Source organism: Micromonospora sp. NPDC005161, assembly GCF_053599855.1.
This window is the reverse complement of sequence record NZ_JBSFYQ010000028.1, coordinates 55932-97836: the sequence shown is the minus strand read 5'-3', so window position 1 is coordinate 97836 and position 41905 is coordinate 55932. Positions and strand designations below refer to the sequence as shown.

Sequence of the window (41905 nt, the reverse complement as noted above, 5' to 3'; positions counted from 1 at the left end):
CGCGGTGACCGTGATAGACCCGAGGGTGCGGCTCAGTGGCATCGGGCGATGATGTCAGGAGACTTCTGCGCCGTGCAGCCCGGTTTCCGCCGGCCGGTCGAGGCCGGCTGGGGGCCGCCGGCCTGTTTCCAGTACGCTCGTACTGCTTGAGCACGTGTCCCCCGAGAGGAGCGCCGGCCGATGGCGAAGATCAAGGTAAACAACCCGGTCGTGGAGCTCGACGGCGACGAGATGACCCGGATCATCTGGAAGCAGATCCGGGAGCAGCTGATCCTGCCCTACCTCGACGTCGACCTGCACTACTACGACCTGTCGATCCAGCACCGTGACGAGACCGACGACCAGGTCACCATCGACGCCGCCAACGCCATCAAGGAGCACGGCGTCGGCGTCAAGTGCGCGACCATCACCCCGGACGAGGCCCGGGTGGAGGAGTTCGGCCTGAAGAAGATGTGGCGGTCGCCCAACGGCACCATCCGCAACATCCTCGGCGGCGTCGTCTTCCGTGAGCCGATCATCATGTCCAACGTGCCGCGGCTGGTCCCCGGCTGGACCAAGCCGATCATCATCGGCCGGCACGCCCACGGTGACCAGTACAAGGCCACCGACTTCGTCGTCCCCGGCCCCGGCAAGGTGACCGTCACCTACACCCCGGCCGACGGCGGCGCGCCGATGGAGATGGAGGTCGCCAACTTCTCCGGCGGCGGCATCGCCATGGGCATGTACAACTACGACGAGTCGATCCGGGACTTTGCCCGGGCCTCGTTCCGGTACGGCCTGGACCGCAACTACCCGGTCTACCTGTCCACCAAGAACACCATCCTCAAGGCGTACGACGGCCGGTTCAAGGACATCTTCGCCGAGGTGTTCGAGAACGAGTTCAAGGCCGAGTTCGCCGCCGCCGGCATCACCTACGAGCACCGGCTGATCGACGACATGGTCGCCGCCGCGCTCAAGTGGGAGGGCGGCTACGTCTGGGCCTGCAAGAACTACGACGGTGACGTGCAGTCGGACACCGTCGCGCAGGGCTTCGGCTCGCTGGGTCTGATGACCTCGGTCCTGCTCTCCCCGGACGGTCGTACCGTCGAGGCCGAGGCCGCGCACGGCACGGTCACCCGGCACTACCGGCAGTACCAGAAGGGCGAGAAGACCTCGACCAACCCGATCGCGTCGATCTACGCCTGGACCCGGGGCCTCGCCCACCGGGGCAAGCTGGACGGCACGCCGGCGGTGACCGAGTTCGCCAACACCCTGGAGCAGGTCATCGTCGACACCGTCGAGGGCGGCCAGATGACCAAGGACCTCGCGCTGCTCATCTCGCGGGACGCCCCGTGGCTGAGCACCGACGAGTTCATGAACGCGCTCGACGAGAACCTGGCGCGCAAGATCGGCGCCTGATCCACGCGTACCGCAGCAACGGAGCCCGTCGGCACCCGCCGGCGGGCTCCGGCGTGTCCGTGGTCGACACACCGCCCGCGTCACCCCGGCCGGCGCGCCTCGTTGACCAGGGTGGACGAGATGCCAGTCGCGTCCAGGAAGGTTGACCGCGGTCGACCCGCGGCATGCGTGCCGATCAGCCAGCCTTCCCGGCTGTGTCGAGCACAGCCAGCCGTCCCTTCCCTGCGGGGGGCCCTGTCCCGGGCCCCCCGCGCCCTGTCTCCCGGGTGTCAGGCGTTAGGAAGGGCCCCTTCCTATGCACCCGGCGTTAATAAGGGGCCCTTCCTTCAGGCGGCGCGCAGGAGGTCGGCGGCGCGTTCGGGGGAGATGTCGTTGATGAAGACGCCCATCCCGGACTCGGAGCCCGCCAGGTACTTCAACTTGTCCTTGGCGCGTCGGATGCTGAACAGCTGAAGGTGCAGGTGGCCCAGCTCGCGGTCGATCCGCACCGGCGCCTGGTGCCACGCGGCGATGTACGGCATCGGCATGTCGAACAGCCCGTCGAAGCGGCGCAGCAGGTCCAGGTAGAGCGGCCCGAAGGCGTCCCGCTCGCTGTCGCTGAGCGCCGGGATGTCCGGCACGACGCGGCGCGGCGCCACGTGCACCTCGAACGGCCAGCGGGCCGCCGCCGGCACGAACGCCGTCCAGTGCTCGTTCTCGACGACCACCCGGTCGCCGGCAGCGCGTTCGGCGGCCAGCACGTCCGCGTAGAGGTTGCCTCCGCCGGTCCGCTCGGCGTGCCGGCGTGCCGCGGCCATCAGCGCCCGGGTGCGCGGCGTCACGAAGGGGTACGCGTAGATCTGCCCGTGCGGGTGGTGCAGCGTGACACCGATCTCGACGCCCCGGTTCTCGAAGCAGAACACCTGCTCCACGCCGGGCAGCTCGCCGAGCACCTCGGTCCGGTCGGCGAGCGCGTCCAGAACGGTGCGGACCCGGCTCGGGGGGAGGCTCGCGAAGGAGGCGTTGTGGTCCGAGGTGAAGCAGACGACCTCGCACCGGCCGAGGCCCGGCCGGGCCGGCGTGAACGGGGTGATCTCCCCGGGCTCGTCGGTCACCCGGCCGCTCAGCGACGGGAAGCGGTTCTCGAAGACCACCACGTCGTAGTCGGGGGCCGGGATCTCGGTCAGGCGGTCGCCGACCGATGGGTCGAGCGGGCACTCGTTCGCTGGCGGGAGGAAGGTGCGGGTCTGCCGGTGCACGGCGACCGCCACCCACTCGTCGGTCAGCGGGTCGTAGCGCAGTTGGGACGCGGGGGGCGGCGGCGGAAGGTCCCGGCGGTCCGCCTGGTCGCGGACAGCGTCGTCGCGCTCGTCGAAGTAGATCAGCTCCCGGCCGTCGGCCAGGTCGATCGCGGTGCGCTTCACTGCGCCGTCCCCTCACTCGTCGGCGTGCGCGTCATGCGGCCCGCCCCCGTCGCCTTCACGATGATCAATTCGCCCACCTGTTCCTCGAGTACCTGTCGCGCGGGCGGAGGCAACCGGTCGTCGCTCACCAGGACGTGCGCCGCGGCCAGCTCGACGATCGAGGAGATGCCCACCGTGCCCCACTTGGTGTGGTCGGCGAGCACCACCAACCGGTCCGCCGCCGCGACCAGTGCCCGGTCGGTCTCCGCCTCCATCAGGTTCGGGGTGGTGAAGCCGGCCCGTTCGCTGATGCCGTGCACTCCGAGAAAGAGCAGGTCCAGGTGCAGCGTCCGGACGGCGTCGACCGCGAGCGGGCCGACCAGCGCGTCCGAGGGCGTGCGTACGCCGCCGGTGAGCACCACCGTCTGGTCCGGCCGGCCGCCGGCGTGCAGGATCTCGGCCACCGGCAGCGAGTTGGTCACGACGGTCAGGCCGGGCACGTCCACCAGCCTGCGGGCCAGCTCGGCGGTGGTGGTGCCGGCGGAGAGCGCGACCGCGGCACCCGACCGGACCAACTGGGCGGCCCGGTCCGCGATGGCGGCTTTCTCGGGCAGCTGGCGGACCGACTTGGCGTGGAAGCCCGGCTCGTCGGTCGAGCTCGGGCCGGCCGCCGTGGCGCCGCCGTGCACCTTGGCCAGCAGGCCGCGTTCGTGCAGCGCCTCCAGGTCGCGCCGGATGGTCATGTCGGAGACGCCGAACTCGGTGGCCAGCTCGGTCACCCGGACGCCGCCCGTCGACCGGACCCGCTCCAGGATGGCCGCCTGCCGCTGCTGAGCGAGCATCCGCCGTGCCTCCCGGGTCCACGTACTCTCACGCGGTCAAACGTGTTCCAACAAAGATGAACACTAGCGCGTAGCCGGTAGCGGTGGAAGGAACGGGGTACGGCCGGCTCAGGCGGACGGGGTCTTCATCTCCACCCAGCCGGTCTCGGTCAGGTGGTGCAGCACGGCCTGCACCGCCTCCGGCACGCTCAGATCGGTGGTGTCCACCACCAGGTCCGCGTCCGTCGGCTCCTCGTACGGGTCGTCGATGCCGGTCATGCCGGTGAGCAGGCCGGCCCGGGCGCGCGCGTACAGGCCCTTGCGGTCTCGCTGTTCGCACACCTCCAGCGGGGTGGCGACGTGCACCAGCACGAAACCGGCCCCCGCGGCCAGGGCCATCTCACGAGCGGTGGCGCGGGCCGCCGCGTACGGGGCGATCGGGCAGCAGATGCCCACCCCACGGTGCCGGGCCATCTCCGCGGCCACCCAGCCGATCCGTCGGACGTTGAGATCCCGGTCCGTCTTGCTGAAGCCCAGCCCGGCGGAGAGCTCCCGGCGCACCACGTCCCCGTCGAGCAGGGTCACCGTGCGGTCGCCGCTCTCGCGCAACACGTCCGCCAGGCCCCGGGCGATGGTCGACTTGCCGGAGCCGGAGAGCCCGGTCAGGAAGACCACGAGGCCCCGGTGCCGGCGCGGTGGCCGGGCCCGGGCCAGCTCCTTCGCCACCGCGGGCGGGGTGTGCCACTCCGGCAGCGGGAAGCCCCGGTCCAGCAGGTCGTCGATCTCCTCCTGCGTCAGCGCGAGACGGCGGTTGCGCGGCGGGATGTCCTCCCGCCAGCGCCACTGCCCGTCCCGGTTGTCGTACGCCAGCTCGCGCGGCACCAGCACCCGCAGCCCGGCTCCGGAGAGCATCTCCCCGGTGGAGAGCAGGTGGGTGACCCCGTACGCGGCGGAGACCCGTGCGCGCAGCAGCGCATCGGCGATCTCCTCCCGACGGTGCGACAGTGGCACCGCGACCAGGGTGGCCGGCGGCATCCGGTCCCGGGCGGCGAAGATGCTGCGCACCAGAGCCTCCGGCGGGAGCCCGGCGACGCCACCCTCACCGACCGGGATCATCACCAGCAGGTGCGCGGCCAGGGTGCGCGCGGCGTGGGCGATCTGGGCAAGCTGCGGCCGGTGCAGCGGCCGGTCGGCGATCACTCCGAGCACCCGGCCCGGCGGCAGCAGCGCGCGGACCTCCTCCGGGCTGCGGCGCAGTCGCTGGAACGGCCCGTGGCCACCGTCACCCAGCCGCCGGACTTGGCCGCCCACCCCGGCCACGCCGTCGCGTACCGGCCAGACGTCCGCCACGTCCAAGGCGGCCACCGGCGCGCCCTCGCCGTCGGTCAGCACCAGCGCCCGGCGGGCCGGATCGCGCGGATCGAAACCCTGGGCCAGCGCGGCGGGCAGTTGGAGGGCCACCGCGACCTGCCACGGCGTGCCGTCGGCCAGCCGCCCGCGTCGGCTGACCGAGACCAGATCGGCGCGGGTCATGAAGCCGGTCAGGGGGGCGTACGCGCCGGTCAGCAGCAGCTCAAGATCCGCGAGCTCGCCCGGACGCGGCGTGTACGCCGGCGCGTCCCGGAGCACCTCGTCGGGCAGCACCCAGCCGTTGCTCATCCACACCCCCCACTCGCTGACCGGCACACAGTTTCGCAGCCGACCGCCGATCGGTCGAGGCCGCCACTCCACGACCCGGCGGGCGGTCAGCGGCGGATCCGGCGACCCACCGCCGACCGCAGTCGGTTCCAGATCCACCGCTCGTCGCGGAATCGGGGCGGCGCACCCTAGGGGTCGGCCGCCGCGAGATCAGGGGAGTGCAGGGGGCGCGCCGGTGTCCGCGGGGGGCATCGACTCCCTACGCTGGGCATCGTGACACTGATCGCGACCCAGTCGCTCACCAAGACGTACGGAGGTCGGGTCACCGCGCTCGCCGACCTCACCGTCGCCGTCGAGCCGGGGATCATCGGCCTGGTGGGCGCGAACGGCGCCGGCAAATCCACCTTGATCAAGATCCTGCTCGGCCTGATCGCCCCGACCAGCGGTCAGGTCTCGGTGCTCGGTTTCGACCCGACCGCTGACCCGGCGGCGGTCCGCGCCCGGGTCGGCTACATGCCCGAGCACGACTGCCTCCCGCCGGACCTGTCCGCCGCCGAGCTGGTCACCCACCTCGGCCGGATCAGCGGCCTGCCGCGCACCGCGGCCCGCGAGCGGGCCTCCGAGGCGCTGCGGCACGTCGGGCTCTACGAGGAGCGCTACCGCCCGGTCGGCGGCTACTCCACCGGCATGAAGCAGCGGGTCAAGCTGGCGCAGGCGCTGGTGCACGACCCCGACCTGCTGCTGCTCGACGAGCCGACCAACGGCCTCGACCCGGCCGGCCGGGACGCCATGCTGGCGCTGGTGCACCGCATCGGCACCGAGTTCGGCATCTCCGTGCTGGTCTGTTCGCACCTGTTGGGCGAGGTGGAACGGATCTGCGACACGCTGATCGCCATCGACGGCGGCCAGCTGCTGCGCGCCGACCACATCTCCGCCATGACCTCGGCCACCGACGTGCTCGCCGTGGAGGTCAGCGAGGGCACCGAGGAACTCGCCGCCCGGCTCGCCGCGCTCGACCTGCCGGTGGCGCGGGACGGCCGGCTGCTGCTCGTGCCACTCGCCGACGACAGCACCTACGACCTGATCCTCGGCGCGGTCGCCGAGCTGGACCTGCCGCTGCACCGACTGGACCAGCGCCGGCACCGGGTGGCCGAACTCTTCGCCACGAGGGAGCTCTCCCATGCCTGAGCTGTCAACCGCCGCGGTGCGCTCCACGCCGACGGGCGTCATCCACGACATCGGCTACCAGCGCTACGAGGGTCCGCGGCTGGGCCGCCGGCACGTCTTCGGCGCGCTCTATCTGCACGGGCTGCGCACCGCGTTCGGGTTCGGGCGCAGCGCCAAGGCCAAGATCTTCCCCTGGCTGGTGGTCGGCATCGTCACCCTGGTCGCGGTGGCCCTGGCCGCCGTACGCAGCCAGATCGGCGAACCGGTCGCCACGTACGCCCAGTTCGCCGACTCGATGAGCTGGCTGGTCCTCTTCTTCGTCGCGGTGGCCGCGCCGGAGCTGGTCTCGCGGGACCTGCGCAGCGGGGTGCTGCCGCTGTACTTCTCCCGACCGCTGCCGCGCGGTGACTACGCGGTGGCCAAGCTGCTGGCGCTGGTCACCGCACTCTGGCTGCTGCTCGGCGGGCCCCAGCTGGTGATGTTCCTGGGCGCCGCGTTCACCACCAAGGACGGCATGCGCGGGGTCTGGAACGAGCTGCTCGACCTGCTGCCCGGGCTGCTCTACGCCGGGCTGTGGGCGGTGGTCTTCGCCTCGGTCGGGTTGCTGGTCGCGTCGCTGACCGGCAAGCGCGCGTTCGCCGCCGGTGGTGTGGTCGCCGTCTTCCTGATGACCACCCCGATCGTGGGCACGCTGAGCATCCTGCCGTCGCGTACGGCCAACGAGCTGGCCGGGCTGGCCTCGCCCTCCACCCTGGTGCAGGGCGTGGGCATCTGGTCGCTGGGCGATCTGCTCGTGGAGGGCGACCAGGGCGGCCCGTCGATCGGCGGCTTCGGCCCGGTCTACGCCCTGGCCGCGCTACTGCTGGTCGCCGGCGCGACCGCCCTCCTGCTGGCCCGCTACCGGAAGGTCGCCTCCTGATGAGCACGCTGAGCCTGACCGGGGTGTCCCGGTGGTACGGCAACGTGGTCGCCGTCAACGACATCAGCATGGCGCTCGGGCCGGGAGTGACCGGGCTGCTCGGCCCGAACGGCGCCGGCAAGACCACGCTCCTGCACATGATGGCCGGGTTCCTCGCCCCGTCGCGGGGCACCGTGACCCTCGACGACGAGCCGACCTGGCGCAACCCGAGCGTCTACCGCCGGCTGGGGCTGGTCAGTGAGCGCGAGGCGGTGCAGGGCTTCCTCACCGCGTACGAGTTCGTGCTGGCCAGCGCGAAGCTGCACCGGTTGGCCGATCCGGCGGCGGCGGCCCGGCGGGCCATCGACCTGGTGGAGCTGGAGTCCGCGCAGGACCGCCGGATCGGCACGTACTCCAAGGGCATGCGGCAACGGGCGCGGGTGGCCGCCGCGTTGGTGCACGACCCGCAGGTGCTGCTGCTCGACGAGCCGTTCAACGGGATGGACCCGCGCCAGCGACTGCACATGATGCAGTTGCTGCACACGCTTGGCGACGCCGGCCGGACCATCCTGTTCAGCTCGCACATCCTGGAGGAGGTCGAGCAGGTCTCCGGGACGGTGCAGGTGATGGTGGCCGGCCGACTGGCGGCCTCCGGCGACTTCCGGACCATCCGGCGGCTGATGACCAATCGCCCGCACGTCTTCGCGGTGCGCTCCACCGACGACCGGGCGCTGGCCGTCGCGCTGATCGCCGAGGATTCGGTGAGCGGCGTGGAGCTGGACCGCACCGGCCTGACCGTGCGCGCCGGCGACTACGGCGCCTTCACCCGGGCGCTGCCCCGGATCGCACTGACCCGGGGCATCCGGGTGCGCCAGCTGGTGCCGTCCGACGAGTCCCTGGAGAGCGTCTTCTCCTACCTGGTGGAGGCCTGACATGTCGACCATTACCTGGATCACCGCGCGCGGCCTGTTCGGCCGGCGGCGGTTCCTGCTGCTGCTCCCGCTGCCGCTGGTGCTGCTCGGGCTGGCCGTGCTCTGCCGGTCGCTGGGCGTCGACCCGGGCGAGTGGGGCCCGCCGGTGCTGGTCGGCCTCGGGTTGGCGGTGGTGCTGCCGGTGGTGGCGCTGATCATCGGCACCGGTGTGCTGGGCGCCGAGATCGACGACGGCACGGTGGTGCACATCCTGACCAAGCCGTTGCCGCGGTGGCAGATCGTGCTGCCCAAGCTCGCGGTGGCCGCCGGGGTCACCGCGGTCACCGTCGCGGTGCCGCTCTACGTGGCGGGCGTGCTGGCCGATTCGGTACGCCTCGGCCTGGCGCTGGCCGCCGCGGCGGCGCTCGGCGCGCTGGCGTACTCGGCGCTGTTCCTCGCGCTCAGCCTGGTCACTCGGCGGCCGGTGCTCCTCGGCCTGGTCTACGTGCTGATCTGGGAGGGGCTGCTGGGCAACTTCGTCAGCGGCACCAAGGTGCTCTCCATCCAGCAGTACGTGATCGCCCTCGCCGACCGGCTCGCCCCCACCGGGCTGCTGGAGACCACGGTGTCGGTGCCGGTGGCGGCGGTGATGACCGCGCTGGTCAGCATCGGCTTCACCGTGCTGGCCATCGACCGTCTGCGCTCGTTCAGCGTGGCCGGCGAGACGAGCTGAGGTCGGTGCGGCGCGGTCTTCCGGCCAGCCACCGTCCGGCGGTAGGGCTGGCCGGATGGACCGGGCGGGGCGTCGCGCGCCAGGCTGGTGGGCGTGAGCGTCGAAGCGGAGCGAGTGTCGTTGGCTGAGCCGTACTCCCGGAGCAGCCGGCCGTGGCTGACCAGCCTGGCGGTCGCCGGACTGGCCTGCGCCACCGTCGCGACGGCCGCCCAGGGCAGCGGACGGTTCCACTGGTGGGCCGGCTTCATCCTGATCCCGGGCGCGCTGATCGCGGCAAGCGGAGGGCCGCTGCTGGCCAGGGGTGGGGGCCGGGCCTTCGCCGGGTACGTCATCGCCTGCGTCGGCGCGCTGGTGTTCGCGGTGGGCGCGCTGTTGATGTTCAGCGTGATGGGCCGGGGTTGGCCGGTGCTGGTGACGTTGCCCTGCCTGGCGGTCGCCGGCACCTACCTGTGGCGGGCGGCCCACCCGCTGGCCCGTGGCCTGCACCGGGCGGTTGCCCTGCTCGCGCTCACCGGCGCGTTGCTCGGTCTGACCCTGCAACTGATCCGGGTGGATCTGATCCACCTGGAGACCGGCTGGTGGGGTGCGTTCCTGATGCTGGCCGGGGCGATCGTGCTGGGCAACGCCGTGGAACTGACCCGGCACCGGATGCCGTACCGGCTCCAGGCGATCACGTTGCTGGTCGGGCCGGCGGTGGTCTCGTTCCTGCTCGGCCTGCGCTTCCTGCGCGGCTGGTGAGCTGCTGGGAAGGTGCCCTCCCCGCGGAGGGCACCTTCCGCACCGGTCAGAAGGCGCAGGCGATGACGAGTTCCGGTGTGCGATCGGGGAGCAGATCGAGCTTGCCGATCCGGCCAGCCGCGCGCAGGTCGTCGGCGACCAGGGTGAGCTGGTCCAGCAGCGCCGCCGGGCCGAGCGCCTCGGCCAGCGGCACCTCCGCCTTCATCGACAGTTTCCGCTCCGACTTGGCCCGCCGCACCTGGCTCAGCGCGTCGCCGGCCAGCCGAAGCAGCGCCGGTTCGCCCGTTCCGTCGATCGTCCGGGCCACCTCGTGCGTGGTGGGCCAGGGCGCCCGGTGCACCGAGCCGTACCGCCACCAGGACCAGACCTCCTCGGTGACGTACGGCAGGACCGGGGCGAACAGCCGCAACTGCACCGACAGCGCCGAGGCCAGCGCGGCCCGGGCCGAGTCGGCCGCCGCTCCGGTGCCGTACGCGCGCTCCTTGACCAGCTCGATGTAGTCGTCGCAGAACCGCCAGAAGAACGCCTCGGTCACCTGCAACGCCGCGGTGTGGTCGTAGGAGTCGAAGGCGGCGCCCGCGGCGGTGACCACGGTGGCCAACTCGGCGAGCATGGCCCGGTCCAGTGGCGCGGTCGCCGGGGTGCGCAGCGCGTCCGCGGCCCCCAACCCGAGCGCGAACTTCGACGCGTTGAGCAGCTTGGTGGCCAGCCGCCGGCCGACCTTGATCTGCGCCCGGTCGAACGCCAGGTCCATGCCGGGCTTGCCGCTGGCCGCCCAGTAGCGCACCGCGTCCGAGCCGTGCTGCTCCAGCAGCGCCAGCGGGGTGACCACGTTCCCCTTGGACTTGGCCATCTTCTTGTGGTCCGGGTCGAGGATCCAGCCGGAGAGCACGGTGTCCCGCCAGGGCAGCACGCCGTGCTCGAAGTGCGAGCGGACCACACTGTCGAACAGCCAGGTCCGGATGATCTCCTGCCCCTGCGGGCGGAGGTCCATCGGGAAGATCTGGGCGAACAGCTCCGGGTCGGTCTCCCAACCGCCGACGATCTGCGGGGTCAGCGACGAGGTGGCCCAGGTGTCCAGCACGTCCGGGTCGCCGACGAAACCACCCGGCCGGCCGCGCTGCGACTCGTCGTAGCCGGGTGCCGGATCGGTGGATGGATCGACCGGCAGCGCGGACTCGTCCGGCGTGAGAGGCTGGGACCAGTCCGGCTCGCCAGCGTTGTCGAGCCGGTACCACACCGGCACCGGCACCCCGAAGAAGCGCTGCCGGCTGACCAGCCAGTCGCCGGTCAGGCCGCCCACCCAGTTGTCGTAGCGGTGCTTCATGTGCGTCGGCACCCAGTGCAGCTGTTCGCCCCGAGCCAGCAGCGTCGCCCGCAACTCGTCGTCCCGGCCGCCGTTGCGCAGGTACCACTGCCGGGTCGAGACGATCTCCAGTGGCCGGTCGCCACGCTCGTAGAACTTGACCGGGTGCGTGATCGGGCGTGGCTCGCCGAGCAGGTCGCCCGCGTCGGCGAGCATTCCGACGACCTCCCGGCGGGCGCCGTTGACGGTCTGCCCGGCCAGTGCCGCGTACGGCTGCGCCGGCACCCCGGCCGGCGGTTCGGGGAGCAGCCGGCCGTCCCGGCCGATCACCACCCGGGTGTCCAGCCGCAGCTCACGCCACCAGGTCACGTCGGTCAGGTCCCCGAACGTGCAGACCATCGCGACGCCGGTGCCCTTGGCCGGGTCGGCCAGCGGATGGGCGTACACCGGCACCTCGACGCCGAACAGCGGGCTGCGCGCCGTGCCGCCCACCAGGTCGGCGTACCGCTCGTCGTCGGGATGGCAGACGAGCGCCACGCAGGCCGGCAGCAGCTCGGGCCGGGTGGTGTCGATGAGCACCTCCCGCCCGCCGGGCGCGGTGAACCGCAGCCGGTGGTAGGCGCCGGGCCGCTCCCGGTCCTCCAGTTCGGCCTGGGCGACCGCGGTGGCGAAGCCGACATCCCACAGCGTCGGCGCCTCCGCCTGGTACGCCTCACCCCGGTGCAGGTTGCGCAGGAACGCCCGCTGGCTGGTCGCCCGAGCCACCCGGCCGATCGTGGTGTACGTCAGGGACCAGTCCACGGAGAGCCCGAGGCGCCGCCAGAGCGCCTCGAAGACCTGCTCGTCGGCGACGGTCAGCCGCTCGCACAGCTCGATGAAGTTGCGCCGCGAGATCGGGGTGGGGTCGCGGCGGGCGGCCTCGTCGACCGGGGTCGCGGGTGGCCGCCACACCGGGTCGTACGGCAGCGCCGGATCGCACCGGACCCCGTACACGTTCTGCACCCGACGCTCGGTGGGCAGGCCGTTGTCGTCCCAGCCCATCGGGTAGAAGACCGCCTTGCCACGCATCCGTTGGTAGCGCGCCGTCGTGTCGGTGTGGGTGTACGAGAAGACGTGTCCCATGTGCAGCTCGCCCGATACGGTCGGCGGCGGGGTGTCGATCGAGTACACGTCGACACGCCTCTTCGAGCGGTCGAACGCGTACGTGCCCTCCTCCTGCCAGCGGCGCGCCCAGCTCTCCTCGAGCCCGTCCAGGGTCGGACGCTCGGGGACGCCGGCGCGGGCCGTCCTCGCCGTTTCGGTCATCCTGCGATCGTAGGCAGGCTCCAACGGCCGGACCACGGGTTAACCCGCGTGCCACGATGGATTTCGTGCCTGCGCCTCCAATGACCGGAGGGAGGGGGTCGGCCCCGTCACCGGGCGACCGGGCCGGCGACCGGGCCGGAGGTGGCCAGTCGGATCCGCAGCCTCCCGTCGCTGCGGGCGTTCGCCCGCTCCAGGATCGTGGAGATCGGGGCGTAGGAGTTCCGCTCGTTCTCGTTGGTGCAGGCGCCCTCTCCCGGGTCGCCGTTCGAGAGGATGCCCAGCGCCTTGCCGTCGGCCTCGGTGAACAGCGGGCCGCCGCTGTCGCCCGGCCGGGCACAGATCCGGACGTCGATGCCACCGCTGCTCTTGCCGGTGATCTCGCCGCACCGGGTGCCGGGCACGTAACCGGCGCCGGCGCCGGAGTCGACGTACTGCTCACCGGACTTCGGGGTGTACGCCGAGCCGGTCGCGCAGACCACCCAACCGGTCTGGATGGCGCTCCACGGCACGTAGCCGGTGATCCGCACGTCCCGGCTGCCGCTGGTGGCGCACCGCGGGTTGTCCGCGACACACCAGTAGTTGACCAGGCTGGGCGTGCTCGTGGCGCCGCGCGGGTACGCCCACCGGGGGAGAGCCCCGGGCTGGTACGGCATGATCGCGTAGTCGTACGGGTAGGCGTTCTCGGCCAGGCTCGGGTTCGGCGCCTCCACGTTCACCGGCACCTTCGGGCCGAGGAACTGGTGCCAGGTCCGGTCCACCTGCTGGTGCCGTCCGCCGACGACGCAGTGCCCCGCCGTCAGCACGTACGCGTCGCGCACTCCGACGATGAGGTTGAAGCCGGTGGTGCAGCCGCCGACGGTGCCGTCGTCGCGCGGCACGTCCAGGCGGATGCCGCCGCGCATCGGCGCTTGCGGGCAGTAGCGCGGGTCGCACGCCTTCTGCACGTTGGTCGCGGGGGTCCGGGCCTGGGTCCGGGTCGGCACCCCGGCGGCGCGGCGCGCCTCGGCCAGCCGCGGTTCGTCCGCCGTGATCCGGTCGCCGGTGAGCACCACGACCTCGTTGGCCTGATGATCCACCACCACGTCCGAGGGGGACGCGTCGAGCGCGGCGGCGACACCGGCCGCGGCCTCGACGAGCTGATTCAGCGTGTGCCGCACGGCGACCACCCGGACGTGCGCCGGGTCCGGTACGTCGGCCACGCCCGCCTGGACCGCCGCGACGTCGGTCGCTCCGATGGTGAGCACGCCACCGGCCGCCTGGTCGAGCCACATGCCGCCGTACGAGTGCGGGACCTGCTCGGTCAGCCGCGCGTCCAGGGGCGCGGAAAGCTCCTGGAGGGCGAGCCGGCGTGCCGCCTCGGTCGCGGAGATCCGGTAGCGGTCCCGCAGGTACGCGACCGAGGCAGGCGCCGCCTCAGCCACCACCTTGGCCGGTCGGGAGCGTACCGGCCCGGAAACGGCCTTCGACTCCGTCGCGGTCTTCGTGTCCGGTGCGGGCGCGGCTGCACCGGACGCGGTCGCGCCGGGTGGCGCGGTCGGTCCGCTGGCTGTCGCGCTGCCCAGCCCCTCCTCGGCCGCGACCGCGGTCACCGCGCGGCGCTCGGCCGCGTCCCCACTGGTCACCGCGACAGTGGCCCCGACCAGGCCGGCGACAGCCAGTCCAGCCACGATCATGCGTCCCCGTGTGCGCACCCCCGTGCCCTCCCCGTGCGTTCGTCGGTGCCCGGCCGGAACAGAGCAGTCGTCGTTGCCGACCGCGCCGGGCGAAACCGAGATAGACGAGCCGTGATTGTAGCTACAGGAGCGACTCCCGCCACTGCCGGTGCAGGGCGGCGTACCGGCCACCGGCGTCGGCGAGCTGGCCGGGCGGGCCGTCCTCGACGATCCGTCCGCCGTCGAGGACGAGCACCCGGTCGGCGGTCTCCACGGTGGAGAGTCGATGCGCGATCACCAGGGCGGTCCGGTCCCGCAGGATGGTGCCGAGCGCCCGCTGCACCAGCCGCTCGGTCGGCACGTCCAGCGAGGACGTCGCCTCGTCCAGGATCAGGACGGTCGGATCGGCCAGGAACGCCCGGGCGAACGCGACCAGCTGCCGCTGCCCGGCGGAGAGCCGGCCGCCGCGCCGGTGCACCTGGGTGCCGTACCCCTCGGGCAGCGCGGCGATGAACTCGTGCGCGCCGATCGCCTGGGCGGCGGCCTGCACCGCGGCGTCGTCGGCGTCCGGTCGGCCGAACCGGATGTTCTCCGCCACGGTGCCGCTGAACAGGTGGTTCTCCTGGGTCACCAGCACCACCGCCCGCCGGAGGTCGGCGTCGCTCACCTCGCGCAGGTCGGTCCCGTCCAGCCGGACCGTGCCGGCGTCCGGGTCGTGGAACCGGGCCACCAGCTTGGCGATGGTCGACTTGCCCGCGCCGGTCGTCCCGATCAGCGCGACGGTCTGCCCGGCCGGCACGGTCAGCTCCAGCCCGGCGAGGATCGGGGTGTCCGCGCGGTAGCCGAAGGAGACCGCCCGAAAGGTCAGCTCGCCGCGGCCGGCGCCGTTCGGCAGCGGCACCGGCCGGGCCGGCTCGGCGACCGCCGGCCGCTCGTCCAGCACCCCGGCCAGCTTCTCCAGCGCGGCGGTGGCCGACTGGAGCGAGTTGTAGAACTGGCTGAGCTCCTGCATCGGCTCGAAGAAGCGACGCAGGTAGAGCAGGAACGCGGCGAGCACCCCGACCTCGGTCCGTCCGCCGAGCACCCGCCAGCCGCCGTAGCAGAGCACCACCGCCACGGCGACGTTACCGATCAGCTTGATCGCCGGGGAGTACGTGGCGATCAGCCGGAACGCGTGCAGGCTGCTCGACCGGTAGTCGTCACCGAGCGCCTCGAAGATCCGCTGGTTACGCGGCTCCCGGCGGAACGCCTGCACCGCCCGGATGCCCCGCATCGACTCGACGAAATGCACGATGACCAGCGCGACCGCCTCCCGGGTCCGCCGGTAGGCGCTGGCCGACGCCCGCGCGAACCAGCGCGAGAGCCAGAACAGGAAAGGGAAGGCGAGCAGCGTCACCGCGGCCAGCGGCAGGTCCAGCCAGAGCAGGATGGCGGCCACCGACAGGATGGACAGCCCGGCGAGCACCAGGCTGTCGATCCCGCCGTCGACCAGCTCGGCGATCGAGTCGAGGTCACTGGTGAGTCGGGAGACCATCCGGCCGGAGGTGTACCGCTCGTGGAAGCCCACCGACAGCCGCAGGAAGTGCCCGAACACCCGCTGCCGCAGGTCCAGCAGGACGGCCTGGCCGATCCGGGCGGACAGCGTGAGGAAGCCGCGCCGGGCCGCGTACTCGGTCACCGCGGCGGCGGCGAACGCCCCGGCGACGGCGGCCAGCGGGCCGGGGTCGCCGGCCCGCAGCGGTGCGATGGCCCGGTCGATGCCGATCATGACCAGGTACGGGCCGGCCATCGCGGCGGCGTTCTGGGCCAGCAGCAGGCCGACCGCGGCGGCGAGTCGCCCCCGGTGCGGGCGGAGCAGGTCGGCCAGCAGTGCCCGGCTGTGCCGGCGCAGCCGGGCCACCGCCTCGGGGGTGCTCTCCTCGGCCCGGCTGCGGTCGGCCTCCGGGTCGGTGGCCGTCCCGCGCCAGCGGGCCAACTCCGGCTTTTCCCCGGGTGGATCGGCCTGCTCCGGCACGCTCACGAACGCACCAGCCCCCGCCCGTCCGCGGTGGGCGCCGCGGGCGCGGCGGCTCCGGCTGGCGGCGGCTGCCCGGCCGGCGGCTCGGCAGCCAGCAGGGCACGGTACGCCGGTACGGTGGCCAGCAACTCGGAGTGCCGGCCGATCGCGGTGATCCGCCCGCCGTCGAGCAGGGCTACCCGGTCGGCCAGTGCGATCGTCGACGGCCGGTGCACCACCAGCAGCGCGGTGCTGTTCCGCAGCACCCGCCGCAGCGCCGCCTCGACCAGCCCCTCGGTGTGCACGTCGAGGGCGGACAGCGGGTCGTCCAGCACCAGCAGCGCCGGGCGACCGAGCACCGCCCGTGCCAGCGCCAGCCGCTGGCGCTGGCCCCCGGAGAGGGACAACCCCTGCTCACCCACCCGGGTGGCCAACCCCCACGGCAGGTCGTACGCGAAGTCGGCCTGGGCCAGCGCCAGAGCGGCCCGGACCTCGTCGTCGCCGGCGTCCGGGCGTCCCAGGGTGAGGTTCTCCCGCACCGACATGGAGAAGAGCGTCGGCTCCTCGAACGCCACGCCGACCAGTCGGCGCAGCGAGTCGAGCCGCAGCTCACGTAGGTCGTGACCGTCCAGCGTGATCCGACCGCCGGTCACCTCGTGCAGCCGGGGCACCAGGGAGAGCAGCGTGCTCTTGCCGCTGCCGGTGGCGCCGACCAGCGCCAGCGTCTCGCCCGGCTCGATGCTGAGGTCGATCTCGCGCAGCACCGGCGTGGTCGTGCCCGGGTAGCGGAACGCGACCCGTTCGAAGCGGAGTCGGCCGTGGACCGCGTCGCGGGGCAGGGCGAGCGCGCCGGGGGCGTCCATGATCTGCGGCGGGGTGTCCAGCACCTCCTGGATCCGGTCGGCGGCGGTGGCGGCCTCCTGGCCGTTGGCGATGATCCAACCCAGTGACTGCACCGGCCAGATGAGCATCAGTTGGAGGCTGACGAACGCGACCAGCTCGCCGATGGTGAGCGCGCCCCGCGCGGCGGCGGCCGCCCCGGCCACCAGCACCACGCCGAGGGTCAGGTTGGGCACCAGGTCGAGCAGCGCCGCGGTGTTGGCCAGCAACCGGCCCTTGGCCACGCCGGTGTCGTGCAGCGTCCGGGCGCCGCCGGCGAAGCGGGCGGCCAGCTCGACCCCCCGGCCGTACGCCTTCATGGTGCGCAGGCCCTGCGCGGTCTCCTCGACCAGGGTCGCCACGTCGCCCTGCTGGTCCTGCATCCGGCGGGACGCGGCGTGGTATTGCCGGCCGAACCGGCGGCTGATCAGCAGCAGTGGCACCGCGCTGGCCGCGACCAGCAGCCCGAGCGCCGGGTGCAGGTGGATCAGCAGCAGCACCACCACCAGGTAGGTGGTCAGGTTGAGCACCAGGAAGAACACGCCGAAGGAGAGGAATCGCCGGATCACCGAGAGGTCGCTGGTGATCCGGGAGAGCAACTGGCCGGACTGCCAGCGATCGTGGAAGCTGGCCGGCAACCGTTGCAGATGTGCGTAGACGTCGGCGCGCAGCGCCGCCTCCATGCCCACCGCCGAGGAGGACTGCACCCAGCGGCGGATGAAGATGAGCACCGCCTCGACGACGCCGAGCAGCAGCGCCAGGCCACCGAGCTGGAGCAGGCCGGCGGGATCGTGCCGGGCCACCGGCCCGTCCACCACCCGCTGCACCACCAGCGGTACGGCGATTCCGGCCGCGGTGCCGGCGAGCCCGGCGACCAACAGCCAGGCGAACTCGGTGGTGTACGGGCGCAGGTAGCGGCGCAGCCGCCAGAGGTTGTGCACGGGGTGGGGGCCCGCGGCGACCCGGGCGGCCGGGTCGCCGTCGCTCTCCACAGGCACTACCCGACGGTAGCGTCAATGGGTGTCGATGCTTGTGTCAGGTTGTTGTCAACCGCCGTTCATGACCGAGAAGCCACTTCTTCACGTCCAGCCCCCAGCGGTAGCCGCCGAGCGTGCCGTCGGTACGCAGCACCCGGTGGCAGGGCACGAACAGCGCCACGGCGTTACGGGCGCAGGCGGCCGCGGCGGCCCGCACCGCCGGCGGCCGGCCGGCCAGCGCGGCGTACCCGGTGTAGGTGACCGGGGTGCCCGGCGGGACCTCGCGCAGCACCTGCCAGGCGTGGGCCATGAACTCGCCACCGGTGCTCTGCCGCACCGGCACCGCGTCGATGGCGGTGAGGTCACCGTCCAGGTAGGACCGGACGGCCACGCTGACCGGGCCGAGGTCGGCCCGCGCTCGTAGTGGCGCCCGCAGGGTGGGGTGGACCAGGGGCAGCAGTGCCGCCGGATCGGGGGTGAAGCCGGCTGCCCGGACCTCACCGTCCGGACCGGCGATGATGCTCAGCGGGCCGGTCGGTGTGCTCAGTACGGTGCTGTCGATGCTCATGCCGCTCTCCAGAGTCTGATCGTGGCGTAGGACCGCCAGGGGCGCCAACGTTCGGCGTACGCGTCGAGGGTCTTCGAGGTGTCGGGCAGGCCGAGCGCGGTCGCGCCGCGCCGGACCGCCAGGTCGGTGGGGAGCAGGACGTCCGGGTCGCCGAAGGCGCGCATGGCCAGGTAGCCGGCGGTCCACGGGCCGATGCCGGGCAGCGCGAGCAGCCGCCGGGCGGTCTCCTCCCGGTCGCCGCCCGACGCGAGGTCCAGCTCCCCGTCGGTCACGGCCCGCGCCAGGGTGCGTACCGTCTCCCGCCGCCCGGCCGGCATCCCGAACCCCGCATCCGGCACCCCCAGCAGCTCCTCCGCGGTGGGAAAGCCGCGGAGACTCCCCGGAGGCTCACCGCGTTGGTCATGAGGCGGGCCGGGGGTTCGATCTCCGTCCGGCCCGCCGACCTCATGGTCGGTGCGGTCGCGGGCGGCCAGCAGGCGGGTGAGGGTGGTGCGGGCGGAGGTGACCGAGACCTGCTGGCCGATGATGGCGCGGACCGCCAGCTCGAAGCCGTCCACCGCACGGGGGACCCGGATGCCGGGTTCGGCGGCGACCGCCGGGGCCAGAGCCGGGTCGGCGGCGAGCGTGGCGTCGATGGCGACCGGGTCCGCGTCCAGGTCGAGCAGCCGGCGGCAACGGGCCACCGCCGGTGCCAGGTCGCGCAGGTCGGCCAGGCGCAGCGTCGCCGCCACGTGCCCGTCCGCCGGGGTCAGCGCCACCTGGCCGGCACCGTGCGGCAACCGCAACCCCCGGTGGTACGTCCCGTCGCGGACCTCCTCCACCCCGGGCAGCGCCCGCACCGAGAGGAAGTCCAGCAGCGCCCGGGCGTGCAGCGGCGGACGGTACGCCAGTCGGAGCGTGATCGTCCCCGCGCCGGCCGGCGCCTGGTGCCGGCCACGGGCCGCCCGCAGCTCGGACGGGGCGGTCGCGTACACCTCGCGGACCGTGTCGTTGAACTGCCGCACACTGCCGAAGCCCGCGGCGAACGCGATCTCGGCCATCCCGAGGCCGGTCGTCTCGATCAGGATCCGGGCGGTCTGCGCCCGCTGGGCCCGGGCCAGCGCGAGCGGCCCGGCGCCCATCTCGGCGCGCAGCATCCGGTGCAGGTGCCGCTCGGTGTAGCCGAGCCGGGCGGCCAGCCCGGGGACGCCATCCCGGTCGACCACCCCGTCGGCGATCAGTCGCATCGCCCGGCCGACCACGTCGGCGCGGACGTCCCACTGGGGCGAGCCGGGTGCGGCGTCCGGGCGGCAGCGGCGGCAGGCGCGCAGCCCGGCGCCCTGCGCCGCAGCCGCGGACGGGAAGAACCTGACGTTCCGCCGCTTGGGGGTGGTCGCGGGGCAGGACGGCCGGCAGTAGATCCCGGTCGACGTCACGCCGGTGTAGAACCAGCCGTCGAACCGCTGGTCACGGCTGTCCACTGCCCGGTAGCACCGCTCGAAGTCCATCTCCACGTCACCGATGATGCCCCGATCCCCGGGCGATCGGCTGGCGGGAATCGGACTTGGCCATGCGGGCCCCGAACACCGGCACCAACCGATGGTCCGCCCAGCGTTCAGCGGCGGCGCCGATGCGGCTGGCCGGACCGGCCGGACCGGCCGGACCGTCCGGCCCCTTCGGCCGGGTCGGGCCGGGCCACCCGCTCGACTGGGGCGGGCCTGGCGCTCAGCAGGGCCGGCCGGAACACGCCGTCCGGGTCGTACCGCCGCCACAGCCGGCGTACCCGGGCACCGGTCGCACCCGGGTAGATCCGGGCGAACGCCGCCGGGTCCGGCCGGCTCTCGAAGTTGAGGTAGGCGCCGTCGGCCCGGCCGGCGGCACCCCGCCAGGCGGCGTCCAACGCCGCGCCACCCTGCGGAGGGAACACCGAGGCGATTACCAGGGTGCTCTGGTGCCGATGCGGGTAGGCGGTCGCTTCCGGGGCGACGTCGTTGATCGCTCCGCCCACCGAGCGGAGCTGGATCACCGCCCGCCCGGTGACCGCCCGCATCACCGCCCGCGCACCGGCCTCGCCCAGCTCGGTGAACAGACCGTTGGTGGTCGTGCCCCGCTGTTGCCCGACGTTCGGGTGCAGGTGCGCGGTCGGCACCAGGGTCGGGTAGGGCAGCAGGTCGGTCCGGTGTTCGAGCACCTTCCCGATGGCCAGCAGCGGCTCCACCAGGGGCCGGGCCCGGCGCAGGCTCTCGGCGGCCACCACGGCGGTGACGGACATGAGGGCCGACCGCCCCTCCGCGAACAGCACGGCGGCCGCGGACAGCTCCCGGGGGGCCTGCGCCAGATAGCCCGCCCACTCCCGGACGGTGCGGCCGTCCGGGTGGGCCTCGATGACGAGCTGCGCCACCCCGACGTTGCGTTGCTCGGTGGCCTCGATCTCGAACGCCACCACGATCCCCGCCCCCGCACCGGCGCCCCGCACCAGCCAGAACAGCTCCGGCTCGTGCTCCGCGTCCGCGCGCACCAGCGTCCCGTCCGCGAGCACCACCTCCACGGCACGGACGCGGTCGATGGTGAGGCCGTAGGAGCGGACCAGCCAGCCGACGCCACCGCCGGTGGCCAGGCCGCCGACGCCGACGTTGCCGTGGTCACCCGAGCTGATCACCAGACTGTACGGGGCCAGCGCCGCCGCGACGTTCGCCCACCGGGCGCCGGCCTCGACCCGGACCAACCCGGACCGTTCGTCGAGAACCCGCACCCGGTTGAGCATGGACAGGTCGATGACCAGGCCACCGTTGTTGGAGGAGGCGCCGGAGAGGCCGTGTCCGCCGCTGCGGACGGCGATCGGCAACCGCTGCTCCCGCGCGTACCGGATCGCGGCGACCACCTGCGTGGCGTTCTTCGGCAGCAGGACGCCCGCCGGCGAAGCCGTCGTGGTGTACGTCGAGCGCAGCTGCGCGTACCTGCGGTCGCCTGGTGTGACGATCTGCCCGGTGAGCAAGTCGGGCACCCGGGCCAGGGCGCGGCGCAGACCGGAGGCGGGCCGGTGTCCTGAATCGGTCATGGCCCAAGAGTGGGCGGTCGCACCTGCCCCGACAAACTCGCGTTGGCCATTGAGCCTGTTCGCCGGGATGCGGGAGCGCGCCGGTTCGGGAAACAACCGCGCGAGGGTGACCGGGATCTCGGTCTGACCGCTCGCACGGCGGCTCACGGAGCTGGTGGGCGATGGCGGCCGGCCGGTCAGATCGGGCGGCAATGCCCGACCTGACCGGATCTGATCAGCTCGGCCGGCCCGGTACCCCGGGCGGACCGGGCGGACTCGGCTCGACGGTCGGACGCGCCGGCGTCGGCGTCGGCAACCCGGGTACCCCGGGCGGGCCGGGCGGACTCGGCTCGACGGTCGGACGCGCCGGCGTCGGCTCGCCGGGTACGCCGGGCGGGCTGGGTACGGCGTCCGGCGCGGACGGGGTGGGCGCGGGCAGGCTGGGCACGACCGAAGGGCTCGGGCTGGGCGCGGCCGGCCGGGGTTGGTCCGACCCGGTCCCGGCGAGGGCGAACGGGGCGGCGATCAGGACGGCCACGAGGGTGCCCACCGCCCCCATGGTCACGGTGGCACGGCGCCGGTTGCGCACCCGCCGTTCCGCTCGGCTCAACTGGTCATGCACGATCGGTGCCTCCTCGGCCAGGTCGGTGAGGGTGGAGCGGATGAGGCGCTCGAAGGGATCGGTCATCGCCGTACCTCCAGCATTGCGACCTCCGGCAGCAGCTCCCGCAGTCGGCTGACGGCCCGGTGGGTGCGGCTGCGCACCGTGCCCACCGAGCAGCCGAGCAGCTCGGCCACCCGCGCTTCGGGCAGGTCCTCGTAGTAGCGCAGGACCACCACCGCCCGCTGCGCCGGTGGCAGGTGGCGCAGTGCGGCACGCATCGCCAGCCGCACGTCCGACCCGCCGCTCGGGTCGGCGCCCACCGGTTCGTCCGCCGGGTTGAGCGGCGTCTCCCGCCACCGCCGCAGTCGCCGCCACCAGCTGATCTGCTCGCGGTACATCACCACGCGCAGGTACCCCTCGGGGTCGGCGTGCCGGATGGTTCCCCACTTCGGGATGGTCCGTGCCAGCGCCGACTGGAACAGATCCTCGGCGGCGTTGCGATCCCCGGTCAGCAGGTACGCGACCCGCAGCAACGCCGGTGTCCGGCTGGCGACGAACTCGGCCAACCGGGCGCGCTCGTCCTCGTCCACCCACCACCCCGTTTCGTTGTCACCCATACAGACGCCCCAGGTCATCCTCGCTATCCACGTTCGGTGCGGCTTTTCCGCCCGGAAGTGTCGGTCGTGGCGGGTAACGTCCGGCCACCAACTCAAGAAGGGGTGCGGTGATGGCGAGCGTGGCGGGTCGGGCGGCGGCATCGACACGGGACGCGTTCCCGCCGCTGCCCCGCGCGGTGGTGCAGTCCTTCTACCGCCGGATGCGGGCCGTGGCGCCGGCCGCCGTCGGCGCGATCGAGCGGGACCGGGCGGCCGACGTCGAGCGGGCCTTCGCCGACACCGCCTGCGGCAGGCTGGCCCGCTCACTCGACGACGCGGGCCTGCGTGCGCTCGGAATGTGGACGCACCACTGGTGCATGCGCTTCTACGACGACGACACCCGGGTTGGCCGGCGGCTGGTCCAGGAGATCGCGGTCCGGCCGGGGCTGGGCTGGACGGCCGACGAGGTGCGCTGGATGCTGCGCGAGTCGGTCTCGGCCGGCCCGGCCGCCGCCGAACGGTTCACCCTGCCTCGGGCCGCCGCCGCGCAACTGCCCCCGGAGGAACGGCCGTTCGGGGAGCTGCCCCCGGGTCACTGGCCGGAGAGCGAGCCGGCCGAGGGCCAGCGCACCGCCAAACCGGTTGAGGGGCATCCCGCCGGGTCGGAGCCGAACCGGCAGGCCGAGTCCGACCCGTCGGCTGAGCCCGCGCCGGGCCGTGTGGCCGGCAGCGAGCCGATCGGGAGGACCGCCGGGGCGATGGCCCTGGTGCCGCGTCAGCGACGCGCTGGCTGAGCTGGCATCGGTTCGCGCCGCCGTGGCCGGGGTGATTGGCCCGCGGTCGGCTGCGGCAGGATGAAGGCCGTCCCGCACCGACGGAAGGACCCGCATGCCCGCCAGCGAACCGACCATCCTCGCCACCAGCATGGGTTTCTTCCGGGGCGACCGGGGCCCCACCGACCTGCGCCCCGGTCCGGTGTTCGAGCTGGCGGCCGAGCTGGCCGAGGCCGGCCCGCAGCCGCGCATCTGCTACCTCGGGCAGGCCGTCGGGGACCAGCCCACCTCGCTGACGGCCATCTACGGCGCCTTCGCCGACACCCGTTTCCGGCTGTCGCACCTCGCCCTGTTCCCGATGCCGAACGTCGAGGACGTCCGCGCCCACCTGCTCGCCCAGGACGTGATCTGGGTCGGCGGCGGCAGCGTGGCCAACCTTGTCGCGCTGTGGCGCGTGCACGGGCTCGACGAGATCCTGCACGAGTGCTGGCAGGCCGGCGTGGTGCTGGGCGGCGTCTCCGCCGGCTCGATCTGCTGGAATGTGGGTGGCGCCACCGACAGCTTCGGCCCCCGGCTGCGCGGCTTCACCGACGGCCTGGGCTGGCTGCCGTACGGCAACGGGGTGCACTACGACAGCGAGGGTCAGCGGCGACCGTTGATGCACGAGCTGGTCGGCGACGAGACGTTGCCGACCAGCCACTGCACGGACGACGGGGTCGGGCTGGTCTACCGGGGCACCCGACTGGCCGAGGCGGTCGCCGACCGCGAGGGCGTTTCGGCGTACGAGGTCAGCCGCGGCGCGGACGGCAGCGTCCGGGAGGCGGTCATCGCCCCACGCCTGCTCGGCTGACGGCCGCCCTTCACCCCCGCCGGCACGGGCCGGCTGGAGTCGAAAACCGAGCCGCGTGGGCCGGCCCGTCCAGCACCGGCGTAAGCTGGCCCGTCGTGAGTCTCACCATCGGCATCGTCGGCCTGCCCAACGTCGGCAAGAGCACGCTTTTCAACGCGTTGACCAAGAACGACGTGCTGGCGGCGAACTACCCGTTCGCCACCATCGAGCCCAACGTCGGCGTGGTCGGGCTGCCCGACGAGCGGCTGGGCAAGCTGGCCGAGATCTTCTCCTCGCAGAAGGTGCTGCCGGCGCCGGTGTCGTTCGTCGACATCGCCGGCCTGGTCCGCGGCGCGTCGAAGGGGCAGGGCCGGGGCAACGCCTTCCTGGCCAACATTCGGGACGCCTCGGCGATCTGCCAGGTGGTGCGGGCCTTCTCCGACCCGAACGTGGTGCACGTCGACGGCAAGGTCTCCCCGGCCGACGACATCGAGACGATCAACACCGAGCTGATCCTCGCCGACCTGCAGACCCTCGACAAGGCGCTGCCCCGGTTGGAGAAGGAGGCCAAGCTCCGCAAGGACCGCCTGACAGCGGTCGCCGCCGCGAAGGCGGCCATCGAGGTGCTCGACGGCGGCACCACCCTGTACTCCGGGGCCGCCGCCGCCAAGATCGAGCTGGAGCACCTGCGCGAGCTGCACCTGCTCACCACCAAGCCCTTCCTGTACGTCTTCAACGTCGACGAGGCCGAACTGGCCAACGCCGCGTTCCTCGACGAACTGCGCGCGCTGGTCGCTCCCGCCGAGGCCGTCTTCATGGACGCCAAGATCGAATCCGAGCTGGTGGACCTGCCCGAGGACGAGGCCCGCGAGCTGCTGGAGTCGATCGGGCAGAACGAGCCCGGCCTCAACCAGCTCGTCCGGGTCGGTTTCCGCACCCTCGGGCTCCAGACGTACCTGACCGCCGGCCCTAAGGAGGCGCGGGCCTGGACCGTTTCGGTCGGCGCCACCGCGCCGGAGGCCGCGGGCGTCATCCACTCCGACTTCCAGCGCGGCTTCATCAAGGCCGAGGTGGTCTCCTACGGCGATCTGGTCGCGGCCGGTTCGATGGCGGCGGCCAAGGCGGCGGGCAAGGTCCGCATCGAGGGCAAGGAGTACGTCATGCAGGACGGCGACGTGGTGGAGTTCCGCTTCAACGTCTGAATTGGCTGGACCGGCTATCTCGGCCGCATCGATCCTGACTCCCGCCCTGTCGCTCGGCGGAACCGTCGCGGAGGCAGGACGGACCGGAGCTTGTCGGCTGCATGAGCGAAGTCGGAGATGGCGGTGACGCAGCCATGGCCGATGTGGGCGAGCCAGAGCGAGCCGTCCCGCTCGGCGACGAGCGCCTGAGACAGCGGAACGGTGTGCACGTTGCCGTCACCATCCACCGTGGAAATCGCGTCCGTGCCGATGATCAGCGAGCCCTTGTTGCCGAACCGCTTCATGAGCGTCGGCCTGACCACCTCACCTGCCGGCACGAAGCGGGTGCTGGGGCAGGAGACATCGGTGGTGCCAAGAAGATCCGGTCGCGATCCGTACGGCACGACGATCATGGCGGATGAGAGCCAGCCCGACATGACGTCCCGCGCCGCTGTCGGAGTGAGGCCAGTCAGCTCGGTGAGTGAATCGGAGTAGTAATGCTCGGTTGTGCCGAACAACTCCAGGTGGGTCGCGGGTTCGAGCTCTTGGATCGGCCGCATCCAGGCCAGCGCCTCATACGTGGGCACGAGGACCACGGGTAGGGCCAGGTTCCTAATCGCCTCCAGGTTGGCCATGTCCACCTGGTCGAGCCCTTCGTGCACAAGTCTTCGCAGCTCGGCCCAGAGCAGTTTCGCCGCGGTAGCAGCTTCGAAATTCTTGGCTTTCCTGTCGTCCTGCGGGGTGACCCTCAGACCGAGTTCGTGCCGCGTACTGTCGACGACCTCGAACATGAGTTCAGCGCCGTTGCCGAGCCCGGCCCGCTGTATTGCTTGGCCGACTCGCAACTGCAGCGCCCGCATCAGCAGAAGCGCTTCCACGCTGGGTGCGGCACCGACGACCAGCGCGACCCCGCGAACCTCATCGGCGTACCAGACCGGACCCGATTGGTGGTTCACGAGGTGTGTGCCGTGGGTGATTCGGGACCAGCGGGCAATCGAAGTCGCATCGCCCCAGGCGCTTCGGCGGTCACGGCGAGGACGGCGTTGCCGCTGGTGAAGAACCTCTCCACATGTTGTCTGATCTCGTCAGCCGTGAAGTGCCGGTAATCCACCGCGGGCCAGCGCGCCAGGCCATGTCCGCGCGACCCGAAACGCCGCGCGAGCAGTGATCCCCAGGGGTCGAGCACGCCCTCGTCGATGTTGAAGATGTCCCGGCTGTCTGCCTCGACGTCCGCGACAGCATCGGACAGGTCCTCCCGCGGAAGATCGCTGATAGCCGAGCAGATGGCGGTGAAGTGTTCCGCGATCTGCTCGGGAGTGCCGGCCGCGAGGAACGACGTCTCGTTCACCCAGGTGTCGTTCGAGTATTTCTCCGCGACGTGAGGATCGGCCCATTCCACCAGGTGCTGCACCAGATGATTCAGGCCGACGGAGTCGATCTCTTCGTCGCGGGTGCCACAGCCAAACGTCAGCGATGCGGCCAGCATGCCCGGCAGAATTCGTTGGAGGACCGTAACTCCGTCTATCTCCTCACGGTGCATGCGCGGATCGTAAGGCGGCGACCGGTCAGGCTCGTGGGCTGCCGCCGCGCGGGTGACCCGGTGCTACCGCTCGGCCCAGGCACCCAGCTCGTTGCCGCTGGGGTCGGTGAAGTGGAATCGCCGGCCACCGGGGAACTCGTACGGCCCATTGACCACCTGCCCGCCAGCGTCCTTCACCGCCTGCACCGACCGGTCGAGGTCGGCCGAGTAGAGCAGCACCAGCGGGCCGCCCGCCCGGACTGCCTGGTCCACGCGCAGGCCGCCGACCTCGGGCGCGGAGTCGCCCTGCGGGCTCCGGATGCCGGCGTACCCCGGGCCGTAGTCGTTGAACTGCCAGTCGAACGCTTCGGCGTAGAAGCGTTTGGCCTGGTCGAGGTCGGTGACCGTGAACTCCACGTAGTCGATGGCGTGGTGTTGGTGCGCAGATGACTCAGACATGCTCCGCATCGTGCCCGCCGGGTACGACATGGCCAGTGCGGCGAAGGCCCTACGTGCGCGATCACCGGTCCGGGTGGTCGTCCTCAACGCGAGGACGGTCAGCAGATGCGTCTGCTCTCGGTGGGATCTCGCCGCCGAGTAGCGCCGCCCGCAGGCGGGCGTTCTCGCGTGCGGCGCGGCGGTTCGGGCGGATGCCGGCGACGATGACGCCCACCCAGGCGAGGGCTACCAGCCCCCAGCCGATCCAGTAAACCGGGCCGTCGTTGGACCCCTCCACGACCAGGCCCACGACCAACAGGATCACCGACAGTGCCCGGACGACCAGGCGGGTCCGTCTGCTCATGGCGGGAACCTCGCTTCCGCTGACGGAGGTCGACTCCGGTCGCGTGGAGGTCGGGTGTCAGTGACACCGTGACACATCGACACCACCGGCTTCCGGCCCCGGAGTCGACCAACCGCCGCTACTCCGCTCGGTAGACGGAGATGTGGGCCGTGCTGTCCGCCTCGAACGGTCGCCGGTGCCAGTCGGCGTACCGCTCGGTGAGCCGGAGCCCGGCCTGCTGCGCCATCGCGTCGATCTGGTGCGGCCAGGCGTATCGCATCGCGAACGGCTTCAGGTGTACGCCGTCACCGTCGAAGGTGATGGTCTGCCGGATGAACCGCTGCGCCGGCCGGTCGTACCGGTGCAGCCGGATCGTCGCGGAGTCCTCGGTCACGGCGCGGACCTGCACCTGCTCGTCCCGGTCGAAGCTGCGCGGGTCGGGCACGAACGCCTCGACGACGAACGCGCCGCCGGGCGACAGCACCCGGGCGACGTTGCGGAAGCAGTCCGCCTGCCGCTCGGCGTCCACCAGGTTCAACAGCGTGTTGAAGACCAGGTACGCCAGCTGGAACTGGCCCGGCACTCCTACGTCGGCCATGTCACCGACCACCACGGGGATCTGGTCGCCGCCGGGCTTGGCCCGCAGTTGCGCCAGCATCTCCTCGGACGCCTCAATGCCCTGCACGTCGAGGCCACGCCCGGCGAGTGGCAGCGCGACCCGGCCGGTGCCGATCGCCAGTTCGAGGACCGGACCGCCGTTGGCCAGATCGGCCAGGAAATCCACGGCGGGCGCCGGGTCGGGGTTGGTGCCCTCGTCGTAGCCGGCGGCCCACAGCCGGCCGAAGAGGCCGGGATCGTCGAAGACCGACATTAGCGGCCTCCGGGGTTGGTGTCAGTGGCGCCCAGCAGCGCCGTGGTCAGGGGAACAGGTGTGCTCACGAAGTCTCGATTCCTCAGGTCGGATGACGTTCGGTCGGGGGGACTTCGCTGTGTCGGGCATGGCGGCTGCTCCCTTCGCGCGGCTGTCGAGTCAGGACAGCAGAGCCTGCCGGGCCCGGCAAGGCATTTACCTCAGCCGGGGCCACGGCAGACCGGGTTGGTCAGGAGATGTGGTGCAGGATCACGTTGTGCACGTGGTGGCTCTTCTGCGCGCCACGGAACTCCACCTCGTAGGTGTGCGTGCCGACGTGGATGGCGATCGCCCCGGTGGAGAAGAACGTGCCGCCCCAGGACTTGTTGCTGACCACGCTCACGCTGGTGATCTTCGAGTACGGGATGCTGGTGATCGCATGCCGCTTCCCGACGAACGAGCGGTCCTGGATGATCACGCGCCGGTCGGTCAGCCCGATGAACCCGGTGCCGGTGCCGACGGCGTCGTAGACGGCGATGATCTGCTCACCGTCGAGGAGTCCACTCTCGATCTGCTGGACCTGCTCCTTGCGGTCGTACGCGATGTTCGCCATGCGGACCAGGCTAGGCAACCGGCGCCAGCCGGCTGCTGTGGGCGATCACCAGGAACTCGCCGTCGCCCTGGCCGACGGGCTCGCGGTGCCAGCCGCCGTGGATCCGGTCCACGGTGAAACCCGCGGCGGCCAGGGAGTCGCGGAGCTCCGCTTCGGAGCGGAAGCGCAGCGTCGCCGCGCTGAGCAGTTCCGCGCCGTCGGCGAAGCGGTAGTGGTGGGTGAAGCTGACCGCGCCGTCGCCGTCCGGCAGCCTGATCAGCCGCCGGGCGTCAGCGGCCGGTGCCGCAGCCCAGGTCGAGGACCCGGGCGGCCGGGGTCTCGTCGACCACCGCCCGGAAGAAGTCGTCGTCCGGCCCCCACGCGCACTCGGCGTCGTAGACCTGGACCAGTCGGGGATGACCGAACTCGCCGTGTCTCATCGGTCCGCGTTGTTCGCGTCGGTCGCCGCGCGGACGAACTCCCGTACCCGGGTGGTGGTGTTGCTGGCCAGCCACACCGGGCCTCGCTCGATGGGTGGCGCGTCGTGGATCGGCACGTACGCCACGTCGGGGCGTGGGTAGTAGCGGCGGGTGTGCTCGCCCACCGGCAGCACGCCCCGGCCCATCGCCACCAGCGTCAGCATCTCGGAGAAGGTGTTCCCGGCGGGGCCCTTCGGCACCGGCCGGCCGGACGGGGTGCTCTCCGGGGTCCGGTCCCGCTTGAACTCCGCCGACGTCACCGACGGGTACTGCACCACGGGATGGTCGGCGAGCACCTCCAGCGACACGGACCGTTGCCGGGTGAGCGGGTGATCCGCGGCCACCGCCAGCATCCGGTCCTCGGACAGCAGCGCCGGGCCGTTGACCATCCCGTCGAACGGGTACGAGGCGATCAGCACGTCGGTCGAGCCGTCGAGCAGGCCGGACCGGGTGGTGGACAACTGCGCCTCGTGCACCTCCACCCGGCAGTCGGGGTGCCGTTCGGAGAACAGGGCCACCGCACGGAGCAGCACCGGCGCCGTCCACTCGCCGAGGAACGCCACCCGCAGCGTCCCGGTGACGCCCCGGCCGGCGTCGACCGCCCGGCGGACCGCCTCGTCGATCCCGGCCACGTGCGGGGCCAGGTCGTCGGCGAGTTGCCGCCCGATCGGGGTGAGCCGGACGACCCGACTGGTCCGGGCGAACAGCGGTGCCCCGATCTGGCGCTCCAGCTTCTTGATGACGTGACTGACCCTGCCGGTGCTGACCCGTAGTCGCTCGGCGGTCCGGCCGAAGTGCAGCTCCTCGGCGAGGGTCAGGAACGTCTCGACCTCGTACCGCTCCAGCACGTCGCTCCCACCGTTGACCTGTGGTCAACGATCGTAGCGGCAACCGGTCTTGGTCCGCGGCCCCCGTCGGCGGATCGTGAAGTCGGCAAGGAAACCCGCCCGATTGAGAGGCTGCGAGATGAGCATCGACGACTACCTGGCCGGCCTGGCCGGCCCGCTCCGCGAGATAGGGGAGAAGCTGACGCCCGTCATCGCGGACGCCCTGCCCGGGGCGACCGGCGCGATGTGGCACGGCCACCCGGTGTGGAGTCTGGGCGACCGGCCCGGTCAGCGCCCGGTCTGCCTGCTCAAGGGGTACGGGTCCTACGTCACCTTCGGGCTGTGGCGGGGGCAGGAGATCGCCGACCCCTCCGGGCGACTGGTGCCCGCCGCGCGGGCGATGGCGGTGGTGAAGCTGCACGGCGTCGCGGACATCGACCCGGCCCTGTTCACCGACTGGCTGCGTGCGGCGGCCGCGCTGGAGGAGGCGTGAGCGAGCGCAGCGAGCGAACCAGCAGACACGGCAGCGCGGTGCGGGTAACCGGCTTCGACCACCTGGTGCTGACCGTCACGGACGTGGAGCGGGCCCTGGACTTCTATTGCGGCCGGCTCGGGCTCGCGCCGGTACGGGTCGATGAGTGGCGGGCCGGAACCGTCCCGTTCCCGTCGGTGCGGATCAGTCCCGAGAGCATCATCGACCTCGTCCGGGGCGACCCGCAGGGCACGAACGTCGATCACTTCTGCCTGGTGGTGGCGCCGCTGGACTGGGCGCAGGTGATCGACTCGGGCGTCTTCACGGTGCTGACCGGGCCGGTCAACCGGTTCGGCGCCCGCGGCTCGGCAACCTCGATCTACGTGCGGGACCCGGACGGCAACTCGGTGGAGCTGCGCTGGTATCCGCAGGACGCCCGCGCCGGTGCTTAACGGAAAATGCCTCGCAACGAGCGGTCAGGACTCGGTGACCGCGCGGTAGGCGTCTTCGATGCGGGCCGCCAGCAGGACCTCGCCCTCGGTCAACGGTTCGCCGTTACCGTGCCCGACCCGGATCTGGGTACTGTCTGACCGGCGGCTGATCTCGGGACGAAGACGCAGCGCGTCGGCGACGACCTTCACCCGTTCAGTCAGCGCCGCGTGTTGGGTATCGTCGATCTCCAGAGTCCGTCGGATCTGCTCGCCCTCACGCGTCCAACCCGATAGCAAGGTCAACGCGTCGGAAAGGTAGTCGTGCTTGGCCCGGCTGTTGAACAGCACGCGCATAACCGCACCCCCCAAGCGCCGTTGCCGGCTTGTGGCCAAATCGTCGCCATCCCGTGTCTTGTCGGTGCCCTCTAGTCTGTCGTCGCTCGGAAGGGGTGTCCACGCCCACACTTCCGTGTTCTGTTGGCCTAGCGGACGGCGACGGTACCCAAACCGCCGATTGATCTGGCACCCTGGACGCCCGTGCGGACCGAACGGGCTAATGGTGGCGGGCAGGCCGAACGACGGGACCTGAAGGTGATCGTGGGAGCGGCGATCATCCGGGACGGGCGGGTGCTCGCCTGTGCCCGTTCCGCCCCGCCAGAGGTGGCGGGGATGTGGGAGTTTCCCGGTGGAAAGGTCGAGCCGGGGGAGGCCGAGATTGACGCGCTGGTCCGCGAGTGTGCGGAGGAACTGGCCGTACGCGTGGAGATCGGCGACCGGGTCGGCCGCAACGTGCGGATGGCGCACGGCCGCTCGGTGCTCAAGGTGTACGCCGCCCGGCTGCTGCACGACGATCAGCCGCAGGCCCTGGAGCACTCGGGGCTGCGCTGGCTCTCGGCCGACGAACTGGACTCGGTCACCTGGCTCCCCGCCGACGCCCCCATCGTGGCCGCCCTCCGCCCCCTGCTCGCGGATCCCCGGCCACCGAGCCGTTGATCATGAGGTTGGCGGGCTCGGGGAGCTCTGAAGCGCCCGCCAACCTCATGATCAACGCTGGAAAATGGGGACGGGGGCTACCGGTTGTGCCGGTAGCCCCCGTTTTGGTGGTCTTTCAGTGCTTGTCGTCCTGCTCCGGGTGGGCGAAGTTGAGGTGCTCCGGAGGCAGCGGGAAGGTCACGTCGTCGCCGAACGGCGACGGCGCGGCGGCCCGGTCGAAGGTGAGCTCGGTCAGCGGCAGCCTGCCCCGGTCGTCGACCGCCGGCGCGGTCGGGTGTGGCACCTCCCGGTGCCAGTTGACGCCGCTCTGCGCCTGCACCTCAGCCTGCGGGTCGTGCGAACCACCCGCGTGCGAGTGCATGCCACCCTGGCTCGTACTCGGCGACGTCGCCGAGCCCTGACGGGCGGTGGTCACGCTGGTCTGGGGCGTCTCGCCCCGGCGGAAGATCTTGCTACCAAGCCACACAAGGGGATCGTACCTGCGGTCGACGACCCGCTCCTTCATGGGGATGATCCCGTTGTCAGTGATCTTGATGTGCTCGGGGCAAACCTCCGTGCAGCACTTGGTGATGTTGCAGAAGCCGAGGCCCTGTTCGGCCTGCGCGTAATCCTTGCGGTCGGTCCGGGTGTCCAACGGGTGCATGTCCAGCTCGGCCGCCCGGATGAAGTATCGAGGCCCGGAGAACGCCTGCTTGTTCTCGTCGTGGTCGCGGATCACGTGGCAGACGGTCTGGCACAGGAAGCACTCGATGCACTTGCGGAACTCCTGCGAGCGCTCGACGTCGACCTGCTGCATCCGGTAGTCGCCCGGAGCCACGTCCGCCGGCGGAGCGAACGCCGGCGTCTCCCGGGCCTTCTCGTAGTTGAACGAGACGTCGGTGACCAGGTCCCGGATCACCGGGAAGGTGCGCAGCGGGGTGACCGTGACGGTCTCCTCGTCCCCGAAGGTCGACATGCGGGTCATGCAGCCCAGCCGTGGCTTGCCGTTGATCTCCATCGAGCACGAGCCGCACTTGCCGGCCTTGCAGTTCCACCGGCACGCCAGGTCGGGCGCGTCGGTGGCCTGCAGGCGGTGGATGATGTCGAGGACGACCTCGCCCTCGTTCACCTCGACCATGTAGTCCTGCAGGTCACCGCCGGTCTCGTCGCCCCGCCAGATCCGGAACTGACGCTTCGCGCTCATCGGTTGTCCGCCTCTCCAGCGTCGGGGACGAGGGCGTCGATGTCAGCCAGCTCCTCGTCGGTGAGGTACTTGGCCAGCTCCGCCCGGTCGAAGAGGCCGAGCAGCTCCGGCCGCATCTTCGGCAGCGGCTTGCGGGTCAGCCGCACGGTGTCGCCGTCCAGCGCGCAGACCAGGTTGACCTGCCGCCACTTGGGCTCCATCGCCGGATAGTCCTCCCGGGTGTGCCCGCCGCGCGACTCCTGCCGCTCCAACGCCGCCTTCGCGGTGCACTCCGAGACCACCAGCATGTTGCGCAGGTCCAGTGCCAGGTGCCAGCCGGGGTTGTAGCGCCGGCCACCGGCCGCGCTCACCTTCGCCACGCGCTCGCGCAGCTCGGCCAGCCGGCCCAGAGCGTCGGCCAGCTCGCCCTCCCGCCGGATGATCCCGACCAGATCCCCCATGACCGCCTGGAGATCCTGCTGGAGGGTGTACGGGCTCTCGCCCGTGTCCCGCTGCAGCGGGGCCAGCGCGGTCTCCACCGCGGCCTCGACCGCGTCCACGGCCACCTTCGGCCGGGCATCCAGCCCGTCGGCGTAGCTGGCCGCGTGCCCACCCGCCCGCTTGCCGAAGACCAGCAGGTCGGACAGCGAGTTGCCGCCCAGCCGGTTGGAGCCGTGCATACCGCCGGAGACCTCACCGGCGGCGAAGAGCCCCCGAACGTGGCCGAAGGCGGCACCGGAGTCCGGGTCCACCTCGACACCACCCATCACGTAGTGGCAGGTCGGCCCGACCTCCATCGGCTCGGCGGTGATGTCGACGTCGGCCAGCTCCTTGAACTGGTGGTACATCGAAGGCAGCCGCCGGCGGATCTCGTCGGCCGAGCGCCGGCTGGCGATGTCCAGGAAGACGCCGCCGGCGGGGGAGCCCCGACCGGCCTTGACCTCGCTGTTGATCGCGCGGGCCACCTCGTCGCGGGGCAGCAGCTCCGGCGGACGCCGGTTGTTGTCCGGGTCGGTGTACCAGCGGTCCGCCTCCTCCTCGGTCTCCGCGTACTGCTTGCGGAAGACGTCCGGGACGTAGTCGAACATGAACCGCTTGCCGTCGGAGTTCTTCAGTACGCCGCCGTCGCCGCGTACCGATTCGGTGACCAGGATGCCCTTCACCGACGGCGGCCAGACCATGCCGGTCGGGTGGAACTGGAGGAACTCCATGTTGATCAGAGTCGCCCCGGCGCGCAGCGCCAGCGCGTGCCCGTCCCCGGTGTACTCCCAGGAGTTCGAGGTGACCTTGTAGGAGCGCCCGACGCCGCCGGTCGCCAGCACCACGGCCGGCGCCTCGAAGAGGACGAACTCCCCGGACTCCCGGTAGTAGCCGAACGCGCCGGCGACCCGGTCACCGTCCAGCAGCAGCTCGGTGATGGTGGTCTCGGAGAACACTTTGATCCGGGCGTCGTACGAGCCGAACTCCCGGTGGTCCTCCTGCTGGAGCGAGACGATCTTCTGCTGGAGGGTGCGGATCAGCTCCAGGCCGGTCCGGTCACCGACGTGCGCCAGCCGGGGGTACTCGTGACCGCCGAAGTTCCGCTGGGAGATCTTGCCGTCCTTGGTGCGGTCGAAGAGCGCACCGTACGTCTCCAGCTCCCAGATCCGCTGCGGCGACTCCTTCGCGTGCAGCTCGGCCATCCGGAAGTTGTTGAGGAACTTGCCGCCGCGCATGGTGTCGCGGAAGTGCACCTGCCAGCTGTCACGGCTGTTCACGTTCCCCATCGCGGCGGCCGCGCCGCCCTCGGCCATCACCGTGTGCGCCTTGCCGAAGAGCGACTTGGAGATGATCGCGGTCTTCTTGCCGGCGAGCCGGGCCTCGATCGCCGCCCGCAGGCCGGCGCCGCCGGCCCCGATCACGACGACGTCGTAGTGGTGTCGTTCGATTCGCGTGGTAGTGGTCATGTCGGGGGCCCTTTAGTTGATGAACCGCAGGTCGGGGAACCAGTCCGCGGCGATCGCCATGATGTAGAAGTCCGTCAGCGCGAGCGTGCCGAGGGTGATCCAGGCGAGCTGCATGTGCCGGACGTTCAACGCCGAGATGAAGGTCCAGGCCCGATAGCGCACCGGGTGCTTGGAGAAGTGCTTGAGCCGACCGCCGATGATGTGCCGGCAGGAGTGGCAGGAGATGGTGTACGCCCAGAGCATCACCACGTTGACCAGCAGGACGATGTTGCCCAGACCGAAGCCGAAGCCCTTCGGCGAGTGGAAGGCGAGGATCGCGTCCCAGGTGTTGATCAGCGAGATGATCACGGCGGCGTAGAAGAAGTAGCGGTGCAGGTTCTGACCGAGCAGCGGGAAGCGGGTCTCACCGCCGTACTCCTTGTGACCGTCCGGCACGGCGCAGGCCGGCGGGGACAGCCAGAACGACCGGTAGTACGCCTTGCGGTAGTAGTAGCAGGTGAGCCGGAACAGCAGCAGGAACGGCAGGGTCAGCGCCGCGTCCGGAATGATCCACCAGCCGGGCAGGAACCGGCCGAAGTGCGAGGCGCCCTCCACACACCGCTCGGTCACACACGGGGAGTAGAACGGGGTCAGGTAGTGGAACTCGTCCACCCAGTAGTAGTCGTGCATGAAGACCCGGACCGTCGCGTACGCGATCCAGGCGCTCAGCCCGATCACGGTGATCAGCGGGGCGAACCACCAGCGGTCGGTACGCAACGTCTTCGCCGCGATGGCGGCGCGCGCCCGCGCTCCCCGCGGCCTCGTTGCCGTTGATGTCATTCGAGTCGTCTCCTCGACGGGCCCGTACGGGCGGGCTGATCTTCTCCGGTCGGCACGCGGACCGGCGAACCCGCACCCGCTGCCACGTCATGCGCACACCAACAACCACGCCGGATCGACCGGCGCAGCTAAGTGACACACGTTACGCCGATCTTTGCGAGCCGTCCCCGCAAGGGACCGTCCCGTGTGTCCGACCTGCGGAAAAGCCCTGGTAAGCCGGTCAATGGCGCGGTGTTAAGAACGTCACTGTCCCGCCCCGCCCGCTCAGCCGGAGGCACCCCCGGTGAAGTGCCACGACGCCAGTCGCACCGGTGGCGCCGCCCACCAGGCACCGTCCACCCGGTCCGGTTGGCGTACCGGCCGCGCGCCCAGCCCGAGCACCGCGCCCGGCCCGAGCGCCCGCGGGTACGACTCGGTGAACCGCAGATCGCGGACCGCCCGCACCACCGTGCCGTCCTCGACCAGCCAGACGCCGTTGCGGGTCAACCCGGTGACGACGAGGCTCTTCGGGTCTAGCACCCGCGTGTACCAGAGGTCGGTGACCAGCAGCCCCCGACGTACGCCGGCGACCAGCGCCGCGGTGTCCGAGTCGACGACGGCGCCGGCCGCCGCGCCGGTGGTGCTCCGGCCCACCGGGCTGGCCGGGCCGGCCACCGCGCCGGACAGGCGCAGGTTGCGGGCCATCGGGCCCCAGGTGGCACCGCCCGCGACCGCGTGCCCGGTGGACTCCGCGCCCGCCTCCACGGCGGTGCGCCGGTCGTGTGCCACCGCCCGGGTGGTGCCCGCCTCGACCAGGGTCAGCGCCCGCCGGCCGGTGCCCTCGGCGTCGAACGGCAGCCCCGACGCGCTCAGCGGGTCGTCCACCAGGGTCACCGTCCGGTCGAACTGGTCCGCCCCCGGCTCGGCGAAGGACTGCCGCTCGGCGTACCGCTTGCCGTTGAAGCCGTACCAGGAGAGGTTCTGCAGCAGGTCCGCCACGGCGGCCGGTTCGAACACCACCTCGTAGTGCCCCGGTGGCAGCTCGATCGGGTCGGCCGCGGCCTGGGCCTTGGCAGCGGCACGTCCACCCAGCTCGGCGCCGTCGATGTCGGACAGCCGGTCGGCGCAGTGCCGGGCGACCCCGTCCGCGCCGGCCTGGCGGGCGATGCCGTCCATCGCCGCCTCCACCGAGCGGCCGTGCGCGGTGTGCCCCGCCGAGTTGGCGTACGCCGACGAACGGTGCCCGGTGCGGCAGTAGCCCGCCGTGCTGAGACTCCCGGCGGCGGCCACGAACGCGCGGACCCGGTCGGCCCGCTGATCCGGCTCGGCGTGCGCGGTGGCCTCGTCCACGGGCGGGGCGAGCGGCGCGGGCGTGGGCGGGGCCAGCCCCGGCCAGCCCGGGTCGGGCGGGCAGAGCCGTGCCGCGGCCAGGGTGCGCTCGACCAGCGCGCGCAACCCGTCGGCGGTGACTACGCTGCCGCTGCCGGCGGCGGTCCGCCCGTCCACGTGCACCCGCAGCCGGATCCCGACGGTCGACTCGGCGACGTTCTGGTGGATGGCCGAGTTGGCGAACCGGGTCAGCGCCAGATCGGCGCGGGTCACCACCGCCTCGGCCTGCGCGGCCGGGCCGCCGAGACGCCGGACCAGCTCGATGACCTGCCCGGCAAGCTCCAGCTCCGTCGGCCCACTCATGCCGACACCCCCACTCGGACGTTGCGGAAGCGCGCCGGCGCGGCCGGATGGCCGGTGTGCCCGGTCTGGCCGGGCTGGCCCTTGCCGCAGTTGGGCGTCCCCCAGGGCACCGTCTCGCCGGAGAGCATGTCCATCGAGCGCCAGAAGAGCGGGCCGATCCCGGTGTAGGTGGGGTTGCGCAGCATCCGCCCGCGCCGACCCTTCTTGATCTCCCAGCCGACCTCGCAGCCGAACTGGAAGTTGAGGCGCTTGTCGTCGATCGACCAGGATCGGTTGAGGTCCATCAGCACCCCGTCGTCGGTGGCCGCGATGATCTCGTCCAGCGTGTGCGGGCCCGGTTCCAGGCCCACGTTGGTCATCCGCACCATCGGCAGCCGGGCCCACCCGTCGGCGCGTACGCTGCCGCCGTAGTCCAGGCTGGCCATGGCCGCCGAGTCCCGGCCGGCGAGCACACCCACCCACCGCCCGTCGCGGACCGCGTCCCGCTTGACCGCAGGGGAGCCCTCGTCGTCGAAGCCGAAGCTGCCCAGCGCGCCCGGGATGGTCGGGTCGATGGTGATGTTCATCAGTTCGGAGCCGTAGCGCAGCGAGCCGAGCTGGGCCAGGTCCAGCCAGGACGTGCCGGCGAACGCGGCCTCCCAACCGAGGATCCGGTCCAGCTCGATGGCGTGCCCGACCGACTCGTGGATCTGCAGGGCCAACTGCTCGCCGCCGAGGATCAGATCCGTCTCGCCGGCGGGGCACGGCGGTGCGGTGAGCAGCGCCCGGGACTCCTCGGCGATCTGCGCGGCGTGGGCGGCCAGGTCGAGCGACTCGACCAGCTCCCAACCGGTGGTGCCGTACTGCCCCCGGTAGCTGGGCCAGGAGCGACGCTGCGTCTCGCCGTCACCGATCGAGGTGGCCGAGATGCCGCCGCCGCACTCGCGGATCCGCTGGTCGATCCGGTGGCCCTCGCTGGAGACGAACCACTTGGCGGTGTCCCAGATCTGGTACAGCCCCTCGGCCAGGTCGGCGCCGTGCTCGGCCATCGTGCGGGTCGCGCCGACCAGCAGGTCGCCCTTGTCCGACAGGGGCACCCCGAGCGGATCGATCTGGCAGCCCGAGGACCAGCTCGCGGTGACCGCCTCGACCGGCACCAGGTCGACCGGCGGGCCGGGCACCCGCGCGCTCGCCGTGGCGATCCGAGCCGCACGCCGGCCGGCGTCGCGGGCGGCGGCGTCCGAGAGATCGGGTACGGCATGGAAGCCCCAGCTCGCCCCGACCAGCGCGCGGACGCCGATCCCGATGCTCTCGTCCTGGGTCAGCTCCTCCACGTCGCCGTTGCGCGCGGTCATCGACTCGTAGCGGCGGTGCATCACCCGGGCGTCGGCGTATCGGGCGCCCGCGTCGAGGGCGGCCTGAACGGCGGCGGTGGCCGCGTCGAACTCGGTCATGCGACCGACCCTAGGCCAGCCGACCGACGCCCGTCAGGGGAGCAGATCCTCCGGCCGGATGGTGGCCCGCACGGGCTCCGTCAGCTCCAACACCTCGCCGGCCTTGGTCGTCGACCGCTGCACGTAGTGGGAGTTCTGCCGTTGAGAGAGGTGCATCGTCAGGGTCTCCTGCTCGACGAGCAGGTACCACTCGATCCCGGCGGCGGCGTAGACGTGCGGCTTCAGCACCCGGTCGATGATCGCGGTGTGTGGCGCGGCGATCTCTCCGACCAGGAGGACGGCGCTGGCCGGCACACAGGCTGCGGTGAAGTCGAGCTCCGCCGTAACCACCAGGTCGGGATTGAGGATCCGCGTCGCGCCCAGCTTCAGGTTGATGACCGATAGCAGGGTGCGATCTGGGGCGGCACACCCGGATTTCAAGGCTGTTGCCAGGGCACCGACGATCACCTGGTGGATGACGGTCGGCGGTGGTCCGATGAGCAGTCCGCCGTCGAGGAGTTCGATTCGGCAGGCCGTCTCACCGAGGGCGAGGTAGTCCGGTTCGGTCCAGGGCAGCGGGTGGTCGGCAATTCCCGTGGGTAGCACCTGCCAAGTGCAGCTGAGGTGGCGTCACCGAGGTCGCACCTGAGGTGCGAGCACGGCATGAATGGCCATGGATGGCGAGGTGAGGGGTGTTCAGGCCGATGCCGACTCGTTACGCTCGGGCCCGCTGACAGGTGCCGACTTTGTAGCTTATTTTCACCCTCGGGACTTTCCTGTAAGTTCTCTTCGTCACTGAGGGAGGCGGCCGTGGACAGCTCGGATCCGGCGCCGTCCGGGGAACCGGACGATCGTCCCACCGTGCCGGTGCAGCGCTCCGACCAGGACGCCTACCTGCGGGTGACCGACCTGCGGGTCCGGTTCGACACCGAGGACGGCGTGGTGCGCGCGGTCGACGGGGTGTCGTTCGCCGTCGAACGGGGTCGCACCCTCGGCATCGTCGGCGAGTCCGGCTCCGGCAAGAGCGTCACCTCGCTGGCCATCCTCGGCCTGCACGACCCCAAGCGGACGACCATCACCGGCGAGATCTCGGTCGGCGGCCGGCAGGTGGTGGGCCTCGGAGACGAGGAGGTACGCCGGCTGCGCGGCCGCGACATGGCGATGATCTTCCAGGACCCGCTCTCCGCGCTGCACCCGTACTACACCGTGGGCCGGCAGATCGCCGAGGCGTACCGGGTGCACCACCCGAAGGCCAGCCGGCGAGAGGCCCGCCAGCGGGCGGTGGACATGCTGGACCGGGTCGGCATCCCACAGCCGGCGCGTCGCTTCGACCAGTACCCGCACGAGTTCTCCGGCGGTATGCGCCAGCGGGCGATGATCGCCATGGCGCTGGTCAACGACCCGGCCCTGCTGATCGCCGACGAGCCGACCACCGCGCTGGACGTCACCGTGCAGGCGCAGATCCTGGACCTGCTCGCCGACCTCCAGGCCGAGTTCCACTCCGCGATCATCCTGATCACCCACGACCTCGGCGTGGTCGGCCAGGTCGCCGACGAGGTGCTGGTGATGTACGGCGGTCGCGCCGTGGAGCGCGGCAGCGTCGAGCAGGTGCTCCGCTCGCCGCAGCACCCGTACACCTGGGGGTTGCTCTCCAGCGTGCCGTCGCTGCACGGCGACGCGGACGCGGACCTGCTGCCGATCCAGGGCAACCCGCCCAGCCTCATCAACCTGCCGCCCGGCTGTGCCTTCCACCCGCGCTGCCGGTACGCGGACCGCCCCGGGGACCGGGCCCGCACCGAGGTGCCCGAGCTGCGCCCCGCGGGCGCGACCGGCTCAGCCGGCGCTGACGGCCACCTGGTCGCCTGCCACCTGACCGCCGAGGAGCGCACCACGCTCTACGCCGAGGACGTCGCATCCGTGGGGGTGGCCCGATGAACGATCAGCCGCTGCTGCGGGTACGCGGCCTGACCAAGCACTTCCCGGTACGCCAGGGGCTGCGCGCCACCGGTCTGGTGCAGGCGGTGGACGGGCTCGACTTCGACGTGCGCCCGGGCGAGACGCTCGGCCTGGTGGGGGAGTCCGGCTGCGGCAAGACCACCACCGGTCGAATGCTGGTGCGGTTGCTGGAGCCGACCGCCGGCAGCATCGAGTTCGATGGGCGGGACATCACGCACGCCGGCCGGCGCGAGCTGCGCCCGCTGCGCCAGGACCTTCAGATCATCTTCCAGGACCCGTACGCCTCCCTGAACCCCCGGCACACGGTGGGCCGGATCGTGGCGATGCCCCTGCAGGTCAACGGGATCAAGCCGCCGGGCGGGATCAAGGCCCGGGTGCAGGAGCTGCTGGAGCTGGTCGGGTTGAACCCGGAGCACTACAACCGGTACCCGCACGAGTTCTCCGGTGGCCAGCGACAGCGCATCGGCATCGCCCGGGCGCTGGCCCTGCGGCCCAAGCTGATCGTCGCCGACGAGCCGGTCTCGGCGCTGGACGTCTCGATCCAGGCGCAGGTGGTCAACCTGCTGCGGGACCTGCAACGGGACCTGGGCCTGGCGTTCGTGTTCATCGCCCACGACCTGGCCGTGG

General features: G+C 71.9%; 40 protein-coding genes and 1 pseudogene (1 of these 41 running past the window's edge). 14 read left to right on the top strand and 27 right to left on the bottom strand.

What is annotated here, in order from left to right:
• Nucleotides 1-180: 180 nt before the first annotated feature.
• The gene (locus ACWD5O_RS24695; RefSeq protein ID WP_354964675.1) at nt 181-1398 is read left to right on the top strand and encodes an NADP-dependent isocitrate dehydrogenase; all 1218 of its coding nucleotides are present in this window, start codon (nt 181-183) and stop codon (nt 1396-1398) included.
• Between the two features lie 326 nt (nt 1399-1724).
• Here the strand turns inward: ACWD5O_RS24695 and galT are convergent, their stop codons facing one another.
• From galT to cysC, 3 genes are all read right to left on the bottom strand, one after another.
• On the bottom strand, nt 1725-2801 hold the full coding sequence (gene galT, locus ACWD5O_RS24690; protein ID WP_450086684.1) for a galactose-1-phosphate uridylyltransferase: 1077 nt from the start codon (nt 2799-2801) through the stop codon (nt 1725-1727).
• The gene (locus ACWD5O_RS24685; protein ID WP_354964673.1) at nt 2798-3622 is read right to left on the bottom strand and encodes a DeoR/GlpR family DNA-binding transcription regulator; all 825 of its coding nucleotides are present in this window, start codon (nt 3620-3622) and stop codon (nt 2798-2800) included. The genes galT and ACWD5O_RS24685 overlap by 4 nt, the downstream gene beginning before the upstream one ends.
• A gap of 108 nt (nt 3623-3730) precedes the next feature.
• A complete protein-coding gene (cysC, locus tag ACWD5O_RS24680; protein WP_354964672.1) occupies nt 3731-5260 on the bottom strand; it encodes an adenylyl-sulfate kinase in 1530 nt (509 codons plus the stop codon).
• 252 nt (nt 5261-5512) lie between these two features.
• On the opposite strand from cysC, the gene ACWD5O_RS24675 reads away from it, so the two are divergent.
• The 5 genes from ACWD5O_RS24675 to ACWD5O_RS24655 all read left to right on the top strand — a co-directional run bounded on the left by ACWD5O_RS24675 (nt 5513) and on the right by ACWD5O_RS24655 (nt 9686).
• A complete protein-coding gene (locus ACWD5O_RS24675; protein WP_450086683.1) occupies nt 5513-6427 on the top strand; it encodes an ABC transporter ATP-binding protein in 915 nt (304 codons plus the stop codon).
• The gene (locus ACWD5O_RS24670; protein WP_354964670.1) at nt 6420-7325 is read left to right on the top strand and encodes an ABC transporter permease; all 906 of its coding nucleotides are present in this window, start codon (nt 6420-6422) and stop codon (nt 7323-7325) included. The genes ACWD5O_RS24675 and ACWD5O_RS24670 overlap by 8 nt, the downstream gene beginning before the upstream one ends.
• Nucleotides 7325-8236: an ABC transporter ATP-binding protein gene (locus ACWD5O_RS24665; protein WP_354964669.1), complete on the top strand. Its 912-nt coding sequence runs from the start codon at nt 7325-7327 to the stop codon at nt 8234-8236. The genes ACWD5O_RS24670 and ACWD5O_RS24665 overlap by 1 nt, the downstream gene beginning before the upstream one ends.
• Nucleotide 8237: 1 nt before the next feature.
• Nucleotides 8238-8948, top strand: coding sequence for an ABC transporter permease subunit (locus ACWD5O_RS24660; protein WP_354964668.1), 711 nt, complete (start codon nt 8238-8240; stop codon nt 8946-8948).
• 93 nt (nt 8949-9041) lie between these two features.
• Nucleotides 9042-9686 (top strand): hypothetical protein, encoded by a 645-nt coding sequence (locus tag ACWD5O_RS24655; protein WP_354964667.1) that lies wholly within the window; start codon nt 9042-9044, stop codon nt 9684-9686.
• Nucleotides 9687-9732: 46 nt separating this feature from the next.
• On the opposite strand, the gene valS is transcribed toward ACWD5O_RS24655, so the two are convergent.
• From valS to ACWD5O_RS24610, 9 genes are all read right to left on the bottom strand, one after another.
• Nucleotides 9733-12297, bottom strand: a complete 2565-nt coding sequence (gene valS, locus ACWD5O_RS24650; protein ID WP_450086682.1) for a valine--tRNA ligase — start codon at nt 12295-12297, stop codon at nt 9733-9735.
• Nucleotides 12298-12404: 107 nt separating this feature from the next.
• Nucleotides 12405-13970, bottom strand: coding sequence for a trypsin-like serine protease (locus ACWD5O_RS24645; RefSeq protein WP_450086681.1), 1566 nt, complete (start codon nt 13968-13970; stop codon nt 12405-12407).
• Nucleotides 13971-14091: 121 nt separating this feature from the next.
• On the bottom strand, nt 14092-15969 hold the full coding sequence (locus ACWD5O_RS24640; protein WP_354964664.1) for an ABC transporter ATP-binding protein: 1878 nt from the start codon (nt 15967-15969) through the stop codon (nt 14092-14094).
• Nucleotides 15966-17822: an ABC transporter ATP-binding protein gene (locus tag ACWD5O_RS24635; protein WP_450086680.1), complete on the bottom strand. Its 1857-nt coding sequence runs from the start codon at nt 17820-17822 to the stop codon at nt 15966-15968. The genes ACWD5O_RS24640 and ACWD5O_RS24635 overlap by 4 nt, the downstream gene beginning before the upstream one ends.
• Nucleotides 17823-17859: 37 nt before the next feature.
• A complete protein-coding gene (locus ACWD5O_RS24630; protein WP_354964662.1) occupies nt 17860-18369 on the bottom strand; it encodes a methylated-DNA--[protein]-cysteine S-methyltransferase in 510 nt (169 codons plus the stop codon).
• Complete coding sequence (locus ACWD5O_RS24625; RefSeq protein WP_387327727.1) at nt 18366-19862, bottom strand: DNA-3-methyladenine glycosylase 2 family protein; 1497 nt, start codon at nt 19860-19862, stop codon at nt 18366-18368. The genes ACWD5O_RS24630 and ACWD5O_RS24625 overlap by 4 nt, the downstream gene beginning before the upstream one ends.
• 101 nt (nt 19863-19963) lie before the next feature.
• Complete coding sequence (locus tag ACWD5O_RS24620; RefSeq protein WP_450086679.1) at nt 19964-21406, bottom strand: FAD-binding oxidoreductase; 1443 nt, start codon at nt 21404-21406, stop codon at nt 19964-19966.
• Nucleotides 21407-21620: 214 nt separating this feature from the next.
• Entirely contained in the window at nt 21621-22073 is a 453-nt protein-coding gene (locus ACWD5O_RS24615; RefSeq protein ID WP_354964659.1) for a hypothetical protein, read from the bottom strand.
• Nucleotides 22070-22579 (bottom strand): SigE family RNA polymerase sigma factor, encoded by a 510-nt coding sequence (locus ACWD5O_RS24610; protein ID WP_354964876.1) that lies wholly within the window; start codon nt 22577-22579, stop codon nt 22070-22072. Before ACWD5O_RS24610 ends, ACWD5O_RS24615 begins: the two co-directional genes overlap by 4 nt.
• A gap of 137 nt (nt 22580-22716) precedes the next feature.
• Here ACWD5O_RS24610 and ACWD5O_RS24605 point away from each other — a divergent pair.
• The 3 genes and pseudogenes from ACWD5O_RS24605 to ychF form a co-directional block, all read left to right on the top strand.
• Nucleotides 22717-23145: pseudogene (locus tag ACWD5O_RS24605) on the top strand (hypothetical protein); the annotation flags it as partial.
• Between the two features lie 328 nt (nt 23146-23473).
• Nucleotides 23474-24208 carry a Type 1 glutamine amidotransferase-like domain-containing protein gene (locus ACWD5O_RS24600; RefSeq protein WP_354964658.1) on the top strand — a complete coding sequence of 245 codons (735 nt, stop codon included), beginning with the start codon at nt 23474-23476 and terminating at the stop codon, nt 24206-24208.
• A gap of 95 nt (nt 24209-24303) precedes the next feature.
• Entirely contained in the window at nt 24304-25389 is a 1086-nt protein-coding gene (gene ychF / locus ACWD5O_RS24595) for a redox-regulated ATPase YchF (protein WP_450086678.1), read from the top strand.
• A gap of 14 nt (nt 25390-25403) precedes the next feature.
• Here the strand turns inward: ychF and ACWD5O_RS24590 are convergent, their stop codons facing one another.
• The 8 genes from ACWD5O_RS24590 to ACWD5O_RS24555 all read right to left on the bottom strand — a co-directional run bounded on the left by ACWD5O_RS24590 (nt 25404) and on the right by ACWD5O_RS24555 (nt 30437).
• A complete protein-coding gene (locus tag ACWD5O_RS24590; RefSeq protein ID WP_450086677.1) occupies nt 25404-26324 on the bottom strand; it encodes a hypothetical protein in 921 nt (306 codons plus the stop codon).
• Entirely contained in the window at nt 26321-26908 is a 588-nt protein-coding gene (locus ACWD5O_RS24585) for a hypothetical protein (protein ID WP_450086676.1), read from the bottom strand. Before ACWD5O_RS24585 ends, ACWD5O_RS24590 begins: the two co-directional genes overlap by 4 nt.
• A 63-nt stretch (nt 26909-26971) precedes the next feature.
• The gene (locus ACWD5O_RS24580; protein WP_450086675.1) at nt 26972-27346 is read right to left on the bottom strand and encodes a VOC family protein; all 375 of its coding nucleotides are present in this window, start codon (nt 27344-27346) and stop codon (nt 26972-26974) included.
• Between the two features lie 61 nt (nt 27347-27407).
• Nucleotides 27408-27689 carry a hypothetical protein gene (locus ACWD5O_RS24575; protein ID WP_450086674.1) on the bottom strand — a complete coding sequence of 94 codons (282 nt, stop codon included), beginning with the start codon at nt 27687-27689 and terminating at the stop codon, nt 27408-27410.
• Nucleotides 27690-27807: 118 nt separating this feature from the next.
• Nucleotides 27808-28539, bottom strand: coding sequence for a class I SAM-dependent methyltransferase (locus tag ACWD5O_RS24570; protein ID WP_450086673.1), 732 nt, complete (start codon nt 28537-28539; stop codon nt 27808-27810).
• Nucleotides 28540-28768: 229 nt separating this feature from the next.
• Entirely contained in the window at nt 28769-29131 is a 363-nt protein-coding gene (locus ACWD5O_RS24565; RefSeq protein WP_007464929.1) for a PH domain-containing protein, read from the bottom strand.
• Nucleotides 29132-29400: 269 nt separating this feature from the next.
• Nucleotides 29401-29550: a hypothetical protein gene (locus ACWD5O_RS24560; RefSeq protein WP_450086672.1), complete on the bottom strand. Its 150-nt coding sequence runs from the start codon at nt 29548-29550 to the stop codon at nt 29401-29403.
• Nucleotides 29547-30437: a LysR family transcriptional regulator gene (locus tag ACWD5O_RS24555; RefSeq protein ID WP_354963680.1), complete on the bottom strand. Its 891-nt coding sequence runs from the start codon at nt 30435-30437 to the stop codon at nt 29547-29549. The genes ACWD5O_RS24560 and ACWD5O_RS24555 overlap by 4 nt, the downstream gene beginning before the upstream one ends.
• A gap of 118 nt (nt 30438-30555) precedes the next feature.
• Here ACWD5O_RS24555 and ACWD5O_RS24550 point away from each other — a divergent pair, with 118 nt between their 5' ends.
• Together ACWD5O_RS24550 and ACWD5O_RS24545 are read left to right on the top strand one after the other, a co-directional pair.
• A complete protein-coding gene (locus ACWD5O_RS24550; protein WP_354963681.1) occupies nt 30556-30909 on the top strand; it encodes a DUF1801 domain-containing protein in 354 nt (117 codons plus the stop codon).
• The gene (locus ACWD5O_RS24545; protein ID WP_450086671.1) at nt 30906-31340 is read left to right on the top strand and encodes a VOC family protein; all 435 of its coding nucleotides are present in this window, start codon (nt 30906-30908) and stop codon (nt 31338-31340) included. The genes ACWD5O_RS24550 and ACWD5O_RS24545 overlap by 4 nt, the downstream gene beginning before the upstream one ends.
• A gap of 24 nt (nt 31341-31364) precedes the next feature.
• Here ACWD5O_RS24545 and ACWD5O_RS24540 read toward each other — a convergent pair whose 3' ends face one another.
• A complete protein-coding gene (locus tag ACWD5O_RS24540; RefSeq protein WP_089019073.1) occupies nt 31365-31673 on the bottom strand; it encodes a 4a-hydroxytetrahydrobiopterin dehydratase in 309 nt (102 codons plus the stop codon).
• Nucleotides 31674-31856: 183 nt separating this feature from the next.
• On the opposite strand from ACWD5O_RS24540, the gene ACWD5O_RS24535 reads away from it, so the two are divergent.
• The gene (locus tag ACWD5O_RS24535) at nt 31857-32312 is read left to right on the top strand and encodes a (deoxy)nucleoside triphosphate pyrophosphohydrolase (protein WP_450086670.1); all 456 of its coding nucleotides are present in this window, start codon (nt 31857-31859) and stop codon (nt 32310-32312) included.
• 115 nt (nt 32313-32427) lie between these two features.
• Here ACWD5O_RS24535 and ACWD5O_RS24530 read toward each other — a convergent pair whose 3' ends face one another.
• The 6 genes from ACWD5O_RS24530 to ACWD5O_RS24505 form a co-directional block, all read right to left on the bottom strand.
• A complete protein-coding gene (locus ACWD5O_RS24530; protein WP_450086669.1) occupies nt 32428-33495 on the bottom strand; it encodes a succinate dehydrogenase/fumarate reductase iron-sulfur subunit in 1068 nt (355 codons plus the stop codon).
• Nucleotides 33492-35420, bottom strand: coding sequence for a fumarate reductase/succinate dehydrogenase flavoprotein subunit (locus ACWD5O_RS24525; RefSeq protein ID WP_354963685.1), 1929 nt, complete (start codon nt 35418-35420; stop codon nt 33492-33494). Before ACWD5O_RS24525 ends, ACWD5O_RS24530 begins: the two co-directional genes overlap by 4 nt.
• 12 nt (nt 35421-35432) lie before the next feature.
• Nucleotides 35433-36239 carry a hypothetical protein gene (locus tag ACWD5O_RS24520; protein ID WP_354963686.1) on the bottom strand — a complete coding sequence of 269 codons (807 nt, stop codon included), beginning with the start codon at nt 36237-36239 and terminating at the stop codon, nt 35433-35435.
• A 264-nt stretch (nt 36240-36503) separates the two neighbouring features.
• The gene (locus tag ACWD5O_RS24515) at nt 36504-37910 is read right to left on the bottom strand and encodes a TldD/PmbA family protein (protein ID WP_450086668.1); all 1407 of its coding nucleotides are present in this window, start codon (nt 37908-37910) and stop codon (nt 36504-36506) included.
• Nucleotides 37907-39343: a TldD/PmbA family protein gene (locus tag ACWD5O_RS24510; protein ID WP_450086667.1), complete on the bottom strand. Its 1437-nt coding sequence runs from the start codon at nt 39341-39343 to the stop codon at nt 37907-37909. Before ACWD5O_RS24510 ends, ACWD5O_RS24515 begins: the two co-directional genes overlap by 4 nt.
• A 33-nt stretch (nt 39344-39376) precedes the next feature.
• Nucleotides 39377-39928 carry a Uma2 family endonuclease gene (locus ACWD5O_RS24505; RefSeq protein WP_450086666.1) on the bottom strand — a complete coding sequence of 184 codons (552 nt, stop codon included), beginning with the start codon at nt 39926-39928 and terminating at the stop codon, nt 39377-39379.
• A 255-nt stretch (nt 39929-40183) separates the two neighbouring features.
• Here ACWD5O_RS24505 and ACWD5O_RS24500 point away from each other — a divergent pair, with 255 nt between their 5' ends.
• Nucleotides 40184-41257, top strand: a complete 1074-nt coding sequence (locus ACWD5O_RS24500; RefSeq protein ID WP_450086685.1) for an ABC transporter ATP-binding protein — start codon at nt 40184-40186, stop codon at nt 41255-41257.
• Nucleotides 41254-41905, top strand: the 5' portion of a protein-coding gene (locus ACWD5O_RS24495) for an ABC transporter ATP-binding protein (protein ID WP_450086665.1). 374 nt of this gene lie beyond the right edge of the window; only the first 652 of its 1026 coding nucleotides appear in the window; it begins with the start codon at nt 41254-41256; its stop codon lies beyond the right edge, outside the window. The genes ACWD5O_RS24500 and ACWD5O_RS24495 overlap by 4 nt, the downstream gene beginning before the upstream one ends.

What these genes read in the sequence shown, in the direction of transcription:
- ACWD5O_RS24585 (WP_450086676.1), bottom strand. Translation starts at nt 26,908, where the DNA reads ATGCACCGTGAGGAGATAGACGGAGTTACGGTCCTCCAACGAATTCTG.
- ACWD5O_RS24620 (WP_450086679.1), bottom strand. Translation starts at nt 21,406, where the DNA reads ATGACCGATTCAGGACACCGGCCCGCCTCCGGTCTGCGCCGCGCCCTG.
- ACWD5O_RS24530 (WP_450086669.1), bottom strand. Translation starts at nt 33,495, where the DNA reads ATGAGCGCGAAGCGTCAGTTCCGGATCTGGCGGGGCGACGAGACCGGC.
- ACWD5O_RS24665 (WP_354964669.1), top strand. Translation starts at nt 7,325, where the DNA reads ATGAGCACGCTGAGCCTGACCGGGGTGTCCCGGTGGTACGGCAACGTG.
- ACWD5O_RS24600 (WP_354964658.1), top strand. Translation starts at nt 23,474, where the DNA reads ATGCCCGCCAGCGAACCGACCATCCTCGCCACCAGCATGGGTTTCTTC.
- ACWD5O_RS24580 (WP_450086675.1), bottom strand. Translation starts at nt 27,346, where the DNA reads ATGTCTGAGTCATCTGCGCACCAACACCACGCCATCGACTACGTGGAG.
- ACWD5O_RS24570 (WP_450086673.1), bottom strand. Translation starts at nt 28,539, where the DNA reads ATGTCGGTCTTCGACGATCCCGGCCTCTTCGGCCGGCTGTGGGCCGCC.
- ACWD5O_RS24695 (WP_354964675.1), top strand. Translation starts at nt 181, where the DNA reads ATGGCGAAGATCAAGGTAAACAACCCGGTCGTGGAGCTCGACGGCGAC.
- ACWD5O_RS24520 (WP_354963686.1), bottom strand. Translation starts at nt 36,239, where the DNA reads ATGACATCAACGGCAACGAGGCCGCGGGGAGCGCGGGCGCGCGCCGCC.
- ACWD5O_RS24550 (WP_354963681.1), top strand. Translation starts at nt 30,556, where the DNA reads ATGAGCATCGACGACTACCTGGCCGGCCTGGCCGGCCCGCTCCGCGAG.
- ACWD5O_RS24510 (WP_450086667.1), bottom strand. Translation starts at nt 39,343, where the DNA reads ATGACCGAGTTCGACGCGGCCACCGCCGCCGTTCAGGCCGCCCTCGAC.
- valS (WP_450086682.1), bottom strand. Translation starts at nt 12,297, where the DNA reads ATGACCGAAACGGCGAGGACGGCCCGCGCCGGCGTCCCCGAGCGTCCG.
- ACWD5O_RS24565 (WP_007464929.1), bottom strand. Translation starts at nt 29,131, where the DNA reads ATGGCGAACATCGCGTACGACCGCAAGGAGCAGGTCCAGCAGATCGAG.
- ACWD5O_RS24670 (WP_354964670.1), top strand. Translation starts at nt 6,420, where the DNA reads ATGCCTGAGCTGTCAACCGCCGCGGTGCGCTCCACGCCGACGGGCGTC.
- ACWD5O_RS24540 (WP_089019073.1), bottom strand. Translation starts at nt 31,673, where the DNA reads ATGCGCGTGCTGTTCAACAGCCGGGCCAAGCACGACTACCTTTCCGAC.
- ACWD5O_RS24660 (WP_354964668.1), top strand. Translation starts at nt 8,238, where the DNA reads ATGTCGACCATTACCTGGATCACCGCGCGCGGCCTGTTCGGCCGGCGG.
- ACWD5O_RS24630 (WP_354964662.1), bottom strand. Translation starts at nt 18,369, where the DNA reads ATGAGCATCGACAGCACCGTACTGAGCACACCGACCGGCCCGCTGAGC.
- ACWD5O_RS24685 (WP_354964673.1), bottom strand. Translation starts at nt 3,622, where the DNA reads ATGCTCGCTCAGCAGCGGCAGGCGGCCATCCTGGAGCGGGTCCGGTCG.
- ACWD5O_RS24645 (WP_450086681.1), bottom strand. Translation starts at nt 13,970, where the DNA reads ATGATCGTGGCTGGACTGGCTGTCGCCGGCCTGGTCGGGGCCACTGTC.
- ACWD5O_RS24525 (WP_354963685.1), bottom strand. Translation starts at nt 35,420, where the DNA reads ATGACCACTACCACGCGAATCGAACGACACCACTACGACGTCGTCGTG.
- ACWD5O_RS24615 (WP_354964659.1), bottom strand. Translation starts at nt 22,073, where the DNA reads ATGACCGATCCCTTCGAGCGCCTCATCCGCTCCACCCTCACCGACCTG.
- ACWD5O_RS24575 (WP_450086674.1), bottom strand. Translation starts at nt 27,689, where the DNA reads ATGAGCAGACGGACCCGCCTGGTCGTCCGGGCACTGTCGGTGATCCTG.
- ACWD5O_RS24560 (WP_450086672.1), bottom strand. Translation starts at nt 29,550, where the DNA reads ATGAGACACGGCGAGTTCGGTCATCCCCGACTGGTCCAGGTCTACGAC.
- cysC (WP_354964672.1), bottom strand. Translation starts at nt 5,260, where the DNA reads ATGAGCAACGGCTGGGTGCTGCCCGACGAGGTGCTCCGGGACGCGCCG.
- ACWD5O_RS24515 (WP_450086668.1), bottom strand. Translation starts at nt 37,910, where the DNA reads ATGAGTGGGCCGACGGAGCTGGAGCTTGCCGGGCAGGTCATCGAGCTG.